Genomic DNA, 57671 nt, shown 5'->3' with positions numbered 1-57671 from the left:
AGTACGTCGCCGTTCCCGCCGGCCAGCTGCTGCCCATTCCGGACGGCGTCGATCTGGTCGACGCCGCCGGGCTGCCCGAGGTTGCCTGCACCGTGTGGTCGAACCTGGTGCTGACCGCCCACCTGGGCAAGGGCCAGCTGCTGCTGATGCACGGCGGGGCCAGCGGCATCGGAACGCACGCGATCCAAATCGCCCGGGCGTTGGGTGCCCGGGTGGCCGTCACGGCCGGGTCGGCGGAGAAGCTGGAATTCTGCCGCGAGCTGGGCGCCGAGATCACCATCAACTATCGCGACGAGGACTTCGTCCAGCGGCTGCGGGAGGCCGGCGGCGCCGATGTGATCTTCGACATCATGGGCGCCTCCTATCTGGACCGCAATATCGACGCCCTGGCCACCGACGGGCAGCTGGTCATCATCGGCATGCAGGGCGGCATCAAGGGCGAGCTCAACATCGGCAAGCTGCTGGCCAAGCGCGCCCGCGTCATCGGCACCACACTGCGGGCCCGCCCGGGCACCGGGCCCAACAGCAAGGCGGAGATCGTGCAGGCGGTGATCGGGTCGGTATGGCCCATGATCGCCGAGGGCCGCGTCCGGCCGATCATCGGCGCGCGCATACCGATTCAGCAGGCCGGCGAGGCGCATCAACGACTGACGTCGAGCACGGTGACCGGGAAGATCGTGCTGACGGTTTAGCGGGCCGGCCCAGCCTCAACCCAGGGAAGCCAGCGCGCGTACCAGCTGGTCGACTTCAGCCGTCGTCGAGTAGTGCGCCAGGCCGACGGTGACCGCGCCGCCGATGTCGTTGACGCCCAACACATCGAGCGCGCGGGAACTTTCGTTGGTGACGGCCAGAATCCCGTTGTCCGCCAACCGCTGCACGACGCGCTCGGCGGGCACGCCGTTCAACGCGAAACTGACCACCGGGATGCGCACCTCGGGACGGCCGATCACCATCACCAACGGCAGCGAGCGCAACGACACCATCAGGTAGTCGTAGATCCGATTCAGATACGAGGTGGCCGATTGCATCGACACGGCCAACCGTTCGCGCCGGGCGCCGCGAGCGGATTCGTCGAGCGACGCCAGGTACTCGATGCTGGCCACCACCCCGGCCAGCAGGCCGAACTGGTGCGCGCCGATCTCGAGGCGGGCCGGCCCGGTGGCCTTGGGGTCCGGCGAGATGGAACTGAACGAGTTGAGCAGCGCCGGATCGCGGAACACGATCGCCCCGATCGGCGGACCCCCCCACGCCGCGGCGTTCACCGCCACCACGTCGGCGTCGGTCTCCTTCACGTCGAGCAGCCGGTAGGGCGCCGCGGCGGAATGGTCGACCACCACCAGGCCGCCCACGTCGTGCACCAGCTTGGTCATCGCCCGCAGATCGGTAACCGTGCCCAGCGTCGCGGAGGCCGAGGCGACGGCGACCAGCCTGGTCGACTTTCCGATCAGGCCTTCCCACTGCCACGTCGGGAGCTCGCCCGTCTCGATGTCGATCTCGGCCCACTTGACCTTGGCGCCGTACCGGTGCGCCGCGCGCAGCCACGGGGCGATGTTGGCTTCGTCATCCAGTCGGCTGACGACCACTTCATAGCCCAGACCGGCCCGTGACGACGACGCCTCGGCCAGCGCGGACAACAGGATCGCCCGATCGGCGCCCAGCACGACACCCGCGGGTTCGGCGTTGAACAGATCGGCCACCGCCGCCCGTGCCGCGTCCAAAACAGCGGCACTGCGCTGAGCGGATGGGTGTGCGCCCACGGTGGTGGGGCCAGACCTGCGGAAGGCCGTCGACACCGTGGTCGCGACCGAATCGGGGATCAGCATCCCGGCCGGGGCGTCGAAGTGCACCCACCCGTCACCCAGCGACGGATGCAGTCCGCGCACCCGGGCGACGTCATATGCCATGTGGGCCACCTTAGAGCTTCCGCTTTTTTGCGAAACTGTGACGGTAGCGGGTGCCACACAGGTTCCGGCCAGTTGGTGGCTTTCCGAGCCAGGGCACCCGGCCAGCCATACTAGTCGAGTGGGGCTCTGGTTCGGAACGCTCATTGCATTGTTTTTGCTGATAGCGCCCGGGGCGATCATCGCACGCATCAGTCAGTTGTCTTGGCCGGTCGCGGTCGCGATCGGCCCGGCGCTGACCTACGGCGTGGTCGCGCTGGCCATTATTCCGTTCGGCGCCATCGGAATTCCGTGGAACGGGTGGACCGCGCTGGCCGCGCTGGTCGTGGTGTGCCTGCTGATGACCGGCCTACAGCTGCTGCTCGCCCGATACCGCGACCGTCACGCCGAGGGCCGCGGGGTCAGCCGCTGGCCGGCCATCACGGTGGGGGCGGGCGTGCTGCTGGGTGCCCTGCTCATCATGTGGGCCGCTTATCGCGGCCTGGCCGCCCACTGGCAGACCATCCCGAGCACCTGGGACGCCGTCTGGCACGCCAACGAGGTGCGGTTCATCCTGGACACCGGTCAGGCGTCGTCGACGCACATGGGAGAGCTGCGCAATGTCGAGACCCATAAGACGCTGTACTACCCGTCGGTGTTCCACGCCCTGATCGCCGTGTTCTGCCAGCTGACCGGGGTGGCGCCCACCACCGGTTACACGCTGAGTTCGGTCGCGGCGGCGGTCTGGCTGTTCCCCACCAGCGCGGCGATGCTCACCTGGCATCTGCTGCGACCGCGCACCACGCAGTGGTGCTGTGCCGGGGCGGCGGCCACCGCGGCCGCGCTGTCGGCGTCGTTCACCGCGGTTCCCTACGTCGAGTTCGGCGTCGCCGCGATGCCCAACCTGGCCGCCTACGGGGTCGCGGTCCCGGCGTTCGTGCTGATCACCACCACGCTGCGGCACCGCGACCGCATCCCTGCGGCCGTCCTGGCGTGGGTGGGCGTCATGTCCGTGCACATCACAGGCGGGGTGATCGTGTTGCTGTTCTTGCTGGCCTGGTGGGCCCTGGCGGCGTTGTGGCGGCCGGTGCGCGGGAGGCTGGCCGATTTCCTGACCCTGACCTGCGTCGCCGTGATCACCGGCTTGATCCTGCTGCCGCAATTCATCAGCGTGCAGGGGCAGGAAGACATCATTGCCGGACACTCGTTTCTGAGCCACCTCAGCAAGAAGCGAGGGATCTTCGACGCGGTCTTCCAGCACTCGCGCCACCTCAACGACTTCCCGGTCCAGTACGGGCTGATCACGGTCAGCGCCATCGGCGGGGCCATTTTCCTGATCAAGAAGATCTGGTGGCCGCTGGCCGTGTGGTTGCTGCTCGTCGTGGTGAACGTCGACGCCGGTAACCCGCTGGGCGGCCCGATCGGCGCGGTGGCCGGAATGTTCGGCGAGTTCTTCTACAAAGATCCCCGCCGCATCTCGGCGGCCATCACGCTGTTGTTGGAGCCGATGGCCGGTGTCGCGCTGTTCGCGATCGTGATGGCGGTGGTGGCGGGGGCGAAGCGGGTCACCTCCCGTTTCAGACCGCTGGCCACCCCGGTCTGGATCGCGATCACCGCGGTTCTGCTGGTGGCGGCCACCGTGCTCAGCGGGCGCCATTACTTCTACCGGCACCTGGTGTTATTCGGCGACAAATACGACTCGGTCATGGTTGACCAGCGCGACCTGATGGCCATGGCCTATCTGGCCAAGCTGCCCGGTGCGCACGACACCCTGATCGGGAACTCGAACGTCGACGGCACCGCGTGGATGTACGCGGTCGCCGACCTGCACCCGCTGTGGACCCACTATGACTTCCCACAGCAGACCGGCCCGGGTTATTACCGGTACATCTTCTGGACCTCGGCCCGCAAAGGTGACTCCGATCCACGGGTCCTCGAAGCGATTAAAGCTCTCAATATTCGGTACATCTACACCAGCACGCCGACTGTCCGGGGGTTCGCCGTACCCGAAGGACTAGTGTCACTGGATAAGTCGAAGTCGTGGGCGTTGATCTACGACAATGGCGGTGCCCGAATTTATGAATGGCGCGGAAACGGCACGACGCCACACTCTTAGTCCACAAAGGATGGTGACGCATTGAGTACCCCCAACGACGACGACGGCGTCGAAATCATCGGCGGCGTCGACCCGCGGATGATGGCGATCGACGCCGACGCCGACGCCGACGAGCGTTCCCTGACCGACCTGGTTGAGCAGCCGGCGAAGGTGATGCGCATCGGCACCATGATCAAGCAACTGCTAGAGGAGGTGCGCGCCGCACCGCTGGACGAGGCCAGTCGTAACCGGCTGCGCGAGATCCACGCGACCAGCATCCGCGAACTGGAAGAGGGTTTGGCACCGGAACTGCGTGAGGAGCTCGACCGCCTCACCCTGCCATTCAACGAGGACAGCGCGCCGTCCGACGCCGAATTGCGGATCGCCCAAGCGCAGTTGGTCGGCTGGCTGGAAGGACTGTTTCACGGCATCCAGACCGCGCTGTTCGCCCAGCAGATGGCGGCCCGCGCGCAGCTGGAAAAGATGCGCCAAGGCGCGCTTCCCCCCGGCATGGGTAAGCCGGCCGGCGCGCCCGGACACGGTCAATACCTGTAAGCAGACGCGGCACCAATGGCACCGGCTTCGGGTCCTCACATCGAGACGCACAACGCGTGGGTGGAATTTCCCATCTTCGACGCCAAGTCGCGCTCGTTGAAGAAGGCCTTCCTGGGCAAGGCCGGCGGCACGATCGGCCGCAACAGCTCCAACGTGGTGGTGATCGAGGCGTTGCGCGACATCACCATGTCCCTCGAGCTGGGCGACCGGGTCGGCCTGGTGGGCCACAACGGGGCGGGCAAATCGACTCTGCTGCGCCTACTTTCGGGAATCTACGAACCCACCCGGGGCTGGGCCACGGTGACCGGCAGGGTCGCACCGGTCTTCGATCTCGGCGTCGGCATGGACCCCGAGATCTCCGGTTACGAGAACATCATCATCCGCGGCCTGTTCTTGGGTCAGACCCGAAAACAGATGCTGTCCAAGGTCGACGAAATCGCCGAGTTCACCGAGCTGGGCGACTACCTGTCGATGCCGCTGCGCACCTATTCCACCGGCATGCGGGTGCGGCTGGCGATGGGTGTGGTCACCAGCATCGACCCCGAAATACTGCTGCTCGACGAAGGCATCGGTGCGGTGGACGCCGACTTTTTAAAGAAGGCGCAGTCGCGGTTGCAGAGCCTGGTCGAGCGCTCCGGAATCCTGGTGTTCGCCAGCCATTCCAACGAATTCCTGGCCCGGTTGTGCAAGACGGCGATGTGGATCGACCACGGCGTCATCCGCATGTCCGGCGGCATAGAAGACGTGGTGCGCGCGTACGAGGGGGAGGACGCGGCCCGGCACGTCCGCGAGGTGCTGGCCGAGACCGAGGACGCGAATCGGGTCGACACACCCCTGGCCCAAAGAGCATCCGGGGATGAGTGAGACCGTCTTCGCCGTCGTCGTCACCCACCGGCGCCCCGACGAGCTGGCCAAGTCGCTCGATGTGCTGAGCACCCAGACCCGGCTGCCCGATCACCTCATCGTGGTGGACAACGATTTTTCCGGCGAAGGCCCGGGCTCCGGCCGGATCCGCGATCTGGTAGCCGGACAACCGATCCCGACCACCTACCTGGGTTCGCGCCGAAACCTCGGCGGCGCAGGGGGTTTCGCGCTGGGTATGCTGCACGCGCTGGCCCAGGGCGCCGATTGGGTGTGGCTGGCCGACGACGACGGCCGCCCGCAGGACTCGGGCGTGCTGGCCACCTTGCTGGCCTGCGCCGAAAAGCACGGCCTGGCTGAGGTATCGCCGATGGTCTGCAATATGGACGACCCGGAACGGCTGGCGTTTCCGTTGCGGCGTGGCCTGGTATGGCGCAGGCGCGCAAGCGAATTACGCACCGAGGCGGGACAAGACCTGCTGCCCGGGATTGCGTCGCTGTTCAACGGCGCGCTGTTCCGGGCCGCCACCCTGGACGCGGTCGGCGTCCCGGACCTGCGGCTGTTCATCCGCGGCGACGAGGTGGAATTGCACCGCAGGCTGGTGCGTTCCGGGCTGCCGTTCGGTACCTGCCTGGACACGATCTACCTGCACCCCTGCGGATCCGATGAGTTCCGCCCGATCCTGGGTGGCCGGATGCACACCCAGTATCCCGACAACCCCACCAAACGGTTCTACACCTACCGCAACCGCGGCTACCTGCTGTCGCAGCCCGGTCTGCGCAAGCTGCTGCTGCAGGAGTGGGTCCGATTCGGCTGGTTCTTCTTGGTGACCCGCCGCGACCCCCGCGGCCTGTTGGAGTGGATCCGGTTGCGGCGCTTGGGACGTCGTGAGCAGTTCGGTCAGGCCGGGAGGCTTACATGACATTCATCGACACGGCGGCACAGTCGCGCACACTCACCCGCGCCCGAGGCGATCTCGCCGACGGCTTCCGTCGCCACGAGCTCTGGCTGCACCTGGGCTGGCAGGACATCAAGCAGCGCTACCGCCGCTCGGTGCTGGGGCCCTTCTGGATCACCATCGCGACGGGAACCACGGCCGTCGCGATGGGCGGCTTGTACTCCAAGCTGTTTCACCTCGAGCTGTCGGTGCACCTGCCGTATGTGACGCTGGGGCTGATCATCTGGAACCTGATCAATGCGGCCATCCTGGAGGGCGCCGACGTCTTCGTCGCCAACGAGGGCCTGATCAAACAGTTGCCGACGCCGCTGTCCGTGCACGTCTACCGGTTGGTGTGGCGGCAGATGATCCTGTTCGCGCACAACATCGTCATCTACCTCGTCATCGCGATGATCTATCCCAAGCCGTGGTCGTGGGCGGATCTGTCGGTCATCCCGGCGCTGGGGCTGATCGTGCTCAACTGCATCTGGGTATCGCTGTGTTTCGGCATCCTGGCGACCCGCTATCGCGACATCGGCCCGTTGCTCTTTTCGATCGTGCAGTTGCTGTTCTTCATGACGCCGATCATCTGGAACGACGACACCCTGCGCCAGCAGGGCGCCGGGCGCTGGTCGAGCATCGTCGAACTCAACCCCTTGCTGCACTATCTCGATATCGTTCGGGCGCCGCTGCTGGGGTCGCATCAGCAACTGCGGCACTGGGCCGTGGTGCTGGTGCTGACGGCCGTCGGCTGGATCCTGGCCGCCTTCGCGATGCGCCAGTACCGCGCCCGGGTGCCCTACTGGGTGTAGCGGTTCCGACGGAAGAGCATGCGGTGCCGTTTCCGCAAGGCCCCGCACATCCGTCCAGCCTCAAGCCGCGCTGCCGGTGCCACGGACTCTGAAGCCCGTACCAGTCCGTGCTTAGCTGATAGCGGGAAGCACACCCATCTGAGTCAGCACGGTGGCCATATCGAAGTAGACCTTCTCGCACAAGAGTCGATCGCCGTCGAATTCGAAAATCCCGACTATCGGAATCTCGATGGGGCGTCCGGTCGGCGGGATGCCCGCCCATTCGCCGCGATGGGTTCCGGTGATCAGCCCTTCGCCGAATACTGCGTCGTCGGCATGGCGCATCTTGCCGAGCTCGGCGTGCAGGTCGGGAAGGCCGATCATCAAGCCTTGCAGCAGCTCTCGAACGGCCTCCGCACCCTCGCTCGGGGCGCCGTTCACCTCGTAACGCGGATGGGCGAAGGTGGCGATTGTCGCCTCGATATCGTGCCGGTTTTCCGCCTCGGCGTGCTGATTGACGATCGCCTCGCGGCGCTGGCGGAGGCTGGTGATGTCGTCGACGCCGGTCATATACGGGGCCTCCTCGATATCTCGATGAACCCCCCGATAGGGCGCCACTCTAGAACACCCGCCCGATGCTTGGGCGGATTTGCTGATAGCAGGCTCACCACGCTTGCTTAGAGTGTTCGTCGCTCAGTCAGAACGACTGCCGCGTTAACCGTTCAGGCATGCTGCCGCCGCGCAGCCGGCCGAAGCGGTTCCGGCGGAAGACCGGTGCCGGCGTGGTTGCCGGGGGCTCGTTTTGGGTGGACAGTCGTGCTCAAGCCTCGATTGCGATGGAGGGCGCCGATGGAAATCGTGACGTTGGGCCCGGGCTTTGCCGCGGAATTGCGCGGAGTGACCATCCACGACGTGGCGGCGACCGACGCTGCGTACGCGGCGGTGCGCGCGGCGTTCGAGGAGCACTCGGTTCTGGTCCTTCGCGACCAGGACGTCACCGATGAAGCACAACTCGCCTTCTCGGGTCGCTTCGGCCCGCTCGAGGTCACCAAGCCGGGCTCGGTGGGCCACGGCACCAACCTCGTGGAACTCAAGACCCTCGACGAGCAGGGCAACGTAGTGCCGGAAGATCACCGGCTCGCCCTGGAAAACAAAGCCAACCAGCTTTGGCACACCGACAGTTCGTTCAAGCGGGTGCCGGCGCTCGCTTCGGTGCTGTCATCGCGCATCGTTCCGGCGCGGGGCGGCGAGACCGAGTACGTCTCCACCCGGCTCGCGTTCGAGCGCCTCGATCCGACATTGCAGGGGAAGTTGGAACATTGCTTCGCCTGGCACGAATACGCCTTCTCACGCGCGAAGATCGCGCCCGACCTTGTCGGACCGGCCGAGCGGGCGGCGCTGCCGCCACAGTGCTGGCGTCTTGTCTGGAAGAACCCGGTCAATGGGCGCAAGGCGCTGTACATGGCCTCGCACACCTACGCGATCGAGGGCATGGAGCGGAAAGCGGCGCAAGAGTTACTTGCCGAACTGACGGAGGCGGCGACCGCCCCCGGTGCGAGCTATCTGCACTCATGGCGCGAGGGCGACGTGGTGATGTGGGACAACCGCGCGATCATGCATCGGGGCCGGCCGTGGCCGGCGCGAGAGCCGCGCCACATGGTGCGAAGCACGATTTCTGCGACGGCCGTGGACGGGCTCGACGCGATGCATGCGCCAACGCGCCGGGCGGCGGAATAGACCGCCCGGGCGATGGGAAGTCGTACGGCCGGCGGTTCGCCGAACGGCCGGTGGCGTGCGGCGCCACTCAGTCGCAGCGACGTGCCACTCCAACGGACCACACGGCTTGCCCAATATGGTGGCGGCCGCCTGGTCGTGGTGTCACACTGGAACGCCACCTGAGCAACCGGGGGAAAGGTCCACCGACGTGAGCAAAAAAGTCCCATCAGCAGTGGACGCCGCGCGGAACAACCTCGAAGCGGAGCTGGACCGGCTAAGGCAACGACGCGACCGCCTCGAGGCCGAAGTCAAGAACGACCGCGGGATGGTGGGCGATCACGGGGACGCGGCCGAGGCGATCCAGCGCGCCGAGGAACTGGTTGTCCTCACCGACCGGATCAACGAGTTGGACCGGCGCTTGCGGACCGGGCCGTCGGATGCCGAGGCATCGGAGGAGACGCTGCCCGGCGGCACCGAGGTGACGCTGCGGTTCGCCGACGGTGAAGTGGTCACGATGCACGTCATCTCCATCGTCGAGGAGACACCCGTCGGCCGGGAGGCCGAGACGCTGACCGCGCGCAGCCCCCTGGCCCAGGCCCTTGCCGGGCGCAAGCCCGGCGACACGGTGACCTACTCGACGCCGCAGGGCGAGAACCAGGTGGAGTTGATCGCGGTCAAGCTGCCCAAATAGCGCTTCCCGGGAGCGCGCGGCTGTCCCGTTAGACTCCCCTCGATGGTTGCCCCGCTTCCCGATTCCGCGTCTGAGGACGCGCGTCCGCACCCGGATCTGGCCACACAGGTCATCCGGTTCATGGTCACCGGCGGCCTGGCCGCAATCGTGGACTTCGGGCTCTACCTGCTGCTGTGGAAGGTGGTGGGCGTACAGGTCGACCTGTCCAAGGCCACCAGCTTCATCGTCGGCACCATCACGGCCTACCTGATCAATCGCCGCTGGACGTTCCAGGCGACTCCCAGCACCGCCCGGTTCGTCGCGGTCATGGTCCTCTACGCCATCACGTTCGCCGTGCAAGTCGGGCTCAACCACCTGTGTCTGGCATTGCTGCACTACCGGGGATGGGCACCGCTCGTCGCGTTCGTGATCGCGCAGGGCACCGCCACGGTGATCAACTTCGTCGTGCAGCGGGCCGTAATCTTCCGCATCCGCTGAGCCACCCTCGGCAAGCGGTACCCTCTTTGACGATGTCGAGCACCGATCCCCTGACCAGGCCCGCCCAGCTGATGGGCTTTGGGCGCACCGCGCCGTCGGTGGCCCAGGTGCTCTCCACCCGCGATCCCGAGGTGATCGCCAAGGCGGTAGCCCGGGTGGCCGACTCGGGCGATCCCAAAGGCCGAGGCGTGATCGCCCGCGGGCTGGGCCGGTCCTACGGCGACAACGCCCAAAACGGCGGCGGCCTGGTGATCGACATGACCGGACTTAATCGCATCCACTCGATCAGCGCCGACACCCGACTGGTCGACGTCGACGCCGGCGTCAGCCTGGACCAGTTGATGAAGGCCGCGCTGCCGTTCGGGCTCTGGGTTCCGGTGCTGCCGGGAACGCGCCAGGTCACCGTCGGCGGCGCGATCGCCTGCGACATCCACGGCAAGAACCACCACAGCGCGGGCAGCTTCGGCAACCACGTCCACTCGATGGACCTCCTGATGGCCGACGGCACGGTCCGCACCATCACCCCCGACGGGGAGGACGCCGAGCTGTTCTGGGCCACCGTCGGCGGCAACGGCCTGACCGGGATCGTGCTGCGCGCCACCATCGCCATGACGCCCACCGAGACGGCGTACTTCATCGCCGACGGCGTGGCCACGAAAGATCTCGACGAAACGGTCGCCGTCCACCTCGACGGCAGCGAGGCCAACTACACCTACTCCAGCGCCTGGTTCGACCTGATCAGTCCGCCGCCGAAGCTGGGCCGGGCCGCGGTCAGCCGGGGCAGCCTGGCCAAGCTCGACCAACTGCCGAAGAAGCTGGCCAAGAACCCGCTGAAATTCGATGCGCCGCAGCTGTTGACGGTGCCGGATGTGTTTCCGGTGAGCGCGATGAACAAGCTGTCGTTCATGGCGATCGGCGAGGTGTACTACCGGCTGGGCGGAACCTACAGCGGCAAGATCCAGAACCTGTCGCAGTTCTACCACATGCTCGACCTCGTTAGCGGCTGGAATAATGCCTATGGCCCAAGGGGTTTCGCCCAACACCAGTTCCTGGTTCCACCGGACGCGATGGAAGAATTCAAGGCGATCATCCGGTGGATCCAGACCAGCGGCCACTACTCGGCGCTGAACGTGTTCAAGCTTTTCGGCCCGGGCAACCGCGCGCCGTTGAGTTTCCCGATGGCCGGCTGGAACGTCGCCATGGACTTCCCCAATAAGCCGGGGATCAACGAGTTCCTCAACGAACTCGACAGGCGCGTGCTGGAATTCGGCGGACGGGTATACACCGCCAAGGATTCCCGGGTGAGCGCCGAAACCTTCCACGCCATGTATCCGCGCATCGACGAATGGATCGCGGTACGCCGCAAGGCCGACCCCCTGCGGGTCTTCGCCTCTGACATGGCCCGACGTTTGGAGCTGCTCTAAATGGTGCTCGATGCCGTAGGTAATCCGCAGACCATCCTGCTGCTCGGCGGCACCTCCGAGATCGGGCTGGCGATCTGTGAACGCTACCTGCAGAACGCACACGCGCGGATTGTGCTGGCCGCCATGCCCAATGACCCGGGCCGGGATGCAGCGGTGGCGCAGATGCAGGCCGCGGGCGCGCGGTCGGTCGAGCTGATCGACTTCGAGGCCACCGATTCCGACACCCATCCGAAGATGATCGAGGCGGCTTTCGCCCACGGCGACGTCGACGTGGCCATTGTGGCGTTCGGCATCCTCGGCGATGCCGAAGAGCTGTGGCAAGACCAGCGGAAGGCGGTGCTGGCTGCCGAAATCAACTACACCGCAGCGGTTTCTGTTGGCGTCCTGCTGGGCGAGAAGATGCGGGCTCAGGGTTTCGGCCAGATCATCGCGATGAGTTCGGCGGCCGGGGAGCGGGTGCGTCGGTCCAACTTCGTCTACGGCTCCACCAAGGCCGGATTGGACGGGTTCTACCTGGGGCTCGGAGAGGCGTTGCGCGAGTTCGGCGTTCGCGTCCTGGTGATCCGCCCCGGCCAGGTACGCACCCGGATGAGCGCGCACGTCAAGGAAGCCCCGCTCACCGTCGACAAGGAGTACGTCGCCAACCTCGCGGTGACCGCGGCCGCCAAAGGTAAGGAATTGGTTTGGGCACCAGCAGCATTCCGTTACGTGATGATGGTGTTGCGACACGTCCCGCGTCCCATCTTCCGCAAGCTTCCCATCTGACCATGCGTAACGCGCTGGCCACCCTCGGCCAGATGGCTTTGGCGGTGCTGGTCGCGGTCGCCGTCGCGGTGGTATCGCTGATCGCCATCTCTCGGGTGCAGTGGCCGGCCTTCCCGTCCTCCAATCAACTGCACGCGCTGACCACCGTCGGGCAGGTCGGCTGCCTGGCCGGGCTGGTTGGCGTCGGCTGGGCGTGGCGGCGCTGCTCGCGCCCCCGCGGCCGGCTGGTGACCCAACTGGCCGGGCTGGTCTTCGTGTCCGCGTTCACCGTCGTGACGCTGGGCATGCCGCTGGGGGCGACCAAGCTGTATCTGTTCGGCATTTCCGTCGATCAGCAGTTCCGGACCGAATACCTGACGCGGCTCGCGGACAGCCCGGCCCTGCGCGACATGACCTACATCGGGCTGCCGCCGTATTACCCGCCGGGCTGGTTCTGGATCGGCGGCCGCGCCGCGGCGCTCAGCGGGACACCGGCGTGGGAGATCTTCAAGCCGTGGGCCATCACCTCGATCACGATCGCGGTCGCGGTCGCGCTGGTGCTCTGGTGGCGGATGGTCCGGTTCGAATACGCGCTGATCGTCACCACCGCGACGGCCGCGGTGACACTGGCTTACGGCTCCCCTGAGCCCTACTCGGCGATGATCACCGTGTTGTTGCCGCCGATGCTGGTGCTGACCTGGTCGGGTCTGCGCGCCGGTGACCGCCCGGACGCCCCGGCCGGCGCGGGCTGGGGGGCGGTGATCGCCGCCGGGATATTTCTGGGCTGGACGGCCACCTGGTACACCCTGCTGTTCGGGTTCAGCGCGTTCGCGGTCGGATTGATGGCCGTGTGGCTGGCCGGGGTGCGCTGGCTCCGGAACAGGACCGGCGGCGGCAGGGCCGCCCTCGATCCGCTGCGGCGGTTGGCCGTCATCGCCGCCATCGCCGTGGTGATCGCGTGCACGACCTGGCTTCCGTTCGTCGTGCGCGCGGTCCACAACCCGGTCAGCAACTCCGGCAGCGCCATGCACTACCTGCCGGCCGACGGCGCCGAGTTGACCTTCCCGATGCTGCAGTTCACGCTGCTGGGCGTCGTCTGCCTGATCGGCACCCTGTGGCTGGTGGTGCGGGCCGGCTCCTCGGTGCGGGCCGGGGCGCTGGCCATCGGCGTGCTGGCGATCTACCTGTGGTCGCTGCTGTCGATGCTCACCACCCTGGCGCGCACCACCCTGTTGTCGTTCCGGCTGCAGCCGACCCTGAGCGTGTTGCTGGTCGCGGCCGGGGCGTTCGGCTTCGTCGAGGTGGTGCGGGCGTTATCCGCGCGGGGGCGGGCGGTGCTCCCGGTAGCCGGGGCCGTCGGCCTGGCCGCCGCGGTGGCGTTCAGTCAGGACATCCCCGACGTGCTGCGCCCCGACCTCACCATCGCCTACACCGACACCGACGGTCACGCGCGGCGCGGCGATCGGCGACCGCCCAGCGCCGAGAAGTTCTACGCCACGATCGATCACGCGATCACGCAGGTAACCGGCAAGCGCCGGGATCAGACCGTCGTGATGACGGCCGACTACAGCTTCCTGTCCTTCTACCCGTACTGGGGATTTCAGGGGCTCACGTCGCACTACGCCAACCCGCTCGCACAATTCGACCTGCGCGCCGCGCAGATCAGCAAGTGGTCCAACCTCAAGACCGCCGACGAGCTGATCCACGCCCTGGACACCTGCCCCTGGCCGCCGCCGACGGTCTTCCTCATGCGCCGAGGCGCAAACGGCAACTACACCCTGCGGCTGGCCGAGGACGTCTACCCCAACCAGCCCAACGTGCGGCGGTATACCGTCGATCTGCGCGGCGCCTTGTTCGACGATCCGCGTTTCGTCGTCCAAAGCGTCGGCCCATTTGTGCTGGCCATCCGCAAGCCCGGGACGTAACCCTGATGAGCACTGACACCACGCCTCAAACGGGGCCCCAAACAGCCGAAGAACTAGCATCTAGCTCCGTGAACGACACGGGAGCGAATCACCGGATCGCCCGACTGGTCGCTTCCGTCGCCGGGCTGCTCGGAGTGCTGCTGGCGATCGCCACCCCACTGCTTCCGGTCGACCAGACCACCGCCCAACTGAACTGGCCGCAGAACGGCACATTCGGCAGCGTCGACGCGCCGCTGATCGGCTACGTCGCCACCGATCTGACCATCACCATCCCGTGCCAGGCCGCCGCCGGATTGACCGGGGGAGGCAACGGCGGCAAGACGGTGCTGTTGTCGACCGTGCCCAAACAGGCTCCGAAGGCCGTCGACCGGGGACTGCTGATTGTGCGCGCCAACAACGACCTGGTGCTGGTGGTGCGCAACGTCCCGGTGGTCACCGCCCCGTTGAGCCAGGTGCTCAGTCCGGCCTGCCAGCGGTTGACCTTCACCGCGCACGCGGACCGCGTCACCGCCGAGTTCGTCGGGCTCACCCAGGGACCCAACGCCGAGCATCCCGGGGCGCCGCTGCGCGGCGAGAAGAGCGGCTACGACTTCCGGCCCCAGATCGTCGGCGTCTTCACCGATTTGAGCGGACCGGCTCCGTCCGGCCTGAACTTCTCGGCGACCATCGACACCCGCTACAGCAGCAGCCCCACCCCGCTGAAGATGGCCGCGATGATCCTCGGGCTGGTACTGACCGCCACCGCCCTGATCGCGCTGCACATCCTCGACACCGCCGACGGGACTCGGCACCGCCGCTTCCTGCCCGCCCGCTGGTGGTCGATCGGCGGCCTGGACGCCCTGGTCATCGGCGTCCTGGTGTGGTGGCACTTCGTCGGCGCCAACACCTCCGATGACGGCTACATCCTGACCATGGCCCGCGTGTCCGAGCACGCCGGCTACATGGCCAACTACTACCGCTGGTTCGGCACGCCCGAGGCGCCGTTCGGCTGGTACTACGACCTGCTGGCGCTGTGGGCCCACGTGAGCACCACCAGCGTCTGGATGCGGTTGCCCACCTTGGTGATCGCGCTGACGTGCTGGTGGGTGATCAGCCGGGAGGTCATGCCGCGGCTGGGTCATGCGGTCAAACAGAACCGCGCCGCGGCCTGGACCGCTGCCGGCATGTTCCTGGCCGTCTGGCTACCGCTGGACAACGGCCTGCGTCCCGAGCCGATCATCGCCCTGGGCATCCTGCTGACCTGGTGCTCGGTGGAACGTGCGGTCGCTACCAGCCGGCTGCTTCCGGTGGCCATCGCCTGCATCATCGGTGCGCTGACCCTGTTCTCCGGGCCGACGGGCATCGCCTCGATCGGCGCGCTGCTGGTCGCGATCGGGCCGCTGCGGACCATCCTGCACCGCCGCTCCAAACGCTTCGGGGCGCTGCCGCTGATCGCGCCCCTGCTGGCCGCCGTCACCGTCACCGCGATCCTGATCTTCCGCGACCAGACGATGGCCGGTGAGATCCAGGCCACCATGCTCAAACGCGCCGTAGGGCCCAGCCTCAGTTGGTTCGACGAACACATCCGCTACGAGCGGCTGTTCATGGCCAGCCCCGACGGATCGGTCGCCCGTCGCTTCGCCGTGCTGGCGCTGGTTCTCGCCCTCGGGGTCACGGTCGCAATGTCGTTGCGCAAGGGCCGGATTCCGGGGACTGCCGCCGGGCCGAGCCGGCGCATCGTCGGGATCACCATCATCTCCTTCGTCGCGATGATGTTCACGCCCACCAAATGGACCCACCACTTCGGGGTGTTCGCCGGACTGGCCGGTCCGCTGGGTGCGCTGGCCGCGGTGGCGGTGACCTCCGTGGCGATGCGATCCCGGCGCAATCGCACCGTGTACGCCGCCGTGGTGCTGTTCCTGGTGGCATTGTCGTTCGCCAGTGTCAACGGCTGGTGGTACGTATCGAATTTCGGTGTGCCGTGGTCGAATCAGTTCCCGGCCTGGCATTACGCCTTCGCCACCGCGCTGCTCGGTGCGACGGTGGTGGTGCTGCTGCTGGCGGCCTGGTTCCACTTCGTCGCCCCGGACAACGGGCCGCCCAGGACCCGGCTGGGAGTCCGGGCGGCTGGAATCGTGCAGTCCCCCTTGGCAATTGCGACCTGGATGCTGGTGGTGTTCGAGGTGGCATCGCTGACCCTGGCGATGACCGACCAGTATCCGGCGTGGTCGGTCGGCCGCTCCAACCTGCAAGCCCTGACCGGAAAGTCGTGCGGACTGGCCGAGGACGTGCTGGTGGAGCAAGATCCCAACGCCGGAATGCTGACGCCGGTGAGCGCGTCGGCGGCCGACGCGCTCGGCGCCGGATTATCAGAAGCCTTCACGCCCAACGGGATTCCCGCCGATGTGCGGGCCGACCCGGTGATGGAACGTCCGGGTGATCGCAGCTTCGTCAACGACGAGGAGAAGACCGGCAGCAACCAGGCCGGCACCGAGGGCGGCACCACGCCCGCACCGGGGATCAACGGTTCGTCGGCCCAGCTGCCCTTCAGTCTCGACCCCGCACGCACACCGGTGCTCGGCAGCTGGCGCTCCGGCATCCAGGTGCCCGCGCACCTGCGGTCCAGCTGGTACCGGCTGCCCGCCCGCGACAAGGCGGGGCCGCTGCTGGTGGTGAGTGCGGCCGGGCGCTTCGACCCCCGCGAGGTCCAGGTGCAGTGGGCCACCGACGAGCAGGCGGCCGGCGGGCACCCCGGCGGTTCGTTCCAATTCGCGGACGTGGGGGCATCGCCGGCCTGGCGCAACCTGCGGTTGCCGATGTCGGCAATTCCCAACTCCGCCACCCAGATTCGGTTGGTCGCCGATGACGAGGACCTGGCCCCGCAGCACTGGATCGCGCTGACCCCGCCGCGGATGCCGCAGCTGCGCACGCTGCAGGACGTGGTGGGCTCCGCCGACCCGGTGTTCTTGGACTGGCTCGTCGGGCTGGCCTTCCCCTGCCAGCGACCGTTCGGTCATCAGAACGGGCTCGACGAGACTCCGCGGTGGCGCATCCTGCCCGACCGCTTCGGCGCCGAGGCCAACTCGCCGGTGATGGACAACAACGGCGGTGGGCCGCTGGGCGTGACCGAGTTGCTGGTGAAGGCGACCACCGTGGCCACCTACCTCAAGGACGACTGGTCGCGCGATTGGGGTTCGCTGCAACGGTTGACGCCCTACTACCCCGACGCCGAACCCGCCCGCCTGCTGCTGGGAACGGCGACGCGCAGCGGGCTGTGGAATCCGGCGCCGCTGCGTAAAACCTGAGGCGCACAACGAGGCGCAAGCCTTGAGACCGCACATTGGTAAGTCTATGCTTACGGTTCGTGGTCGCTTACCAAACGGGTGACGTCTGGCTGGCCCTGGCGGACGGGACTCGGCGGGCCATCGTGGAACGCCTCGCGCACGGTCCGTCGGCGGTCGGGGAACTGGCCCGCGGCCTGCCCGTCAGCCGACCGGCGGTTTCCCAACACCTCAAGGTGCTCAAGTCCGCCGGGCTGGTGCGCGACCGCGCCGCGGGAACTCGTCGGGTCTATCAGCTCGACCCCACCGGACTGCAGGCACTGCGCGCCGACCTCGACCGGTTCTGGACACAGGCACTGGCCGGGTATGCGCGGACCATCGAAGAAATGAACGAAGGAGCACCATGACGCAGCAGATCCGCAATGTCACCCACCACGTCGTGGTCAATGCCCCCATCGCCCGCGCGTTCGCCGTCTTCACCGAGCAGTTCGGCGCCTTCAAGCCGCGCGAGCATAATCTGCCGGCCGTCCCGATCGCCGAGACAGTGTTCGAACCCCAAGTGGGCGGCCACATTTACGATCGAGGAGTCGACGGCAGTATCTGCCGCTGGGCGCGCATCCTGGTCTACGAGCCGCCCCACCGCGTGACGTTCAGCTGGGACATCGGTCCGACGTGGCAACTGGAAACCGACCAGACCAAGACCAGCGAGGTCGAAGTCCGCTTCACCGCCGAGGGCGGCGAGCGAACCCGGGTGGATCTTGAACACCGCCACCTGGACCGGCATGGCCCGGGCTGGCAATCCGTCGCCGATGGTGTCGACGGAGACGCGGGCTGGCCGCTGTACCTGGCGCGCTACATGAAGCTGTTGAGCGACGGTGAGCCGCGATGACGTCCGACCTGATGACCATGGCCCGCGCCGAGCGGGCCGACCTCGCGGAATTCCTGGCCACCCTGACACCGCAGGACTGGGAGGCGCCCACCCTGTGCACCCGATGGAATGTGAAAGACGTTGTCGCGCATGTGATCAGCTATGAGGATCTCGGTGCGCTGGGGCTGCTGAAACGGTTCACCAAGGGCCGGATCGTGCGGGCCAACCAGGTGGGTGTCGACGAATTCGCGGCCCTGACCCCGCAACAGCTACTGGAATTCCTGCGCAGCCATCTCCAACCACGCGGGCTGACAGCAGGTTTCGGCGGCATGATCGCACTCATCGACGGCACGATCCATCACCAGGACATCCGCCGCGCGCTGGGCCGGCCGCGTGAGGTACCACCCGATCGACTCGAACGAATCCTTCCCCTGGTGCCCGGTAACCCCCGGCTCGGTGCGGGACGCCGGATCAGGGGTTTGCGGCTGCGCGCCACCGACGTCGAGTGGACGCACGGCGACGGGCCCGAGGTGACCGGCCCCGGCGAGGCGCTGCTGCTGGCGATGACCGGACGTCCGGCCGCCCTGGCCGACCTCGATGGCCCGGGGCTCGCCACCCTGGCGGCCCGCATCGGCGAATAGCGTTCAGGCGGGCCGGATTTCGAAGACGAACTCGGAGTTGCCGATACGGATGTGATCGCCGTCTTCGAGGGTGGCGCTGCGCTGCACCCACCGGCCCTGCACCTGCACACCGTTGGTCGATTTCATGTCGGTGATCAGAAAGTCCTTCCCGGTATCGATGATCACGGCATGGTGGCGGCTCACCGCGGTGTCGTCGAGGTGTCCTATCCGGGTGGTCACACCGCTGAGCTGATAGAGGCGGCAGGCGTTGTCACGCAGCCCCGCGACGACCAGATCGTCGACCCACGCCGCCGCCGACTCCGAGCGGACGGTGCTGTGCTTGTGGGTGGTCATCACGGCCAGCTCGCCCGCCCGTTCGGGTTGTTCGGGGCCCAGCGGCTCCTGGCGCAAAATGCGTTGCTGCAGCGCGTTGACCGTGAACCCGACTCATCTCCGACCCGTTGCGCGGCCCCGCGTCCTTAGCGGACTAAGCCGCGTCGCTTACGATCGAGCCTCGTGCCCCACGACGGTAAAGAGCGATCGCAGCGGATCCCCCGGTCGGTGGCCGCCATCGCGGGCATCGTGGGTCTGCTGCTGTGCCTGTCTGTCCCGTTGCTTCCGGTGAAGCAGACCACCGCGACGGTGTTGTGGCCCCAAGGCAGCACGGACGGGCACGTCAGCCAGATCACCGCGCCCCTGGTGTCGGGGGCGCCCCGCGCGCTGGACATCTCCATTCCCTGCCCGGCCATCGCCACCCTGCCCGCCGGCGGCGGCCTGGTGGTCTCCACCCTGCCGCCCGGCGGCATGGACGCCGGGAAGAACGGGCTGTTCGTGCGGGCCAACCAGGACGTGGTCGTCGTCGCGTTCCGGGACACCGTGGCCGCGGTCGCACAACGCGCGGCCGTCGCCGCCGGGGCCTGCAGCGTGCTGCACGTCTGGGCCGACGCGGGCGCGACCGGCGCCGATTTCGTCGGCATACCCGGCGCCTCGGGTGTCCTGTCGCCGGAAAAGAAGCCGCAGGTCGGCGGCGTATTCACCGATTTGAAGGTGCCCGCGGGTCCGGGGCTGTCGGCGCGCATCGACATCGACACCCGATTCATCACCGCGCCCACGGTCATCAAGGAGATCGTGATGATCCTGGGCGCCCTGGCCGTGCTGACGGCCATCGTCGCGCTCGCGGTGCTGGACCGCCGGAGCCGGGGCGGCAGCACGCTGCTCAACTGGCGCTCCCCCATCGCCTGGCTGTCCAGGTACCGCCCCGGCACGCACCTGGCCAACTGGCGCCGGGTCGGCATCGCCACGTGGATCGCCGATGCCGGGGTGATCGCCACCCTGCTGCTGTGGCACGTCATCGGCGCCACCTCGTCGGATGACGGCTACAACCTGACCATCGCCCGCGTCGCCCCCGGCGCCGGCTACATCGCCAACTACTACCGCTATTTCGGCACCACGGACGCACCCTTCGACTGGTATCTCGGGCTGCTGGCCAAGATGGCCTCGGTGAGCACGGCCGGCGTGTGGATGCGGCTGCCCGCCACGATCGCCGCAATCGGGTGCTGGCTGATTATCAGCCATTGGGTGCTGCGCCGGCTGGGGCCGGGCCGTGGCGGCCTGGCGGCCAACCGGGTAGCGGTCTTCACCGCGGGCGCGGTGTTCGTGGCGGCGTGGCTGCCGTTCAACAACGGACTGCGACCCGAGCCGCTGATCGCCCTCGGCGTGCTGGTCACGTGGATGCTGGTCGAGCGGGCGATCGCGCTGCGGCGGCTGGCCCCGGCGGCGGTGGCCATCATCGTGGCGCTGCTCAGCGCGACCCTGGCACCGCAGGGCCTGATCGCCGTCGCCGCGCTGCTGACCGGTGCTCGGGCCGTCGCACAGACGATCCGGCGCCGCCGGGCGACCGACGGGCTGCTGGCACCGCTGGCGGTGCTGGCCGCTACGGTGTCGCTGATCCTCGTGGTGGTGTTCCGCAGCCAGACCCTGGCCACGGTCGGCGAGTCGGCCCGGATCAAGTACAAGGTCGGCCCGACCATCGCCTGGTACCAGGACTGGCTGCGCTACTACTTCCTCACCGTGGAATCCAACCCCGACGGATCGATGGCCCGGCGATTCGCGGTGCTGGTGCTGCTGCTGTGCATGTTCGGGATGCTGGTGACCCTGCTGCGCCGCGGCCGGATTCCGGGCGTGGCCAGCGGCCCGGCCTGGCGGTTGATCGGCACCACCGCGTTCGGCCTGCTGCTGTTGACCTTCACGCCAACCAAGTGGGCGGTCCAGTTCGGCGCGTTCGCCGGGCTGGCCGGGGCGCTGGGCGCAGTCACCGCGTTCGCCCTGTCCCGGATCGGCCTGCACAACCGACGCAACCTGACGCTGTACGTCACGGCCCTGCTGTTCGTGCTGGCGGTGGCAACCTCCGGCGTCAACGGCTGGTTCTACGTCGGCAACTACGGGGTGCCGTGGTACGACATCCAGCCGGTCATCGCCAGCCACCCGGTGACGTCGATGTTCTTGACGCTGTCGATCATCACCGGCCTGCTGGCCGCCTGGCAGCACTTCCGGATGGACTACGCCGGGCACACCGAGGTCAAGGACAACCGGCGCAACCGGGTGCTGGCGTCGACGCCGCTGCTGGTGGTCGCGACCATCATGGTCGTCGGCGAAGTCGCCTCGCTGACCAAGGGCGCGGTGTTCCGCTACCCGCTCTACACGACCGCCAAGGCCAACCTCGCCGCCATCAGTTCGGGACTGTCCCCCACCAGTTGCGCCATGGCCGACGACGTGCTGACCGAGCCCGACCCCAACGCCGGGATGCTGCAGCCAGCGCCCGGGCAGACGTTCGGCCCCGACGGCCCGCTGGGCGGCACCAACCCGGTCGGCTTCAAACCCGACGGCGTCGGCGACGACCTGAGGTCCTACCCGGTGGTCACCAAGCCGGGCGTGGTGAATTCCGACGCGTCACCGAACAAGCCCAACGCCGCCATGAGTGACTCCGCGGGCACGGCCGGCGGCAAAGGCCCCGTCGGCGTCAACGGCTCGAACGTCGCGCTGCCGTTCGGACTCGACCCGGCCCGGACCCCGGTGATGGGCAGCTACGGCGAAAACTCGCTGGCCGCCACCGCCACCTCGGCCTGGTACCAGCTGCCGCCGCGCACCGGCGACCGGCCGATCGTCGTGGTGTCGGCGTCCGGTGCCATCTGGTCGTACAAAGAGGACGGCACCTTCACCTACGGCCAGTCGCTGAAGTTGCAGTGGGGCGTCACCCGCCCTGACGGCACCACCCAGCCGCTCGCGGAGGTGCAGCCGATCGACATCGGGCCGGAGCCGGCGTGGCGCAATCTGCGGTTCCCGCTGACCTGGGCGCCGCCCGAGGCGAACGTGGCGCGCATCGTCGCCTACGACCCGAACTTGAGTTCGGACCAGTGGTTCGCGTTCACGCCACCGCGGGTTCCGGTGCTGCGGACCCTGCAGCAATTGATGGGATCGCGGACACCGGTGCTGATGGACATCGCGACCGCCGCGAACTTCCCGTGCCAGCGGCCGTTCTCCGAACACCTCGGCGTCGCCGAACTTCCGGAGTACCGGATCCTGCCCGACCACAAACAGACGGCGTCGTCGTCGAACGGGTGGCAGGCCGGCGAGGCCGGCGGGCCGTTCCTGTTCCTGCAGACGATGCTGCGCACCTCGACGGTCGCGACGTATCTGCGGGGCGACTGGTATCGGGACTGGGGATCCGTGGAGCAGTACTTCCGGTTGGTGCCGGCTGATCAGGCGCCGGACGCCGTAATCGAACAGGGTGTGATGACAGTGCACGGCTGGAGCCGGCAGGGACCGATTCGGGCACTCCCATGACCGACACGACCGTCGACCAGAACGTGCGCGCGACGCGGTGGGTCGCGACGATCGCCGGGCTGATCGGCTTCATCCTGTCGGTCGCGACGCCGCTGCTGCCCGTCGTGCAGACCACCGCGACGCTGAATTGGCCGCAGAACGACCAGCTGAACAGCGTTACCGCGCCGCTGATTTCACTGACCCCGGTCGACGTGCACGTGACCGTGCCGTGCTCGGTGGTGCGCGCCCTGCCACCGGAGGGCGGGGTCGTGCTCAGCACCGCGCCCAAGAAGGGCAAGGACGCCGCGCTCAACGCGCTGTTCGTGGTCGTCAACGGCAAGCGCGTCGACGTCACCGACCGCAACGTGGTGATCGCCAGCGCGGCGCGGGATCAGGTGGCAGGAGCCGCAGGTGCCCCCGGCTGTTCCAGCATTGAGATCACCTCGACAAAGGCGGGCGCCTACGCCACCTTTGTCGGGCTGAACGATCCGGCGGGCAAACCGCTCGGCGGCGGTTTCCCCGATCCGAACCTGCGGCCGCAGATCGTGGGGGTGTTCACCGACCTCAGCGGGCCGGCCCCGGCGGATTTGAAGTTGTCGGCGACCATCGACACCCGGTTCTCCACCACACCGACGACGCTGAAATTGGTCGCGATGGTGCTGGCGATCGTGTCCACCATCGTCTCTCTGGTCGCGCTGTGGCGGCTCGACCAGCTGGACGGTCACCGGATGCGCCGGCTGATCCCGGCGAACTGGCGCACGTTCACCCTGGCCGACGTCACGGTGATCTCCGGATTCGTGCTGTGGCATGTGATCGGGGCGAACTCCTCGGACGACGGCTACATCCTGGGCATGGCCCGGGTCGCCGACCGCGCCGGCTACATGTCGAACTACTTCCGCTGGTTCGGTAGCCCCGAAGACCCCTTCGGCTGGTACTACAACCTGCTGGCGCTGATGACCCATGTCACCGACGCCAGCCTGTGGATGCGGTTGCCGGACTTGATCGCCGGGATCGTGTGCTGGCTGCTGCTCTCGCGCGAGGTGCTGCCCCGGTTGGGGCCCGCGGTCGCCCGCAGCAGGGCGGCGAATTGGGCGGCGGGCATGGTCCTGTTGACCGCCTGGATGCCGTTCGACAACGGCCTGCGCCCCGAACCCATCATCGCCGTCGGCTCGCTGATCACCTACGTGCTGATCGAGCGGTCCATGCGTTACAGCCGGCTGACGCCCGCGGCGCTGGCGGTCATCACCGCGGCCTTCACGCTCGGCGTCCAGCCCACCGGGTTGATCGCCGTCGCGGCGTTGATCGCCGGTGGACGCCCGATCCTGCGCATTCTGGTCCGCCGGCATCGCCTGGTCGGTACCTGGCCGCTGGTGGCGCCGATGCTGGCCGCCGGCACGGTGATCCTGACCGTGGTGTTCGCCGATCAGACACTGTCAACGGTGTTGGAAGCCACCAGGATTCGCACCTCGATCGGCCCCAGTCAGGCCTGGTACACCGAGAACCTGCGCTACTACTACCTGATTCTTCCCACCGTCGACGGCTCGCTGTCGCGACGCTTCGGCTTCCTGCTCACCGCGCTGTGCCTCTTCACGGCCGTCTTCATCATGTTGCGGCGCAAGCGGGTTCCCGGTGTGGCGCGCGGGCCGGCCTGGCGGCTGATGGGCGTCATCTTCGGCACGATGTTCTTCCTGATGTTCACCCCCACCAAGTGGGTGCACCACTTCGGCTTGTTCGCCGCGGTGGGCGCGGCGATGGCCGCGCTGACGACGGTGCTGGTGTCGCACGAGATCTTGCGCTGGTCGCGCAACCGCATGGCGTTCCTGGCGGCGCTGTTCTTCGTGCTGGCGCTGTGTTTCGCCACCACGAACGGCTGGTGGTACGTCTCCAGCTACGGCGTACCGTTCAACAGCTCAATGCCGAAAATCGGCGGAATCACCATCAGCACAATCTTTTTCGCGTTCTTCGCGATTACCGCGCTGTGGGCGGTGTATCTGCACTTCGCGTCCAGGACCCGCGGCGAAGGACGACTGGCGCGGGTGCTGACGGCGGCGCCCATACCCGTTGCGGCCGGCTTCATGGCGCTCGTGTTCATCGCGTCGATGGTGGCCGGCATCGTTCGTCAGTACCCCACCTACTCGAACGCCTGGGACAACCTGCGAGAGTTCAGCGGCGGTTGCGGGCTGGCCGACGACGTGCTCGTCGAGCCGGACAGCAACGTCGGCTTCATGGCGCCCCTGCCGGACAACTTCGGCCCCCTGGGCCCGTTGGGCGGCGTCAACCCGACGGGATTCACGCCCAACGGTGTACCGGATCGCACGCTCGCCGAGTCGGTCAAGGAGACGGCGGTGCCGCAGCCCGGCACCGACTACGACTGGGACGCCCCACTCAAGCTGACGACGCCGGGCGTCAACCGGTCGACCGTGCCGCTGCCCTACGGCCTGGACCCCGCGCGTGTCCCGCTGGCCGGCAGCTACACCACCGGCGCGCAACAGCAGAGCCGGCTGACCTCGGCCTGGTATCAACTGCCGAAGCCCGACGCCGGGCATCCGCTGGTGGTGGTGACCGCCGCGGGCACGATCGCCGGCAACAGCATCCTGCACCACCACACCAACGGGCAGACCGTGGAACTGGAATTCGGCAGGCCCGGCCCCGACGGCTCCGTGCAGCCGGCCGGCCGCCTGGTGCCCTACGACCTGTACGGCGAGCAACCCAAGGTGTGGCGGAACCTGCGCTTCGCCCGCTCGCAGATGCCCGCCGACGCGGTCGCGGTGCGGGTGGTCGCCGAGGACCTGTCGCTGACACCGGACGACTGGATCGCGCTGACCCCGCCGCGGGTGCCTGAGCTGCGCTCCCTGCAGGAATACATCGGTTCCAAACGCCCGGTGCTGATGGACTGGGCGGTCGGGCTGGCGTTCCCGTGCCAGCAGCCGATGCTGCACGTCAACGGCGTCACCGAGATCCCGCAGTTCCGCATCACCCCGGATTACAACGCCAAGAAGCAGGACACCGACACCTGGCAGGACGGCGTCAACGGCGGCCTGCTGGGCATCACCGACCTGTTGCTGCGGGCCCACGTGATGTCGACCTACCTGTCCCACGACTGGGGCCGCGACTGGGGATCACTGCGCAAGTTCGACACCATCGCCGACGCGCAGCCGGCGCAGCTCGACCTGGGCACCGCCACCCGCACCGGCTGGTGGTCGCCCGGGCCGATCCGCATCAAGCCTTGAGCAAAAACGCGGTGCCGGGAAATGGCTTTGCGCCGTCATTATTCACCGGTCGAATAACGCAATGAATTAACGGTGCAGTAATTACCGGTCAAAGGTTTAATTCCGCCAATTTCGGGTCAATACTCTTTTTTCGCTGTGATCCCGTTCACATGACGGAAAAGGGTGGCCCCATGCACACGCTGACACGCCTGGGAACCTGCACGGCCGCGGTCACGGTGCTGATCGCCCCGGTCGTGACTTCGGCCATCGGCACGGCCACCGCCGAGGGCGGCGGCACCACCGTCGTATTCGACAACTACCTGCGGCGTTGCGATTTCAGCAAGGTCAGCATCGCGCCCAAGGTGCCCAGCCCGATGCTCGGCACCGGTTCGGCCGTCGTGCGCACGAGCGGAGCCCGGGCCGTCGCCGACGTGCATCTGGTCGACGGGCCCGAACCGGGCACGCATTTCGACGTCGGCCTCATCGAAGAACCCCGCCCGTCGTCGTCGACCTGTGGGCCCGGGGACCCGGGAACCGCCTTTACCGACATGGTCACCGACGGCGCCGGAAACGGGACTGCGACCGTGGCCGACACCATTCGGCCGGGCACGACCGGTGTTTGGGTGATTATCGAACGGGCGAATGCAAACTCGCAGAATCCGGCGGAGTTCTATACCTCTGAGTTCGTGGTGCCGGTCAACTCCTAGCCCCCGCCCGCACGCCGCCGCCACTGCCCGCCGCGGACAAAGCGGGGACTTCCGGCCCTGTTTTGGCGCTCGAGTCGGATGATGCGATGGGTTTCCAAGGACGTGAAGGGCAGCGGTGTCATTACCACAGGAAAACACAAGCCAGCAGCGAGCCGCGGCGGATGATGCCACCGGCGATATCGAGTCGCTGCGTGCCGATGCCCGCGATGAGATCGACAGCTCGTCGGCCGTAGTCGAAGCGGCGGCGACGCTGACTCGCGGCTCGGCCATGCTCGTGGTGAAGCGGGGTCCCAACGTCGGGGCGACATTCGTGTTGAACCAGCCGGTCATGAACGCCGGGCGGCATCCCGCCAGCGAAATCTTCCTCGACGACATCACGGTCAGCCGCAGGCACGCCGAATTCCGCACCGAGAACGGCGAATTCCGCGTCGTCGATCGCGGCAGCCTCAACGGCACCTACGTCAACCGCGCCACCGTCGATTCCGCGGTGCTGGCCAACGGCGACGTAGTCCAGATCGGCAATTTCCGGCTGGTTTTCCTGACCGCCGAAGCGCCCTGACCGAGGGGGATTCGTGACCACTGCATCCGGCCGCGGTGCGGACCACGTTCAGGTACGCACCTCCGAATTCAAGTCCGGCGAAACAATTTTCAGCCAGGGCGAGCCCGGTGATCGCGTCTATCTGATCGTCGAAGGGGCGGTGAAGATCAGCTATCGCGGGCCCGCCGGGCGCTGCAGCCTCCGGGCGATCATCGGCCCCGCGGACATCTTCGGCGAGCTGGCGGTGTTCGATCCCGGTCCCCGCGCGTGCACCGCCACCGCGATCACCGATGTGCGGGCGATGTCGCTGGACCGCGCCGCACTGCGCGCACTGATGGCACAACAGCCGGCCATCGCCGAACAGCTGCTGCGCACGATGACCCGGCAGGTGCAGCACAGCGAACGACAACTCGTCGAACTGGTTTCCAGCGATGTCACCGCGCGCGTTGCCCGTCAGCTGCTGGTGTTGGGCGAGCGGTTCGGCACCCGCGAGGGCGACGTGCTGCGGCTCGCACTCGAGCTCAGCCAGGACGAGATGGCCCAACTCGTGGGCGCGGACCGGGTTTCGGTGAACAGGGCGTTGCGCAATTTCGCCACTCGGGGCTGGATCCTGTTGGAAGGCAAGACCGTTGTGATCATCAACCCCAAGGCGCTGGCCCGGCGCGCCGAGGCGGGCGCCCGATCCGGGCCGGGCCCGAATCGCCGGCGCCGCCCGCTGCGGGCCACTGCCTGACGATCGGCTCGGCGCGTAGCGTCTCACCCATGAGCGACTACGCCGCAGAGGCGGTGGACCGGCTGCCGTTTTCCACCGACGAGAAATCGCAGCGCTACGCGACGGAGAACTACCGCGGGGCCGTCGGGCTCAACTGGTACCTGATCGATCCCACGCTGCAGTTCACCATGGCCTATTACCTTAAGCCCGAGGAACTGCCGCTGGCCGAACGCCACTTGACGCGCATCGGTGAATTGATGGGCGGTCCGGTGGCGCGGTGGGCCGAGGAGACGGATCGCAACCCGCCCCGGCTGCAGCGCTACGACCGGTGGGGTCATGACATCAGCGAGGTGGTCATGCCGACCTCCTTCACACAGTCCAAGCGCGCGGTCCTGGATGCCCAACAGGCGCTGCGCACCGAGGCACGCGGGGCGAAGATGAGCTCGTCGCTCACCATGTTCGCGTCGAATTACCTGCTCAACCAAGCCGATATCGGGATGGGTTGCGCGTTGGGCACCGGCGGCGGCATGGTCCAGTCGCTGGTGGCCGCGTACGCACCGCCCGATGTGGCCGAGCATGTGCTGGCCAAATTCGCCTCCGGTGAGTGGGCCGGCGAGACGGCGCAGCTGTTGACCGAACGCACGGGCGGCTCCGATCTGGGCGCGCTGGAGACGACGGCCACGCGGCATGGTGACGCGTGGTTGTTGAACGGCTTCAAGTGGTTTGCGTCCAACTGCGCCGGGGAGGCGTTCGTCGTCCTGGCCAAACCCGAAGGCGCACCGGACTCTTCGCGGGGCGTCGCCAACTTCCTGGTGCTGCGCACCCGCCGCGACGGCTCGCGCAACGGGGTGCGGGTCCGGCGGCTCAAGGACAAGCTCGGCACCCGCTCCGTGGCCTCGGGCGAGGTCGAATTCGTCGATGCCGAAGCGTTTCTGCTGTCCGGCGAGCCCACCGACGCCGCCGCGGGACCGTCGGACGGCAAGGGGCTGGGCCGCATGATGGAGCTGACCAACGCCGCGCGCCTGGGCATCGCCTTGTTCGCGCTCGGCAATGCGCGTCGCGCCCTGGTCGAATCGGTGTGTTATGCCCGCCAACGCCGGGCCTTCGGCGAAGCTCTCATCGACAAACCGCTGATGCGGCGGAAACTCGCCGAGATGATCGTCGACGTTGAGGCCGCCGCGGCGTTGGTGTTCGACGGCACCGGCGCCACCAACCATCGCCAGCCGCGTCCCATGCGGCAACGCATCGCCGTGCCCGTCACCAAACTCAGGGTGTGCCGGCTGGGGATCACCGCGGCCTCGGATGCGATCGAAATCCACGGCGGCAACGGCTATGTCGAGACCTGGCCGGTGGCGCGGCTGCTGCGCGACGCGCAGGTGAACACGATCTGGGAGGGGCCGGACAACATTCTGTGTCTGGATGTGCGACGCGGGATCGAGCAGACCCGCGCGCACGAGTCGCTGCTGGCGCGGTTGCGCGACGCGGTGTCGGTCGCCGACGACGACGAAGCCACCCGGCTGGTCGCCGGCCGGATCGAGGATCTGGACGCCGCGATCACCGCGTGGACCAAGCTCGACAGGGAGACGGCCGAGGCGCGGCTGTTCCCGCTGGCCCAATTCATGGGCGACGTCTACGCCGGCGCGCTACTCATCGAGCAGGCCGCCTGGGAGCGGGCCATCCGGGGCGGTGAACGCAAGGCACTGGTGGCCCGGCTGCACGCGCAGCGCTATCTCGCCGATCGAGGGGCGCTGCGCGGTATCGACGCCGACTCCGACAAGGCGCTGGAGCGCTTCGACGAACTGCTCGACGGCGCGCTGCGGCTCTAGCCGTCGGTACGGTGGTTGCGAAATCACAAGCGCCACTTCGACATGCGTTAGCGCATGCGCTAGCACTTTTGCGGAGTCACCTATTGCCTGGAAAGACGCGGCCCCCGCGCCGGCAAGAGGACTAGATCGGGATGAGCCCGTGCTTGCGTGCCGTGCGGAACCACAACTGCTTGTCCCGCAACAGCTTCATGGACTTGCGCAGCAGCAGCCGGGTCTCGTGCGGGTCGATGACCGCGTCGATGAATCCGCGTTCGGCGGCGGTCCACGGGATCGCCATGTTTAGGTTGTAGCCCTCGATGAAGTCCTTCTTGATCTGCTGCGCCTCGGGCGTGGTCGGGTCCGGGAACCGCTTCATCAGCAGCTGCGCGGCCCCCTCAGCGCCGATCACCGCGATGCGCGCGGTCGGCCAGGCGAAGTTGAAGTCGGCGGTCAACTGCCGCGACCCCATCACCGCGTAGGCGCCGCCGTACGACTTGCGGACCGTGATGGTCACCTTCGGCACGTCGGCCTCGACCACCGAGTACAGGAACCGGCCGCCGCGCTTGATGATGCCGTTCTTCTCCTGCTCGGCGCCCGGCAGGAAGCCCGGGGTGTCCACCACGAAGACCAGCGGGATGTTGAACGCGTCGCAGAACCGGATGAACCGCGCCGCCTTATCGGAGGCCTCGTTGTCGATCGACCCGGACAAGTACATGGGCTGGTTGGCGATGACGCCCACCGGGCGTCCGTCGACCCGGGCGAATCCGGTGATGATGGCCGGCCCGTGTTGCGCGGCGACGTCGAGGAAGTCGCCGTCGTCGAAGATCCGCAGCAGGATCTCGTGCATGTCGTAGGCCATGTTGTCCGAGTCCGGCACGATCGAGTCGAGCTCCAGATCGGTCGGGGTGGTCTCCGGCTCGAGGCCGGGGTTGACGATCGGCGGCTCGCTGACGGCGCTCGACGGCAGAAACGACAGGAAGTCGCGCACGTACTGGAACGCCTCGGCCTCGGAGTCGACCACCTGATGGATGTTGCCGTTGCGGGCCTGCGCATCGGAGCCGCCGAGCTCGTCGAGGGTGACGTCTTCGCCGGTGACCTCTCGGATCACGTCGGGCCCGGTGACGAAGAAGTACCCCTGGTCACGCACCGAGACCAGCAGGTCGTCCTGGATCGGCGAATACACCGCTCCCCCAGCGCATTTCCCGAAGATGAGGGAGATCTGCGGCACCAGCCCGGACAGCGCCTCGTGGCGGCGGCCCAGCTCGGCGTACCACGCCAGCGAGGTGACCGCGTCCTGGATGCGGGCACCACCGGAGTCCTGGATGCCGATGATCGGGCAGCCAACCATGGCGCACCATTCCATCAGCCTGGCCACCTTGCGGCCGAACATCTCACCGACGGTGCCCTGGAACACCGTCTGGTCGTGGGAGAACACCCCGACCGGCCGGCCGTCGATCATGGCGTGCCCGGTGACGCACCCGTCGCCGTAGAGCGCGTTCGGGTCGTTCGGGGTCTTGGCCAGCGCCCCGGTCTCCAGGAAGGTGCCCGGATCGACCAGCGCCTGCACCCGGGCGCGTGCGCTCGGGATGCCCTTCTTATCGCGCTTGGCGACGGCCTTCTCGCCGCCGGGCTCTTTGGCCAGTTCCAGGCGAGCGTAGAGCTCGGCCAGCTTCTCGGCGGTGGTGTGCTGGATGGGAGCTACCCCCGAAGCTGGCACGGTCTCCGTCACTACTTGCCCACCTCACTCGTCTGACTGGTTTCCGCCTCCACCTTATTCAGCACGTCCGCGAGGTGAGCACCCACCTTGCCGATGATCGGTTCGTCGATGGCCTGGATGTGTTCGCCACCGATCGGCACCACCTCGAGGTCAGCCACGTACTCGCCCCAGCCGCCGTCGGGCTTGCGGATCGCATACCGCGGCTCGAACTCGACGACGTCGTCGTGGTAGCGGTCGGCCATGTACAGGGTGACGTGGCCGTCGTACGGCTCGATCTGGACGGTCTCGAGCGCCCGGTTGTCCAGGTAGGACGTCCGCTGGTGCTCGACGATGCCACCCGGAATCTGCACACCGCTCTGCTGGACGATGTCCAGCACGAACTTGACCTGCCCCTCGTCGTCGAGCTCTTCGAGCTGCTCGTAGGGGATCGCGGGGATCTCGACGTTGAAGGTGCGCTCGGCGAACTTCGCGTACCGGTCCCAGCGCTTGCGGGTCTCCTCCCGGGTCTGCGGAATCTCCTCGCCGGCGCGCACCGTGTCGATCATCCCGACGAAGCGCACGTCGGCGCCGGCCCGCTTCAGCCCGATCGCGCACGCGTACGCCAGCGCGCCGCCGAGCGACCACCCGGCCAGGATGAACGGCTTGCCCTCGTTCATCTCCAGCAGCTTCGGCACGTACTGGGCGGCCCGCTCCTGCACGGTGCCCTCCACGCGCTCGAACCCGTACATCGGCGTGTCCGCGGGCAGCCGGTTCAGCAGCGGCTCGTAGACCACGGTCGAACCGCCGGCCGGGTGGAACACGAACACCGGTATCTGCGACTCGTTCTGCGGGGCCCGCAGGGTGCGGACGAAGCCGTCGATCTGACCGGCCTCGAGGTACTGGCGGACCTTTTCGGCCAGCTCCTCGATGGTCTCCGACGACAGGACGTCCTGGGCGCTGATGTCGCCCTCGGCGCGCTCGGAGAGCCGCTGCGCCATCTTGGCCGCGGTGTCCTCGTCGAGCTTGGGCAGCGGGTTGAAGATGCCGCCCGGCGACTTGCCCGTGACGATCGCCCAGGTGGCGAAGGTGACCCGCTCGGCCGCATCACGCGGCGGCACATCGGAGTTCAGCGCCTTGGCCACCGCTTCCTGGCTGAGCGCGCCCGCGAGATCCGGCTTCGCGCCGTTGGTCACCGCGCCCTTCGGGCCGGACGGATCCGTCGGCGGCGGCGGGATCGGCGCGTCCGAGGAGGGCGGGGCCGGCTGAGTCTCGGGCTCGGCCTGCGGGTCCGGTGCGGGTGCCGCGGCCGAGGTCGGCGTCGCCCCGCTGAGCAACTGGGCCTGCTCCCGGGCGATCTCCTCGGGCGTCTGCGTCTTCTGGTGCTCGTGCAGCTGCTCGACCTCGTCGCGGTGCTCGATCGCATACTCGATCAGCTTCTCGACGGCGTACAGGTTGGCGTCGCGCACGGCCGTCAGCTGGATCGGCGGCAGGTCGAAGTCGTATTCGACGCGGTTCTTGATCCGCACCGCCATCAGCGAGTCCAGGCCGAGCTCGATCAGCGGCACCTCCCACGGCAGGTCCTCGGGCTCGTAACCCATTGCCGCCGAGACGATCAAGCCCAGCCTCTCGCCGATGGTCTCGCCGGAATCCGGTGTCCACCGGCCCACGCTGGACGGCAGGTAGCGGTTGGTCAGGCTGTCCGACAGCGTCTCGGCGTCGGCCTCCTCGGCCGGCGCCTGGGAAGCCTCGACCGCGGCGATCGTGGCCGGGGCGGTGATCGTCGCGCCGGCGCCCACCGCGGCCGGCAATGCGGCGACACTCTGACCGGCCCGTGCCACCAGCGCGTCGTAGACCAGGGTGAAGGACTCGTCGATACGGGCGTGCACCTGAATCGACGCGCCACCCGGGTGCCGGGTCATCGTCGTCACCAGCCGGGCGCCCGCGCCGGGCACCGCGCGCTGCTCGGACGCCACCAGCTGTGCATCCGAAAGAACTTGTGTCGCAGCGGATTTCACCAGCGCGGCCAGGTCCGTCTCGCCGTTGCGCGGGGCGAACTCCCAGACGTGGCGACCATCCGGCAGCGCAACATGCGTCCCGGGCATGATCACCGAGCCGTCGCCGGAGAAGTGCACGTCCAGCCAGTGCTCTTTGCGCTTGAACCGGGTCGGCGGGATGTTCGCGTAGTCCTCGGGGCCTTGCGCACGGGTGAACAGGGTGCGGATGTCCAGGTCGTGACCGTGGACGTAGAGCTGGGCCATGGCCGAGATCATCGACTCGACGTCGTCCTGCTTGCGGGCCAGCGTCGGAATCAGTTGAGCGTCATGAAGACCCGCGGCGGCGGTGGTGAGGCCGATCTGCATCAGCGCCACCGGGTTGGGCGCGAGTTCCAGGAAGGTGGTGTGGCCGCTGTCGACGGCGTTGCGGACGCCATGGGTGAAGTACACCGAATGCCGCATGCCCTTGACCCAGTAGGCGACATCGTGGATCGGCTCGCCACCGGGCTTGATGTAAGTCCCCTCGTGCACGGTCGAGAAGATGCCGACGTTCGGGCTCAGCGGGTGGATCCCCTGCAGCTCGGCGGAGAACTCACCGAGCAGCGGATCCATCTGCGAGGTGTGGCCGGCGCCCTTGGTCTGCAGCTTACGGGCGAACCGGCCCTCGGCTTCCGCCCGGGCGACGATCGCGTCGATCTGCTCGGGCGGGCCGCCGATGACGGTCTGGCTGGGTGCGGCGTAGACGCACACCTCTAGGCCGGGGAAGTCGGCGAACACCGTCTTGAGCTCGTCGGCGGAGTACTCGACGAGCGCCATGAACCGGATGTACTCGCCGAACAGCATCGCCTCGCCCTCGCCCATCAGGTGTGAGCGCGAGGCGATCACGCGGGCCGCATCCGCCAGCGACAGGCCGCCGGCGAAGTAGGCCGACGCGGGCTCCCCGAGCGACTGGCCAACCACCGCAGCGGGTTTGGCGCCATGGTGCTTGAGCAACTCGCCCAGGGCGATCTGGATCGCGAAGATGACGACGTTGCTGGTCTCGATGCCGTAGTCCTGCGAGTCGTCGAGGATCAGCTCGAGAATCGAGTAGCCCCGCTCGTCCTGGATCAGCGCGTCGACCTTCTCGATCCACTCGGCGAAGACCTCGTTGCGCAGGTACAGGTTCTTGCCCATCTTGCGGTGCTGCGCACCGAAACCGGCCATCGCCCAGACCGGTCCGCTGGTCACCGGCCCGTCGGTGCTGAACACGTTGGGTCGCTGCTTGCCCTCGGCGATCGCCCGCAGGCCCTTGACGGCCTCGTCGTGGTCGTGGGCCAGCACCACCGCACGCGAGCGGCCGTGGTTGCGCCGCGACAGCGCCCGGCCGATCGATTCCAGCGACGACGCCCGGCCTTCCGGGGTTTCCATCCAGTCCGCGAGCTCGGCGGCGGCGGCCCTCTTGCGCGACGTCAGGAACGCCGACACCGCGAGCGGGATCAGCGGCTTGGTCGGCTCCGACTCCTCTTGCGCGGCAAGCTCTTCCAGCGCGATCTCCTTGAGGCGCAGCGCCTCGTCGGTCACGCCCGGCAGCTCGTATTCTTCCTCCTCCACCTCGGAGGCGTCGGGGATGATGTTGCCGAAATCGTCGAACCGCAGCGAGTGGCTTTCCATCGTGGGCGCCTCGGCCGCGTCGGCGGTCGGGGCGGCGGCGGGCTGCGGCTCGGCTTCGCGCTCGACGACGTCACGGGGCAGCACCTCGCGCACCACCAGGTGGGCGTTGGCGCCACCGAAGCCGAAGCTGGACACCCCGGCCAGCGCGTAGCCGCCGTAGCGCGGCCAATCGCTCGCGCTGTCAATGACTTTCAGGCGCATGCCGTCGAAGTCGATGTAGGGGCTGGGGCCGGCGAAGTTGATCGACGGCGGCAGCTTGTCGTGCTGCAACGCCAGCACCACCTTGGCCAGGCTCGCCGCTCCGGCGGCCGACTCCAGGTGTCCCACATTGGTTTTCACCGCACCCAGCAGCGCCGGACGATCGGCGGGCCGGCCCCGGCCGACGACCCGGCCCAGCGCCTCGGCCTCGATCGGGTCACCCAGGACCGTGCCGGTGCCGTGCGCCTCGATGTAGTCCACGGTGCGCGGATCGATGCCGGCGTCCTTGTACGCCCGGCGCAGCACCTCGGCCTGGGCGTCCTGGTTGGGGGCGATCAGCCCGTTGGACCGGCCGTCGTGGTTGACCGCGCTGCCGGCGATGACGGCCAGGATCTGGTCGCCGTCGCGACGGGCGTCGTCGACCCGCTTGAGCACGAACATGCCGCCACCCTCGGAGCGGGTATAGCCGTCGGCGTCCGACGAGAACGACTTGATCCGGCCGTCGGGGGCCAGCACCGCGCCGATCTCGTCGAAACCGAGCGTCACCAACGGCGTGAGTAACGCGTTGACGCCACCGGCGACGGCCACGTCACATTCGCCGTTACGCAGCGCCTGCACCGCCTGATGCGTCGCCACCAGCGAGCTCGAGCAGGCGGTGTCCAGCGCCACCGACGGGCCGCGGAAGTCGTAGAAGTAGGACACCCGGTTGGCGATGATCGAGGTGGCGGTGCCGGTGATCGCATAGGGGTGCGCGACCGACGGGTCGGAGACCGCCAGGAATTGGTAGTCGTTGTTGGAGAAGCCGACGTACACGCCGACGGCCTCGCCGCGCAGGCTCGACGCCGGAATCCGGGCGTGCTCGAGCGCCTCCCACGTGAGCTCCAGCGCCATCCGCTGCTGCGGGTCGATGTTGTCGGCTTCGGTCTTGGCGACGGCGAAGAACTCCGAGTCGAAGCCCTTGACGTCCTTCAGATAGCCGCCGCGCGTGCGTGCCGTCGCGACCCGCGCGGCGATCCGCGGCTCTTCCAGGAACTCCGACCACCGGCCCTCGGGCAGGTCGCTGATGGCGTCGCGGCCCTCCATCAGGGCCAGCCAGGTCTCCTCCGGGGAGTTCATGTCGCCCGGCAGCCGCGTCGACAGGCCCACAATCGCGATGTCGACGCGCTCGGCCGGGCCGGTGCGGCTCCAGTCGGCGCCGTCGAGGCCGTCATCGGGGCGTTCGGGTTCGCCCTCGATGATGCGGGTGGCCAGCGACTCGATGGTCGGGTGCTGGAACGCGACCGCGACCGACAGGGTCACACCGGTCATGTCCTCGATGTCGGCGGCCATCGCCACGGCATCGCGCGACGCCAAGCCCAGCTCGACCATCGGCACCGACTCGTCGATGTCGTCGGGTGATTTCCCGACGGCCCGGCCCACCCAGTTGCGCAGCCACTGGCGCATCTCGGGGACGGTCATGTCCATTTTCTTGGCGGGCACCTCCCCGTCAGGGCCCGGGGTGTCGTTTTCGGGATGCTCAGTGTCAGCCATGGTCCTAAGGGATTCAGTCGGTGGCGCTGGCGAAGGCCGTCGGGGAACCGACGCCGCTTCGCAGACTGCCGTCGAGGTAGGCGGCCCGGCAGGCGCGGTGCCCGATCTTGCCGCTGGAGGTGCGCGGGATGGTCCCCGACTGCACCAGCAGTAAGTCGCGGACCGTCACGCCGTGGCGCACCGCGATCGCGGCCCGGATGTCGTCGGCGATCGGCTGGTAGTCCAGCTTGTGCGAGCCGGCCGCGCGTTCGGCGACGATCACCAGCTGCTCGGAGCCGTCATCGGGGTCGTACTTGATGCCGGCGTGCGGGTTGTCGAACACTTCCTTGGGCAGCTGGTTGGCCGGCACCGAGAAGGCCGCGACGTAACCGGTGCGCAGCGCCTTGCTGGCTTCCTGCGCCGAGTACTCGAGGTCCTGCGGGTAGTGGTTGCGGCCGTCGATGATGACCAGGTCCTTGATGCGGCCCGCGATATAGAGGTGGCCCTTGTGGTAGGTGCCGTAGTCGCCGGTCTTGACCCACATGCCGTCGTCGGGGGCGCCCTCGGCGTGCGACTGGCTTATCCGCGACTTGAGGATGTTGCGGAAGATGTCGTTGGTCTCTTCTTCCTTGCCCCAGTAGCCGGTGCCCAGGTTGTTTCCGTGCAGCCAGATCTCGCCGATCTGACCGTCGGGCAGCTCGCTGGCGGTCTCCGGGTCGACGATGACGGCCCACTCGTCGACGCCGATGATGCCGGCGGACACCTGGGGCACAGCCTTGGGCGAATCGGCGGGCACCTCGACGAAGCGCTGCTTGTTCAGCTCGTCACGGTCGACGTGGATGACCGTGGGCGCCTCGTCCATCGGCGTGGTGGAGACGAACAGCGTCGCCTCGGCCAGACCGTAGGAGGGCTTGATCGCGGTCTCCCGCAGACCGTAGGGCGAGAACGCCTCGTAGAACTTGCGCATCGACGCCGGGGACACCGGCTCGCTGCCGTTCAGGATCGCCTTGACGTTGCTCAGATCCAGCGGCGGCTCGCCCTCCTTGGGCACACCGCGGACCGCGGCATGCTCGAACGCGAAGTTCGGCGCCACGGTGATGACCTCGCAGTCCGGGGCGTCGTCGGGCTTGCGCGCCATCTCGCGGATCCACCGGCCGGGCCGGCGCACGAAGGCGGCCGGCGTCATGAAGGTGAAGTTGTGGCCGATCACCGGTGACAGCAGCGCGGTGATCAGCCCCATGTCGTGGAAGAACGGCAGCCAGGACAGGCCGCGGTCGGCCTCTTTGCCCTCGAGCCCATTGAGCACCTGCAACACGTTGGTGGGCAGGTTGAGGTGGGTGATCTGCACGCCGGTCGGGGTGCGGGTGGACCCGGAGGTGTACTGCAGGTAGGCGATGGTGTTCTCGTCGGCCTCGGGCGGCACCCAGGTGGACGCGACCTCGTTGGGCACCGCGTCGACGGCGATGATGCGGGGACGTTCCTTGGCCGCGCGGGCGCGGATGAACTTGCGGACGCCCTCGGCGGCCTCGGTGGTGGTCAGGATCGTCGACGGGGTGCAGTCGTCGAGCACGGCGTGCAGGCGGCCGACGTGGCCCGGCTCGCCCGGGTCGAACAGCGGCACCGCGATCCGGCCGGCGTACAGCGCGCCGAAGAGCGCCACGAGGTAGTCCAGGTTCTGCGGGCAGAGCACCGCGATGCGGTCCTCGGGCTGGGTGACTTGCTGCAGGCGGGCGCCCACGGCGCGGTTGCGGGCGCTGAACTCCGACCAGGAGATGTCGCAGGCGACGCCGTCGCGTTCGGTGGAGAAGTCCAGGAACCGGTAGGCGAGCTTGTCGCCGCGAACCCTCGCCCACTTCTCAACGTGCTTGACCAAGTTCGTGTTGTCCGGGAACTTGATCTTTCCATTCACGATGAACGGGTTGTGGTACACCATGCCGCTCTCCTGTCACACCTGTTTTCGGTCGGCCCGGCCGACACCTTGTTCCTAGGTCGGCTCCGCCGACAACTTCGTTCTCAAGCCGGCTATGCCGACGGTTACATGTCTACGCGTACACCGGACCTCGCACGGCACCCGCTGGGGTACGCCGGCCATGTGCCAGTCCCCGACCGACCCGACGGGTGCGCGACAAAGGTCCGATAGCTCTTAAATTCCTCTTAATGTTACGGGGCTGCCTACGGCAGACCAAATCACAAGGTACCGCTGATCGACGTCGGCGACCGCCACCTGACGCTTGTGTCCCACCGCCGGAGATCATCCGTGCTTTGGTTGTGGCGCATTCGCGATAAGACCGTGAGCCCAGTTCAACGTCCAGTCGGTCGCCGGCGCCCCGTCGATGCTCCAGCACTGCGTCGTGGCGTAGAGGGCGTGGACGGGCTGGCCCGCGCCGCCGGCCAAGGTGTTCAGTGTGGTCGGCAGGTTGGCGATGCTGAACGCCTCCTCCGGCGCGGCGCAGATGAGGTCGCCCGGCGCGCAGATCTCATTGGTCCTGGCGTTGAGGTCGCCGAACCCCCCCGGGCGCGCACCGGTCATGGTCAGACCCATCCCGGACAGAATGGGCACCTCGTGCAACGTGACCTCGGCGCCCTGCCCCGGCGGGTTGGGCCCGATGTCGTTGCCGACGCCCATCTGACGACGACCGTCAGCGATCAACGTCACACCCAACACCAGGTCCTCGTCGACGGGCCCGCGGCCGTTGCCGATGTCGCTGGCGATGTCACCCGCGATCACCGCGCCCTGCGAAAAGCCCATCAGCACGTAACTGGTCAGCGGGCACTTGGTGTTCATGTCGGTCATCGCCTGAACCGTCGCGCGGGTGCCCTCGGCCCGGCTGGCGTTGTAGGACATTTGCGTGTCGCCGCTCAACGGATTGTGGAACTGCGCGGTGTACGGGGTGGTGTACTCCTGCACCCGCGACGACGGGAACTGCTGGATAATGCTCGCGGTCACCTTGTGCAGCAACGCATTGGGAAATTGGACGGGGTTGGCGGGGTCGTCCTGCACCGCGGATTCCCACGTGCCGGGAACGTTGACCAGCAGCACGTCAGGGCACGAGGCGTCTTGCGAGGCGGGTCGCGGCTTGTGCGGGTGCGTCGTGGTCGACGACGGCGGCAGCACCCCGGGCGGCACCGCGCTGGGCTGCGACTGGTGGCCGCGCAGCAGGGTGACCGCGGCCAAGATGCCCAGGAAGACGACGGCAGCGACGGACACTGCGGCGATCCAAGCGAGGGTGCGTTGGCGCTTACGCCGCGCGCTGTTAGCCATGTTCTCCTGCCAGCAGAGTCGGTGGATCGCAGCTACGCGGCCCTCCCGACCCCTGCTGCACCCCCTACACGCTACCGGCTCGGCCGGCTGGGCCCCTCGGGCAGCGAGCCGCGGGCAGATGGCGCCGACCCACTGCGCGCGGCTCCGCCGCGCCGGCGATCGCCGCTAGCGGATGGCGCCGACGATGTCGCCCGACATCGCCCCGAGCTGCCCCGACCACGAGCCCCAGCCGTTGTCGCCGCCGCCGGGGAAGTCGAAGTGACCGTTGTGTCCGCCGTTGCTGCGGTACTGCTGATAAAACTCGCGGGAACTGCCCATCGCCGCGCCGGCCTGACCGATCATCGCGGCATCGTCGCCACCCATGTTGGTCGGGCTCCACACCCACACCCGGGTGTTGTTCTGCGCCAGCAGCGAGGCGTGCACGTACGGGTCGTGCCACTTCCACCGGCCCAGCTGCGGGGCCCCCCACATGCCGTTGCCGTCGACGCCGCCGAACTGCTGCAGGCCGGCCAGGATCGCGCCGTTGTAGTTGGTGCTCGACGGGTAGAGGAACCCGGACAGCGATCCGGCGAAGCCGAAGCGGTCGGGGTGGAAGGCGGCCAACGCCATCGCGCCGTAGCCGCCCTGCGAGGCACCGACGGCTGCGTGCCCCCCGGGCGCCAGGCCCTTGTTGGCGGCCAGCCAATCGGGCAGCTCGCTGGACAGGAACGTGTCCCACTGCTTGCTGCCGTCCTGTTCCCAGTTGGTGTACATGCTCCAGGCGCCGCCGGCCGGGGCCACCACCGAGACGCCCTTGCCGCCCAGCGTGTTCATCGCGTTGCCGGCGGTGACCCAGTTGCTCACGTCCGGGGCCGCGTTGAAGGCGTCGAGCAGGTAGACCGCGTGCGGACCACCGGCCATGAAGGCCACCGGAATGTCGCGGCCCATGGCCGCCGACGGAACCATCAGGCTTTCGTAGCCCGCCGCCCGGGCTTTGCCGACGGTTGCAGCGGTCTGCAGCGCGAACGCCGCCCCGACCGCTAGCACGGCTACGCAGAACACCCGTAGAAGCGCTGACACACCCCGCACGACCGTCATGTCCACCCTCCATCGTCTAGTCGCTGACAGCAGATTAGCCAGCGCCGTAGTTCCCCCGACCGCCGGGTAGTGAAACACGTCACACGGGCCGCAAACAACTGGCGGCGGAAGCCCCGAGGGGTTTCCGCCGCCAGTCGTCGTGCTTGGTGTGGTTAGGTGCCCTGCCCGTTGCCCGCGTTGGTGGTGGCGGCCGTGGCCGGACCCGCACCCGGGGTGGCGCCCAGCACCGACTGCAAATCAGGCTTCATCGCCTGCAGCTGCGCGCCCCAGTAGGGCCAGTCGTGGGTGCCGTTGGCGTCGAAGTTCCACACCGCGTTGTGGCCACCGGCCCCGTTGTAGGCGTCCTGGAACTTCAGGTTGCTGGTCCGCACGAAGCCCTCCAGGAACTTCGCGGGCAGGTTGTCGCCACCGAGGTCGGACGGCTTTCCGTTACCGCAGTACACCCAGATGCGGGTGTTATTGGCGACCAGCTTGCCGACCTGCAGCGACGGGTCGTTGCGCGCCCACGCCGGGTCGTCCTTCGGACCCCACATGTCGGCGGTCTTGTAGCCACCGGCGTCACCCATGGCCAGGCCGATCAGCGACGGGCCCATGCCCTGCGACGGGTCCAGCAGCGCCGACAGCGAGCCGGCGTAGACGAACTGCTGCGGGTGGTAGGCGGACAGGATCAGCGCGGACGATCCGGCCATCGACAGGCCGACCACGGCGCTGCCGGTCGGCTTGACCTGCTTTTGGCTCTCCAGGTACGCGGGCAGCTCGCTGGTCAGGAAGGTCTCCCACTTGTAGGTGACGCAGCCGGCCTTGCCGCAGGCGGGCTTGTACCAGTCGGAGTAGAAGCTGGACTGGCCGCCGACCGGCATGACCGTCGAGATGCCGGACTGGTTGTACCACTCGAACGCCGGGGTGTTGATGTCCCAGCCGTTGAAGTCGTCCTGCGCACGCATACCGTCGAGCAGGTACAACGCAGGCGAGTTCGGGCCACCGCTCTGGAACTGGATCTTGATGTCGCGGCCCATTGCCGCGGACGGAACCTGCAGGTACTCCACCGGCAGACCCGGGCGCGAGAAGGCCCCGGCGGTCGCCGAGCCTCCGACGGCGCCAATCAGGCCCGAGAGCAGCGCCGCACCCGCGGCCGCCACGACGAGCCGGCGCGGCATACCCGCCACGGCGCCGCGCAATCTGTCGACAAGCGTCATCCTTGCTTCCTCATCCTTCTTGCGGCCTTTCGGCGCAGTTCACCGATCGGACGCTTTCTTGATTGGGTCGAACTGCCTGCGCGCAAGCGCGGCAGTGCCCGTGTAGTCAACCACACCTTGCATCGTTCAGCCGCATCGAGGCGACGGCACCTACCGTCGAGCGGCCCTCCTTCCCAGCGGTTTTCAAATTGAACATGTGTCTAAAAGGTGTTGTTTTCGCATGTGCTTAACCGTCATTGGCGCCTGGTGAGAGGCCAATTGTGATGTTGCTGCCACTTTTTCGCGGCGCGCGGACGGTGATTCGTGCGGCATCTGCCGAAAATTCTTCTGCGCGACGCTTACTCGCGCGGCGGGGGCGGGGCCTCCGGGGGTATCGGCAGGCCACACCGTGCCAACTCGTAGCGCGGCACCCGGTCAATCCGGTACCCGGTGAACTGGAAGGAGTTCACCAGGTTGGACACGAATCGGTGCGGGGTCATCGGCGCGCGCACCGAGCTGAGCACCGCCTTCGTCTCGGGGCATTGCAGCGCCGCGACGGCCTCGGCGACCCACTGCGCGTCCAGATAGCCCGGAATCCCCGGAGGCACCTTCACCCAGGGGCCGTCGGCGATCACCCAGTCCGGGAAGAGGTTCTTGTCGTGCCCGATGCGGCCGTGCTTGAGCCGTTCGGTGTGTTGCGCAAGCGGATTCGCCAAACCGATCTGATCGATCACCCTGACGTCGAGCCCGACGTTCATGCCGACCATGCCGAGATTGGTGAAAAACACTGCATGCTGGGGTTTTTGCGCGGACTTGTCGCCCTGCGCCGGCTGGGCCTGCGGCACCAAATCCCACTGGATGTAATTGCCCGACGGCAGCAGCAACGCGCCTTCGGGAGTGTTGTTGAGGGCGGTCAGGATGGCCGCCATTCGCGGATAACCCAGGTAGTCGGCTGCGGTGAGCGGATGCGCGTGACCGGTGGCCTGGGCATAGAAGCGGCGTTCGTCGACGATCCCGGTGTAGGTGACGTGGGTGGCGTCGTCGCCCATCCCGGGTGAATTCGCCGCCCACAGCGCCCATCCGGCCACGCCCAGCCACAATGCGCCGGCGGCGCCGGCCACCCAGTTACCGGTCTCCCGCGAATAGTCCTGGCCGTCGGGGATGGCCACCGGGATGACGGCCACCGGGGCCAGGAGACAGAACAGCGGCGCCAGCAGCACCCGGGCGTGCATGAAGTCGCCGCCCTGCCGAATCCAGTAGAGAGCCTGCAGCAGACCGCTGAACAGCACCCACGCCACCACCGCGGGCGGGCTGTGCACCGCGCGGGCCAGCCGCCCGTAGTTGGGCGCCAGCGCGGGACGCAGGAATGACGGCCGTCGACGGGCGGCGAACAGCAGCACGCCCAGTGGCACGAGCAGCACCAGGGGGATCCACACCGCGTAGGGCGCGTTGAAGTTCGACAGGTAGATCATCCCCTGCGACCACTTGTCCCCGGCCGCGTCCTTGGCCAGGGCGGTCCCCGGGACGAGCAGGCCGTAATAGCCCATCCGGAAGATCTCGTAGGCCACCGGCAGGAATCCCCCGGCCACCACCACCAGCACCCGGCGGCGCCACGTCCGTGCCGCGATCAGCATCATGATCAGCGCCAGCCCACCCATCAGCGCCAGGTCGGGCCGGACCAGGACGCTGAACCCGGCCACGAACGCCAGCGCACCGGCGAACACCTTCTTGTCCGCGCGATTGCGCACCGGCTGCGCCCAGCAGACCATCATCCACCAGAGCAGTCCGAGATAGGCCAGCGTCAAACCGCTCTCCAGCCCGGACGTGGCGAAGTCCCGCGCCGGCGGCAGCGCGATATAAACCAGCGCCCCGGCGGGCAACATGATGGCTTTGCGGCCCCGCAAGCTCGGCGCGTACAACCGCGCGGCGCCCAGCATCAGCAGCGTCACGCCCACCACCGAGAGCGTCAGGGCGAGCGCGAGCGCGACGTACTCCATGCGCAGCGCGCCGCCGACCCAGCTGCCGGCATACATCAGGTAGGTCCAGGCCGTGGAGGTGTTGGCCTCCACCCGCTCGCCCTGGTTGAACACCGGTCCGTTGCCGGCGAGCAGATTGCGCACGGTGCGCAACACGATCAGCCCGTCGTCGGCGATCCACCGCCGCTGCCAACTCCCCCAGCCGAACAGGACGGCCACCACCGCCACGCCGATCCACAGGCTGACCCGCACCATCGTGGTGTACGGAAAGATGGGCCACCCGGCCCGCCTGGTCACCGGCCGGCTCCGCATCATGCGCGCTTTGAGGGCCTGCAGTTCGGGGCTAACCGAAGGCAACGGCGGCTCCAAGCGTCGCTATCCACGCCACAAAAAGCAGCTGCAGCACCCGGTCCCGCAGCGCGATGTCTTCGGGTTCGCCGGCCAGCCCGCCGTCCACGTCGACCGCGTAGCGCAGGATCGCGATGGTGAACGGGACCATCGACACCGCGAACCATGACCCCGAGTGGCGGTCACGCTCGAACGACCACAGCCCGTAGCAGAGCACCACCGCGGTGGCCGACATGGTCCAGACGAACCGCAGATAGGTGCTGGTGTAGCTCTCCAGGGACTTGCGAATGGCGGCGCCGGTGCGCTCGGCGACCTGCAGCTCGGCGTAGCGCTTGCCCGCCACCATGAACAGCGACGCGAATGCCGCGGTCAGCAAGAACCATTGCGACAGCGGGATGCCGGTGGCGGCGCCGCCGGCGATGGCGCGCAGCAGGTACGCCGACGACACGATGCAGATGTCCATCACCGCTTGATGTTTCAGACCGAAACAGTAGGCAAGCTGCATGCCGAGGTAGACGGCCATCACCACCGCCAGGTCCGGCGTCAGCCACCAGGCGAGCCCCAGCGAGCCCGCCCCGAGAACCACCGCCAGGGTGTAGGCCAGCCACTCCGGCACCACGCCCGCGGCGATCGGGCGGAACCTCTTGGTGGGGTGCTCGCGGTCGGCATCGACGTCGCGCACGTCGTTGACCAGATAGATCGACGAGGCCGCCAGGCAGAACACCACGAACGCCACCGACACCTTGGTCAGCACGTCGGCGTAGTTGTAGTGCACCGGGCCGCCCAACGCGGCCACCGGCGCTGCCAGCACCAGGACGTTCTTCACCCACTGCCGCGGGCGGATCGCCTTGATAACCCCGACCACCACGTTGTCCGAGGGGCCGGTCACCACGTCCTCACTCATTCGCCCAGACCTTCCGCGCCCGGCCTTCAAGCCGCACGGCGATTCGCGCGACGGTGGCACCGAGGGCGATGCCGCAGGCCACGTCGCTGGGATAGTGCACCCCCAGCAGCATCCGCGACAACGCCATCGGAGGAATCAGGAGGGCGGGCAGCGGCAGACCGGTGACCCGCCCCATCAGGATGGCCGCGGCCGTCGTCGAGGTGGCATGCGCCGACGGGAAACTCAGCCGGCTCGGCGTGCCGACGTTCACCACCACCGCCGGATCGTGCGGCCGCTGGCGCCGCACCACCCGCTTGACCAGCACGGCGGCGGCATGGGCGGCGAACGCGCCGGCCCCGGCCACCAGCCAATCGAAACGCCGCTTCGGCATCAGCAGCGCGCCGACCGACGCCACGACCAGCCAGCCGATGCTGTGCTCGCCGAAATGGGACAGACCGCGCGCCGTTGTCAGCACACCGGGGCGCTCGCCCAGGGCCGACTGCACAGCCACCAGCGCGGCCACCTCCCCAGTAGGGGGCGCCGGTTCAGGCATTCTCGCGCTCGGCGTGCGCGGGCAGCAGCGCCGTCTCCCACTTCTGCTTGCTGGACAGCACGGGCAGCGCGTCGCGATACACCCGGCGCATCTCGTCGAACCGGGCGAGCAACTGGCGCTGCCGGCGCACCGATTTGAACAACAGCGAGAACATCTTTCGCCGGTCCCGCTGCCGGTAGACCACGCCGCAGCCGTCGGCCGTCGTGACCGTCACGCCGTCGACCGTGCACAGCCGGAACCAGCGCGCATCCTGGGTCGGCACGTTGAACTCGGGCCGGCTGTGGGACTCCGTGTCGGCCTTCGTCATGTTGTGCAGGATGCCGCGGGCCAGCCGGTAGCTGATCGACACCGGGTTCACCGGCGGCTTCATCGCCTTGCTCTGGTACAGCGGCTTGGGCAGCTCGCTGGCCGCCGGCAGCACGACGGCGTCCGGGTATTCCTTGCGTAGCCGGTGCACTTCAGGCAGCGCCGATTCCAGGATCGAGAAGATGTGCTCCGGGCCGGCGAGGAAGTCGTCGATGGCCTTGTTCTGGATGGCGACCGTCGAATATTCCAGGCAGGCAAGGTGTTTCAGCGTTGCCTTGAGGTGGCTGCGGACCAGGCCGGTGATGTCGCCATCCCAGTGCAGCGCGGAGACCACCAGCCGGTTGCGCAGGTGGAAGTAGGCCTGCCAGTCGATGGCGTCGTCCTTGTCGCTCCAGGCCATGTGCCAGATCGCGGCGCCGGGCAGCGTGACCGTCGGGTAGCCGTGTTCGCCGGCGCGCAGACCGTATTCGGCGTCGTCCCATTTGATGAACAGCGGCAGCGGCTGGCCGAGTTCTTCGGCGACCTGCCGGGGGATCATGCACGTCCACCACCCGTTGAAGTCGACGTCGATGCGCCGGTGCAGCAGCGCGCTGCGATCGTTCTTGTCGTTCAACGGAAATTCGGCGAAGTTGTGGTCGTATTCGGCGTGCGGCGCGGCGGTCCACATGAAGTTCGACTGGTTGACGACCTCGCCCATGATGTGCAGGTGTGACGGCTCCTGCAGGTTGAGCATCTGGCCGCCGATCAGCGTCGGCTTCTTGGCGAAGCGGTTCATCGCCAGCACCCGTAGGATCGTGTCCGGCTCGATGCGGATGTCGTCGTCCATGAACAAAATCTGTTGGCAGTCAGTGTTTTTCAGCGCTTCGTACATGACCCGGCTGTAACCGCCGGACCCGCCGAGGTTGGGCTGGTCGTGAATGGAGAGCCGACTGCCCAGGCCCGCCGAGGCTGCCGCGAAATCCGGGTGATCGCGCACCTTGCGGACGCCCTGATCCGGCACGATGACCGCGCCGATCACCGCGTCCACCAACGGATCTGCGGTGAGGTCGGCCAGGGCGTTGACGCAGTCGGCGGGGCGATTGAACGTGGGGATGCCGACGGCGATGTTGGCCACGCCCGGAGCGGGCTCGGTCGCATACCAGCCGCCACTGCGCAGGGTGACCGCGGTGTCGGTGGTGATGTCGAACCAGATCCAGCCGCCGTCCTCGAAGGGCTTCAGCGGCACCTCGATCTCGACGACGGCCGGCTGATCCTCGGTGCCGACGAATTGGCGGCCCTCCACCGAGATCCGCACCCCGGTGGCTTTGGTCCGGTACATGTCGACGCGCCCGGTTCCGGTCAACTCCACCCGCAACACCACCGATGTGCAGATCGTCCAGCGACGCCAGTAGCTGGCCGGGAACGCGTTGAAGTAGGTGGCGAACGACACCTCGGACTCTTTGCCGATCTCCAGCGAGGTGCGGCTGGTCGCGTGCGCGCGCCGGGCGTTGGTCGTCGACTCCTCGAGGTACAGCTTGCGGACGTCGAGCGGTTCGCCCGGCCGGGGCAGGATGATTCGGGACAGCAGGCTCACGGCACTCATTTAGGCGCCACTCCTTCTCATCGTGTCGCTCTGCATCGTCGTGGCACGCATCAGCGCGCGCCTTCCTCTCTGTTCTGGGCTTCCGTCAGGGATGCGCCGTCACGAAGGTGCGGCGCGAGGACGTTGTCGTACATGTTCAACGCGCTGGCGATGGCCATGTGCATATCCAGGTACTGGTAGGTGCCCAGCCGCCCGCCGAACAGGACTTTCGACGACGCGGTCTCCGACTTCGCCCTGGCCCGGTACGCGGCCAACAGGGCGCGGTCGGCCTCGGTGTTGATCGGATAGTAGGGCTCGTCGTCATCTTCGGCGAAGCGCGAGTACTCCCGCATGATCACGGTCTTGTCGGTCGGATAGTCGCGCTCGGTGTGGAAGTGACGGAACTCGTGGATGCGGGTGTAGGGCACGTCGGGGTCGTTGTAGTTCATCACCGGTGTGCCCTGGAAATCCCCGATGGGCAGCACTTCCAGTTCGAAGTCGAGGGTGCGCCAGCCCAGCCGGCCCTCGGCGTAGTCGAAGTAGCGGTCCAGCGGCCCGGTGTAGACGACCGGCGCCTCGGGGCTGTCCGCGCGCAGCTGGTCGCGCACGTCGAACCAGTCCGTGTCCAGCCGGACCTCGATGCGGTCGTCGGCAGCCATGTTGCGCAGCCAGGCGGTGTAGCCGTCGACGGGCAGGCCCTCATAGGTGTCGCTGAAGTAGCGGTTGTCGAAGGTGTAGCGGACCGGGAGCCGGGTGATGTTGGCGGCCGGCAGCTCCTTGGGGTCGGTCTGCCACTGCTTGGCCGTGTACCCCTTGACGAAGGCCTCGTAGAGCGGTCGGCCGATCAGCGAGATCGCCTTCTCCTCGAGGTTCTGCGCGTCGGCCGTGTCGATCTCGGCGGCCTGCTCGGCGATGAGCTTGCGGGCTTCGTCCGGCGTGAAGTACTTGCCGAAGAACTGCGACACCAGGCCCAGCCCCATCGGGAACTGGTAGGCCTGCCCGTTGTGCATCGCGAAGACGCGGTGCCGGTAGTCGGTGAAGTCGGTGAACTGCCGCACGTAGTCCCAGACCCTCTTATTGGAGGTGTGGAACAGGTGGGCGCCGTACTTGTGCACCTCGATGCCGGTGTGGGGCTCGGCTTCCGAATAGGCGTTGCCACCGATATGCGGGCGGCGGTCCACGACGAGGACGCGCTTCCCGAGCTGGGTAGCCACGCGCTCGGCAATGGTCAGTCCGAAGAATCCAGAGCCGACGACGAAAAGATCGAAACGAGCGGTCATCGGTTGCTTAGGGTATCCGACCGCGTGGCCCTAACCCATTTGGCGAGGCCATGCCGCGGCGTCGGCCCTGTCACTACGGCCGTTGCGGCGCCTGGGATCCGCGATCACAGTCGGGGTCGCAATTGTCTCACGATTCAATATCACCACTCTAGTAACAGGGTCACCACTCGTACCATCGACCTTGTGTGATTCCCACCAGGAAGAAGCGGTGGGACGAGCCGACACAACACATAGTCAGATAGAGGAGACTTCCGTGCCGAACCGACGCCGACGCAAGCTCTCAACAGCCATGAGCGCGGTTGCCGCCCTGGCAGTGGCGAGTCCTTGCGCATACTTCCTTGTCTACGAATCGACCGCCGGCACCAAGGCGCCCGAGCATCACGAGTTCAAGCAGGCCGCGGTCATGAGCGACCTGCCCGGTGAGCTGATGGGCGCGCTGTCGCAGGGGTTGTCGCAATTCGGGATCAACATGCCCCCGGTGCCCGCCTTGACCGGGGGTGCCACCAGCACGCCGGGTCTCGGCGCTCCCGGCCTGGGCGCCCCGGGCCTCGGAACGCCCGGGCTGGGGACGACGGGCCTGACCAATCCGGGTGTGACCAGCCCCGGCCTGACCAGCCCCGGCTTGACCAGCCCCGGCTTGGCGAGCCCGGGCTTGGCGAGCCCGGGCCTGACCAGCCCGGGTATGGCGCCCATGACGCCGGGACTCACCGCTCCCGGTGCGTTGCCCACCACCCCCGGTGGCGGCATCGCGACCCCGGGTGCCGGCCTCAACCCGGCGCTGTCCAACCCCGGGCTGACCAGCCCGGCCGGGGTCACCCCGGGCTTGGGCGGCCCGGCGTTGTCGCCGAGCGAGGTGCCGATCGACTCCGGGGCCGGGTTGGACCCCGGCGCTGGCGGCACCTACCCGATCCTGGGCGACCCGTCGACCTTCGGTAATGCCTCGCCGATCGGCGGCGGCGGTACCGGCCTGGGTGGCGGTTCGGGCTCCGGCGGCAGTGGCGGTCTGGTCAACGACGTGATGCAGGCCGCCAACCAGCTGGGTGCCGGCCAGGCGATCGACCTGCTCAAAGGCTTAGTCATGCCGGCCATCACGCAGGGCATGCACGGCGGCGCGGGTGCCGCGGGCGCCCTGCCGGGTGCCGCCGGTGCGCTCCCGGGTGCCGCCGCGGGTGCCCTGCCGGGTGCCGCGGGCGCCCTGCCGGGTGCGGCCGCGGGCGCTCTTCCCGCCGCCGCGGGTGCGGCCGGTGCGTTGCCGGCGGCCGCCGGCGCGGTACCGGCACTGCCTCCCGTCTAGTCCCCTACAAACCCTCCACAAGACGGCACCGCAGGATGATCTGCGGTGCCGTCGATTTTGTGGAGATTCGCCCCGCTCGGTTCGTGTCGTCTCACAGATAACATTAGAAACACACGTAACATCAGCTGGTGTCCCGCAGTCGTGCGCCAACGATGTTGCTCACCGCTACGGCGGCGACCGTCGTCCTCGTTTCGTGGGTGGCGGGCGCCACACGCGAGTTGCGCACCGCAACCCCGCCGCCGTCCCGCGGCACTCAACTCGTCGAGCAGCCGCTGGTTGGCCTGGGGGCCGGCGTCACAGTTCGCGAGATCAGTCAGGACACCCCGTTCTCTCTGGTCGCCCTGACCGGCGACCTGGCCGGCACGTCCACCCGCGTACGCGCGAAACGGCCCGACGGTTCGTGGGGCCCCTGGTATCAGACCGAATATGAGACCGCGGCGCCCGACGGGGCGACGGCGGCCGGCTCGCTCGAGGGACCCCGCGGCACGGATCCGGTGTTCGTCGGCACCACGACGATCGTCCAGATCGCGGTCACCCGCCCGCTCGACGCGCCGGTGACCCAACCGCCGCCGGCGCAGCCGAATGAGAAGACCGACCTCGGCTATAAGCCGGCATCCAGGGAACAACCCTTCGGGCAGAACATCTCGGCCGTCCTCATCTCCCCGCCGCAAGCGCCGGCCGAAACGCATTGGACACCACCGGCCGGGGTCCTGATGCCCGGCCAGGCTCCCCCCATCATCAGCCGTGCGCAGTGGGGTGCCGACGAGTCGCTGCGATGCGGTACCCCCCAGTACGACAACGGGATTCGCGCGGCCGTCGTTCACCACACCGCGGGCAGCAACGACTATTCACCGCTCGAATCGGCCGGGATCGTCAAGGCCATTTACACCTACCACAGCAAGACGCTGGGCTGGTGCGACATCGCCTACAACGCATTGGTCGACAAGTACGGCCAGGTGTTCGAGGGCAGCGCCGGCGGTCTCACCAAGGCGGTCGAGGCCTTCCACACCGGCGGATTCAACCGCAACACCTGGGGTGTGGCGATGATCGGCAACTTCGACGACGTGCCCCCCACGCCGATCCAGCTCAGGACCGTCGGCCGGCTGCTCGGCTGGCGGCTGGGCCTGGACGGCGTCGATCCCAAGGGCACCGTGCAACTGGAGTCGGCCGGCAGCCACTACACCACCTTTCCCGCCGGTTCCGTCGCGACGTTGCCGACCATCTTCACCCACCGTGACGTCGGGAACACCGATTGCCCGGGCAATGCCGCCTACGCGCTGATGGACGAAATGCGGGATATCGCATCGCATGTCAACGACCCGCCGGAGGAACTGCTCAAGGCGTTGCAGGGCGGCGCGATCTATGACCACTGGCAGGCGATCGGCGGGACGAACAGCGTGCTGGGCGCGCCGACCTCACCGGAAGACAGTGCGGAAGGCGACGCCCGCTTCGTCACGTTCGTCCGGGGTGCGATGTACTGGTCACCCGAGACCGGGGCGCAGCCGGTCACCGGCGCCATCTACGACGCCTGGGGCTCGCAAAGCTATGAACGTGGGCCGCTCGGGTTGCCGACCAGCGCGGAAATACAAGAGCCGCTGCAGATTACGCAGAACTTCCAGCATGGCACGCTGAACTACGAGCGGTTGACCGGAAACGTCACCGAGGTCGTTGACGGGATCACGACTCCGTTGACGACCGAATCCCCCAGCGGCCCAACTGTTCCGGCCGAGCACTTCTCGCTGCCGTCGCATCCCACACCCACGTAGGCGATTGCGCCACCAGAGCCGATTGCGCCGCTAAAGCCACCAGCGTTCCAGCACCCGGCCCACCCCGTCGTCGTTGTTGGCGGCGGTGACCTCGTCGGCGGCCGCCTGCACCTCGGGATGGGCGTTGCCCATCGCCACGCCATGCCCGGCCCACCGCAGCATCGGCAGGTCGTTGGGCATGTCGCCGAACGCGACTACCTCCTCGGGAGCGATCTCCAACGGCCTTGCGATCTCGTCGATTCCGGTGGCCTTGCTGATCCCCAGCGGGACGATCTCGATCAGGCCGTTGTTGGTGGAGTAGGTGATGTCGCCCTCGATGCCGACGTGCCTGGCCAGTTTGGCTGCCATGTCGGCGCTGCGCGCTCCGGTTTTGCGGATGAGCAGCTTGATCGCCGGGGCGCTGAGCAGATCCTGGATCGAGACCTCGGTGTTGTCGGGGTTCAGCCAGGCATGCTCGTAACCCGGCGAGCTGACGAACTGCGGTGTCGCCGTGTCGTGGGCGCTTTCGCCGATCCGCTCGACGGCCAGCCCGGCGCCGGGGATGACGCGGGTCGCCAGCTCCGCCAACTCGGCCAGGGTGTCGACGCCCAGCGTGCGGGTCGACACCACCCGGTCGGTCGCGGAGTCATAGATCACGGCGCCGTTGGCGCACACCGAGATTGGCGCGAATCCCAGCGCGTCGACGACGGGACGTATCCAGCGCGGCGGGCGGCCGGTCGCCACCACGAACTGCGCACCGGCGGCTATGGCGGCGTGGATCGCGTCGCGAGTGCGCGGCGAGATCTTCTCGTCGTCGTCGAACAGGGTGCCGTCGACGTCGCAGGCGATGAGCGCCGGCAGGGTCATCGGAACCGCCCGCCCTCGCGGCTGACCGGACCGCTCAATGCAGCCCGCTCTGGTTCTGCCCCGGTCGCGTGACGCCGTCGGTTCCGTACCTCTGCATCCGCTCCTGCAACTCCGACAACCGGAGGGCCCGGGAATCCTCCTGGGTGGGCGCGCTGCCGCCCAGCCGCCGCGGCACCCAGAATTCGTCTTTCGGATGCGGGTATTCCTCCTGCACCCGGTACAGCAGGTCGTTCATCGCCGAACGCAACAGCACGTTGAGTTCCTCGGGCGTGCCCCGCGGCGGCAACGGCTGCCCGGCCGCGACCGTGATCGGAACCTTGTTGCGAAACACCTTCTTGGGATGGTCCTTGGGCCAGATCCGGTGAGCGCCCCACACGACGATCGGAACGATCGGCACCCGAGCGTCCAGCGCCATGCGCGCCGCCCCGGTCTTGAACTCCCGCAGTTCGAAACTGCGGCTGATGGTGGCCTCGGGATGCATCCCGATCAGCTCGCCCTCGCGCATGCGCTGCACGGCCACATCGAGGGCGTCGTGTCCCGACCTGCGATCCACCGGGATCAGCCGGGCGTGATTGATGACATAGTTGACCGCCTTCACGTCGGCCATCTCCGCCTTGATCATGAAGTACGCGCGCCGGCGGCGCTCGCGAACGGCCATCAGCGTCGGGAGCCAGTCCAGGTAACTGGTGTGGTTCTGGGCCAGCAGGGCGCCGCCCCGCGCGGGAATGTTCTCCAGGCCGTGGTAGGTGAACTTGGTCCCCTGCATCGCGACCATCGGCGGAACGATCCATTCCGCCAGCCGGTAGAACCCCTCGGGCATGTCCTCTCCTTCGCCTACTGCGGCGGGCGCTCGGCCTTTTTGGCCGACCGAGCCGCCGCCTCGGTGGCCTCTATGCAAGCGGCCTCCGCCGGGGTGGGCGCGCCGCCGCCCAGCCGGTGCGGCATCCAATACGCTCCGGACTCGCCCGGGTCGTGCTGTTGCGCCCGGTGCAGGAGCGTGGTCATCGCGTCGCGCAGGGCGGCGTCGGTCCGTGCGATGTCTTCGCGCGCCGACAACGGCGCGCCTACCTGCACAGTAATGGGTATCTTGGCGCGGCCCACATTTCGCGGGTGATCCTTGGTCCAGATTCGCTGCGCTCCCCAGACGATCACGGGCACGATCGGGACTTCCGCCTCGGTGGCCATCCGCGCGGCGCCGCTCTTGAACTCCTTGAGCTCGAAGCTGCGGCTGATCGTGGCTTCGGGATACACCCCCACCAGCTCACCTTCGCGCAGCCGCTGCACCGCCACCCCGTAGGCACCCGCCCCGGCGCCGCGGTCCACCGGGATGGTGCGGGTGTGCTTGATCAGGAAATTGACGGGCTTGACCTGCTGCATCTCGGCTTTGATCATGAACCGCAGCCGGCGTCCCCGGCGGTGTACGGCCAGCGCGGCCGGGAGAAAATCGACGTAGCTGGTGTGGTTGATCGCCACCACGGCGCCGCCCCGCTCGGGGATCTGCTCCTCACCGCTGTAGGTGATCCTGGTGCCGGTGGCCTTCACCGCCAATTGGGCCAGTAGCTCCAAAGCGCGGAAGGTCGGCTCCACCATCGATCACTACTCCGGCGCCCCTGCGGACCGGGCCCGGCGAGCCGCCCGGGCGGCCGCCTCCTCGGCCTCCAGCCGGGCCGCTTCCGCCAGGGACGGGGCGCCGCCGCCCAGCCGGTGTGGCACCCAGAACTCCCCGGCGGGGTGGGGTCCGTACATTTCCTGCGCGCGTTCCAGCAAATGCTGCATGCGCGAGTGCAGCAGCCCCTTCAGTTCCTCGATGGCCAGCGTGGGCGCGATCGGTTCGCCGAGCAGCACAATGATCGGAACCTTGGGACGCCACAGCTTTTTCGGATGATCCTTGGTCCAGATCCGCTGGGCACCCCAGACAATCACCGGCACGATCGGCACCCCGGCCTCGACCGCCATCCGCGCGGCACCCGACTTGAATTCCTTGATCTCGAAGCTGCGGCTGATCGTGGCTTCGGGGTAGACGCCGACCAGCTCGCCGTCCTTCAGGTTCCGGACGGCGGCTTCGAAGGAGGCGGCGCCGTCTTGCCGGTTCACCGAGATGTGCCGCAGGCTGCGCATGATCGGCCCGGTGATCTTGTTGTCGAAAACCTCCTGCTTGGCCATGAACCGCACCTTGCGGCCCAGGCCCTGCTTGTAGGCCGGCAGTCCCGCGAAGGTGAAGTCCAGGTAGCCGGTGTGGTTGATCGCAATGACCGCACCACCGCTTTTCGGCAGGTTCTCCACACCGGTGACGGTGATTTTCAGCCCCTGGAGACGCCACACCAGGCGGGCAAGCTGAATGACAGTCCCGTAAACCGGCTCCACAGCACTTCAGCCTAATGCTCCCCGCCGCAGGCCGCCCCAACAGCCGGAGATCCCGCCGCGCGCCCGCATTTCTCCCGGACGCGGGCGACGGGCCGACGAGGTCGGCCCGCGCTAAGCTCGGGGGCTGAAAAAGCCGTCACCCCCGGCCCCGGCCGCCGAAGCCTTTCGAAGGCCTTCTACCCGGCCCCAGGAAGGTATCAGTGCAGGTCACCAGCGTCGGCCACGCCGGATTTCTGATCCAGACCCAAGCGGGCAGCATTCTTTGCGACCCCTGGGTCAATCCCGCCTACTTCGCGTCCTGGTTCCCGTTCCCGGACAACAGCACGCTGGACTGGGACGAGCTGGGTGCCTGCGACTACCTGTACGTGTCACACCTGCACAAGGACCATTTCGACGCGCAGAACCTGGCCGAGCACGTCAACAAGGACGCCATGGTGCTACTGCCGGACTTCCCGGTGCCCGACCTGCGAAATGAGTTGCAGAAGCTCGGTTTTCACCGATTCTTCGAGACCAGCAACTCGGTCAAACATCGGGTCGGTGGCCCAAGGGGCGACCTCGACGTCATGATCATCGCCCTGCGGGCGCCGGCCGACGGCCCGATCGGCGATTCCGCGCTGGTGGTTTCCGACGGTGCGACAACGGTTTTCAACATGAACGACGCCCGGCCGGTGGATCTGGACGTGCTGGCCTCCGAGTTCGGGCACATCGATGTGCACCTGCTGCAGTACTCCGGAGCCATCTGGTACCCGATGGTCTACGACATGCCGGCCCGCGCCAAGGAGTCGTTCGGCATCCAGAAGCGGCAACGGCAGATGGACCGCGCCCGCCAGTACCTCGCCCAGGTCGGGGCGACGTGGGTGGTCCCGTCGGCGGGCCCGCCCTGCTTCCTGGATCCGGAGTTACGCCACCTCAACGACGACCACGCGGATCCGGCCAACATCTTCCCCGATCAGATGGTTTTCCTGGATCAGATGCGCAGCCACGGCAACGATGGCGGCCTGCTGATGATGCCCGGCTCCATCGCCGATTTCACCGGTTCCACCCTGCATTCGCTGACTCACCCGTTGCCCACCGAGCAGGTCGAGGCCATCTTCACCACGGGCAAGGCCGACTACATCGCCGAGTACGCCGAGCGGATGGCGCCGGTGATCGCCGCGCAGCGGGCGGGCTGGGCCCCCGCGACCGGGGAGCCACTGCTGGAACCGGTGCGCGCCCTGTTCGAGCCGATCATGTCCCAAAGCGACGAGATCTGCGATGGCATCGGCTACCCCGTCGAATTGGTGCTCGGGCCGGAGACCGTGATCTTGGACTTCCCGAAACGGACGGTGCGGGAACGGATTCCGGATGAACGGGTTCGGTATGGATTCGCGATTGCACCGGAGCTGGTTCGCACCGTGTTGCGCGATCGCGAGCCGGACTGGGTCAACACCATCTTCTTGTCGACGCGATTCAGGGCCTGGCGGGTCGGCGGCTACAACGAGTACCTCTACACGTTCTTCAAGTGCCTGACCGACGAGCGGATCGCCTACGCCGACGGCTGGTTCGCCGAGACCCACGACGACTCGGCGTCGGTCACGCTGGACGGCTGGGAGATTCAGCGTCGCTGCCCGCACCTCAAGGCGGACCTGTCGAAATTCGGTGTGGTCGAAGGGAACACACTGACCTGCAACCTGCATGGGTGGCAGTGGCGCCTGGACGACGGGCGGTGCCTGACCGCGAAGGGCCACCAACTGCGGAGTTCACGGGCGTGAACGCATCCTACGATGACGGACTGATCCAACTGGATCGTGCGGCGATCACGTTGCGCCGCTACCACTTTCCGTCGGGCACGTCAAAGGTGATCGCGCTCGACGCGATCCGCGGATACAAAGCCGAGGGGTTGGGCTTGTTCACCCAACGATTCCGGATCTGGGGCAGCTCAGACTTCCGTCGCTGGCTGCCGCTGGACATCAGCCGCCCGCTCAAATCGACGTTGATCACGTTAGACGTGCCCGGCGTCCGGCCCAGCCCGGCCTTCACGCCGTCGCGACCGGACGAGTTCACCGCCCTGCTGGACGACCTGCTCAGCCGGCGCGGTTAGGACGCACGCGACTGCGCGAACGGGTGGCTGCTGCGTCTGCCGTTGACCACCCGGACATAGGTGGCCCGCCTGGCGCCGGCGGATCCCTACCCGGCCGCGCGGTCGGCGAGCGCTTGTTGCGCCGCGTTGTAGCCGGGAATGAAGGTGATCCCCGGGCCGCCATGACAGCCCGCGCTGCCGAGATACAGCCCGTCGATCGGGAGCGGCTGGCCGAGG

Annotated in this window: 44 protein-coding genes and 1 pseudogene (2 of these 45 only partly in view); 26 read left to right on the top strand and 19 right to left on the bottom strand. The window is 67.8% G+C overall.

What is annotated here, in order from left to right:
- Positions 1-692: the 3' portion of an NAD(P)H-quinone oxidoreductase gene (locus G6N50_RS22145; RefSeq protein ID WP_083097328.1), read on the top strand. It extends 277 nt beyond the left edge of the window; only the last 692 of its 969 coding nucleotides appear in the window; the start codon falls outside the window, past its left edge; the stop codon is at positions 690-692.
- 15 nt (positions 693-707) lie between these two features.
- Here G6N50_RS22145 and G6N50_RS22140 read toward each other — a convergent pair whose 3' ends face one another.
- Positions 708-1904, bottom strand: a complete 1197-nt coding sequence (locus G6N50_RS22140; protein ID WP_083097285.1) for a cysteine desulfurase-like protein — start codon at positions 1902-1904, stop codon at positions 708-710.
- A gap of 118 nt (positions 1905-2022) precedes the next feature.
- Between G6N50_RS22140 and G6N50_RS22135 the strand changes: the two genes are divergently transcribed.
- From G6N50_RS22135 to wzm, 5 genes are all read left to right on the top strand, one after another.
- Entirely contained in the window at positions 2023-3996 is a 1974-nt protein-coding gene (locus tag G6N50_RS22135; protein ID WP_083097284.1) for a DUF6541 family protein, read from the top strand.
- 78 nt (positions 3997-4074) lie between these two features.
- A complete protein-coding gene (locus G6N50_RS22130) occupies positions 4075-4530 on the top strand; it encodes a bacterial proteasome activator family protein (protein WP_232069013.1) in 456 nt (151 codons plus the stop codon).
- Between the two features lie 15 nt (positions 4531-4545).
- Positions 4546-5394: a galactan export ABC transporter ATP-binding subunit Wzt/RfbE gene (gene wzt / locus G6N50_RS22125; RefSeq protein WP_083097282.1), complete on the top strand. Its 849-nt coding sequence runs from the start codon at positions 4546-4548 to the stop codon at positions 5392-5394.
- Positions 5387-6313 carry a galactofuranosyltransferase GlfT1 gene (gene glfT1 / locus G6N50_RS22120; protein ID WP_083097281.1) on the top strand — a complete coding sequence of 309 codons (927 nt, stop codon included), beginning with the start codon at positions 5387-5389 and terminating at the stop codon, positions 6311-6313. Before wzt ends, glfT1 begins: the two co-directional genes overlap by 8 nt.
- Positions 6310-7140 carry a galactan export ABC transporter permease subunit Wzm/RfbD gene (gene wzm / locus G6N50_RS22115; protein WP_083097280.1) on the top strand — a complete coding sequence of 277 codons (831 nt, stop codon included), beginning with the start codon at positions 6310-6312 and terminating at the stop codon, positions 7138-7140. The genes glfT1 and wzm overlap by 4 nt, the downstream gene beginning before the upstream one ends.
- A gap of 111 nt (positions 7141-7251) precedes the next feature.
- Here the strand turns inward: wzm and G6N50_RS22110 are convergent, their stop codons facing one another.
- A complete protein-coding gene (locus G6N50_RS22110; RefSeq protein ID WP_083097278.1) occupies positions 7252-7689 on the bottom strand; it encodes an ester cyclase in 438 nt (145 codons plus the stop codon).
- A gap of 279 nt (positions 7690-7968) precedes the next feature.
- On the opposite strand from G6N50_RS22110, the gene G6N50_RS22105 reads away from it, so the two are divergent.
- From G6N50_RS22105 to G6N50_RS22060, 10 genes are all read left to right on the top strand, one after another.
- On the top strand, positions 7969-8856 hold the full coding sequence (locus tag G6N50_RS22105; protein WP_083097276.1) for a TauD/TfdA dioxygenase family protein: 888 nt from the start codon (positions 7969-7971) through the stop codon (positions 8854-8856).
- A gap of 187 nt (positions 8857-9043) precedes the next feature.
- Entirely contained in the window at positions 9044-9526 is a 483-nt protein-coding gene (locus tag G6N50_RS22100; RefSeq protein ID WP_083097274.1) for a GreA/GreB family elongation factor, read from the top strand.
- Between the two features lie 111 nt (positions 9527-9637).
- Positions 9638-10003 carry a GtrA family protein gene (locus G6N50_RS22095; RefSeq protein WP_142275664.1) on the top strand — a complete coding sequence of 122 codons (366 nt, stop codon included), beginning with the start codon at positions 9638-9640 and terminating at the stop codon, positions 10001-10003.
- A gap of 32 nt (positions 10004-10035) precedes the next feature.
- A complete protein-coding gene (locus tag G6N50_RS22090; protein WP_083097270.1) occupies positions 10036-11427 on the top strand; it encodes an FAD-binding protein in 1392 nt (463 codons plus the stop codon).
- The gene (locus G6N50_RS22085; protein WP_083097269.1) at positions 11428-12192 is read left to right on the top strand and encodes a decaprenylphospho-beta-D-erythro-pentofuranosid-2-ulose 2-reductase; all 765 of its coding nucleotides are present in this window, start codon (positions 11428-11430) and stop codon (positions 12190-12192) included.
- Positions 12193-12194: 2 nt separating this feature from the next.
- Positions 12195-14096, top strand: coding sequence for a galactan 5-O-arabinofuranosyltransferase (locus G6N50_RS22080; RefSeq protein ID WP_083097267.1), 1902 nt, complete (start codon positions 12195-12197; stop codon positions 14094-14096).
- A gap of 5 nt (positions 14097-14101) precedes the next feature.
- On the top strand, positions 14102-17380 hold the full coding sequence (locus G6N50_RS22075; RefSeq protein WP_142275661.1) for an arabinosyltransferase domain-containing protein: 3279 nt from the start codon (positions 14102-14104) through the stop codon (positions 17378-17380).
- A gap of 59 nt (positions 17381-17439) precedes the next feature.
- Positions 17440-17763, top strand: a complete 324-nt coding sequence (locus G6N50_RS22070; RefSeq protein WP_083097264.1) for an ArsR/SmtB family transcription factor — start codon at positions 17440-17442, stop codon at positions 17761-17763.
- Positions 17760-18245: an SRPBCC family protein gene (locus G6N50_RS22065; protein WP_083097262.1), complete on the top strand. Its 486-nt coding sequence runs from the start codon at positions 17760-17762 to the stop codon at positions 18243-18245. The genes G6N50_RS22070 and G6N50_RS22065 overlap by 4 nt, the downstream gene beginning before the upstream one ends.
- Positions 18242-18865: a maleylpyruvate isomerase family mycothiol-dependent enzyme gene (locus tag G6N50_RS22060; RefSeq protein ID WP_083097260.1), complete on the top strand. Its 624-nt coding sequence runs from the start codon at positions 18242-18244 to the stop codon at positions 18863-18865. The genes G6N50_RS22065 and G6N50_RS22060 overlap by 4 nt, the downstream gene beginning before the upstream one ends.
- 3 nt (positions 18866-18868) lie before the next feature.
- Here the strand turns inward: G6N50_RS22060 and G6N50_RS22055 are convergent.
- A pseudogene (locus tag G6N50_RS22055) lies at positions 18869-19288 on the bottom strand (FHA domain-containing protein); the annotation flags it as partial.
- A 72-nt stretch (positions 19289-19360) separates the two neighbouring features.
- On the opposite strand from G6N50_RS22055, the gene G6N50_RS22050 reads away from it, so the two are divergent.
- The 6 genes from G6N50_RS22050 to G6N50_RS22025 all read left to right on the top strand — a co-directional run bounded on the left by G6N50_RS22050 (position 19361) and on the right by G6N50_RS22025 (position 29658).
- The gene (locus tag G6N50_RS22050) at positions 19361-22687 is read left to right on the top strand and encodes an arabinosyltransferase domain-containing protein (RefSeq protein ID WP_083097258.1); all 3327 of its coding nucleotides are present in this window, start codon (positions 19361-19363) and stop codon (positions 22685-22687) included.
- The gene (locus G6N50_RS22045; protein ID WP_083097257.1) at positions 22684-25896 is read left to right on the top strand and encodes an arabinosyltransferase domain-containing protein; all 3213 of its coding nucleotides are present in this window, start codon (positions 22684-22686) and stop codon (positions 25894-25896) included. The genes G6N50_RS22050 and G6N50_RS22045 overlap by 4 nt, the downstream gene beginning before the upstream one ends.
- Positions 25897-26066: 170 nt before the next feature.
- Positions 26067-26582 carry a hypothetical protein gene (locus G6N50_RS22040; RefSeq protein WP_083097327.1) on the top strand — a complete coding sequence of 172 codons (516 nt, stop codon included), beginning with the start codon at positions 26067-26069 and terminating at the stop codon, positions 26580-26582.
- 115 nt (positions 26583-26697) lie between these two features.
- The gene (locus G6N50_RS22035; protein ID WP_083097255.1) at positions 26698-27141 is read left to right on the top strand and encodes an FHA domain-containing protein; all 444 of its coding nucleotides are present in this window, start codon (positions 26698-26700) and stop codon (positions 27139-27141) included.
- A gap of 13 nt (positions 27142-27154) precedes the next feature.
- On the top strand, positions 27155-27853 hold the full coding sequence (locus G6N50_RS22030; RefSeq protein WP_083097254.1) for a Crp/Fnr family transcriptional regulator: 699 nt from the start codon (positions 27155-27157) through the stop codon (positions 27851-27853).
- Between the two features lie 29 nt (positions 27854-27882).
- Positions 27883-29658: an acyl-CoA dehydrogenase family protein gene (locus G6N50_RS22025; protein ID WP_083097252.1), complete on the top strand. Its 1776-nt coding sequence runs from the start codon at positions 27883-27885 to the stop codon at positions 29656-29658.
- Between the two features lie 121 nt (positions 29659-29779).
- On the opposite strand, the gene G6N50_RS22020 is transcribed toward G6N50_RS22025, so the two are convergent.
- The 11 genes from G6N50_RS22020 to glf form a co-directional block, all read right to left on the bottom strand.
- A complete protein-coding gene (locus G6N50_RS22020) occupies positions 29780-31354 on the bottom strand; it encodes an acyl-CoA carboxylase subunit beta (RefSeq protein ID WP_142275663.1) in 1575 nt (524 codons plus the stop codon).
- Positions 31355-31365: 11 nt separating this feature from the next.
- Positions 31366-36639, bottom strand: a complete 5274-nt coding sequence (pks13, locus tag G6N50_RS22015; RefSeq protein ID WP_372509887.1) for a polyketide synthase Pks13 — start codon at positions 36637-36639, stop codon at positions 31366-31368.
- Positions 36640-36718: 79 nt separating this feature from the next.
- Positions 36719-38617, bottom strand: a complete 1899-nt coding sequence (gene fadD32, locus G6N50_RS22010) for a long-chain-fatty-acid--AMP ligase FadD32 (RefSeq protein WP_083097246.1) — start codon at positions 38615-38617, stop codon at positions 36719-36721.
- 318 nt (positions 38618-38935) lie between these two features.
- Positions 38936-39946, bottom strand: coding sequence for a carboxylesterase Culp6 (culp6, locus tag G6N50_RS22005; RefSeq protein WP_083097245.1), 1011 nt, complete (start codon positions 39944-39946; stop codon positions 38936-38938).
- A gap of 165 nt (positions 39947-40111) precedes the next feature.
- Positions 40112-41014 (bottom strand): esterase family protein, encoded by a 903-nt coding sequence (locus tag G6N50_RS22000; protein WP_083097325.1) that lies wholly within the window; start codon positions 41012-41014, stop codon positions 40112-40114.
- Positions 41015-41175: 161 nt separating this feature from the next.
- Positions 41176-42219, bottom strand: coding sequence for a diacylglycerol acyltransferase/mycolyltransferase Ag85A (gene ag85A / locus G6N50_RS21995; protein WP_083097243.1), 1044 nt, complete (start codon positions 42217-42219; stop codon positions 41176-41178).
- Between the two features lie 338 nt (positions 42220-42557).
- A complete protein-coding gene (aftB, locus tag G6N50_RS21990; RefSeq protein WP_269473838.1) occupies positions 42558-44531 on the bottom strand; it encodes a terminal beta-(1->2)-arabinofuranosyltransferase in 1974 nt (657 codons plus the stop codon).
- Entirely contained in the window at positions 44518-45426 is a 909-nt protein-coding gene (locus tag G6N50_RS21985) for a decaprenyl-phosphate phosphoribosyltransferase (protein WP_083097240.1), read from the bottom strand. The genes aftB and G6N50_RS21985 overlap by 14 nt, the downstream gene beginning before the upstream one ends.
- The gene (locus tag G6N50_RS21980; RefSeq protein WP_083097239.1) at positions 45419-45958 is read right to left on the bottom strand and encodes a phosphatase PAP2 family protein; all 540 of its coding nucleotides are present in this window, start codon (positions 45956-45958) and stop codon (positions 45419-45421) included. Before G6N50_RS21980 ends, G6N50_RS21985 begins: the two co-directional genes overlap by 8 nt.
- Positions 45951-47846, bottom strand: coding sequence for a glycosyltransferase (locus tag G6N50_RS21975; protein WP_083097237.1), 1896 nt, complete (start codon positions 47844-47846; stop codon positions 45951-45953). The genes G6N50_RS21980 and G6N50_RS21975 overlap by 8 nt, the downstream gene beginning before the upstream one ends.
- A 50-nt stretch (positions 47847-47896) precedes the next feature.
- Entirely contained in the window at positions 47897-49105 is a 1209-nt protein-coding gene (gene glf, locus G6N50_RS21970; protein WP_083097236.1) for a UDP-galactopyranose mutase, read from the bottom strand.
- Positions 49106-49358: 253 nt separating this feature from the next.
- Here glf and G6N50_RS29525 point away from each other — a divergent pair, with 253 nt between their 5' ends.
- On the top strand, positions 49359-50399 hold the full coding sequence (locus G6N50_RS29525; RefSeq protein WP_232068815.1) for a PirG: 1041 nt from the start codon (positions 49359-49361) through the stop codon (positions 50397-50399).
- Positions 50400-50527: 128 nt separating this feature from the next.
- A complete protein-coding gene (locus G6N50_RS21955) occupies positions 50528-52165 on the top strand; it encodes an N-acetylmuramoyl-L-alanine amidase (RefSeq protein ID WP_372509886.1) in 1638 nt (545 codons plus the stop codon).
- A gap of 30 nt (positions 52166-52195) precedes the next feature.
- Here the strand turns inward: G6N50_RS21955 and G6N50_RS21950 are convergent, their stop codons facing one another.
- Genes G6N50_RS21950 through G6N50_RS21935 form a run of 4 tightly spaced genes read right to left on the bottom strand, consistent with a single transcriptional unit; the run spans position 52196 to position 55375 of the window.
- Positions 52196-53011 carry a Cof-type HAD-IIB family hydrolase gene (locus tag G6N50_RS21950; protein WP_083097229.1) on the bottom strand — a complete coding sequence of 272 codons (816 nt, stop codon included), beginning with the start codon at positions 53009-53011 and terminating at the stop codon, positions 52196-52198.
- Between the two features lie 34 nt (positions 53012-53045).
- Complete coding sequence (locus tag G6N50_RS21945) at positions 53046-53831, bottom strand: lysophospholipid acyltransferase family protein (RefSeq protein WP_083097228.1); 786 nt, start codon at positions 53829-53831, stop codon at positions 53046-53048.
- Between the two features lie 14 nt (positions 53832-53845).
- On the bottom strand, positions 53846-54601 hold the full coding sequence (locus G6N50_RS21940) for a lysophospholipid acyltransferase family protein (RefSeq protein WP_083097226.1): 756 nt from the start codon (positions 54599-54601) through the stop codon (positions 53846-53848).
- A gap of 6 nt (positions 54602-54607) precedes the next feature.
- Positions 54608-55375: a lysophospholipid acyltransferase family protein gene (locus tag G6N50_RS21935; RefSeq protein WP_083097225.1), complete on the bottom strand. Its 768-nt coding sequence runs from the start codon at positions 55373-55375 to the stop codon at positions 54608-54610.
- Positions 55376-55575: 200 nt separating this feature from the next.
- Here G6N50_RS21935 and G6N50_RS21930 point away from each other — a divergent pair, with 200 nt between their 5' ends.
- Positions 55576-57126: an MBL fold metallo-hydrolase gene (locus tag G6N50_RS21930; protein WP_083097223.1), complete on the top strand. Its 1551-nt coding sequence runs from the start codon at positions 55576-55578 to the stop codon at positions 57124-57126.
- Entirely contained in the window at positions 57123-57455 is a 333-nt protein-coding gene (locus G6N50_RS21925) for a hypothetical protein (protein WP_083097221.1), read from the top strand. Before G6N50_RS21930 ends, G6N50_RS21925 begins: the two co-directional genes overlap by 4 nt.
- Before the next feature lie 86 nt (positions 57456-57541).
- On the opposite strand, the gene G6N50_RS21920 is transcribed toward G6N50_RS21925, so the two are convergent.
- Positions 57542-57671, bottom strand: partial view of a phytoene desaturase family protein gene (locus tag G6N50_RS21920; protein WP_083097220.1) — the final stretch only. The gene runs 1436 nt beyond the window's last position; 130 of the gene's 1566 nt are visible here — the last part of the coding sequence; its start codon lies beyond the right edge, outside the window — the gene reads right to left on this strand; its stop codon occupies positions 57542-57544.

This window comes from Mycobacterium mantenii, assembly GCF_010731775.1.
GTDB lineage: Bacteria > Actinomycetota > Actinomycetes > Mycobacteriales > Mycobacteriaceae > Mycobacterium > Mycobacterium mantenii.
Note: the sequence above shows the minus strand (reverse complement) of the source record. Positions and strands in the feature narration are given on the sequence as shown.

Excerpts from the sequence above, each read along its gene's own strand:
- G6N50_RS21950 (WP_083097229.1), bottom strand. The coding sequence starts at position 53,011 with ATGACCCTGCCGGCGCTCATCGCCTGCGACGTCGACGGCACCCTGTTC.
- G6N50_RS22130 (WP_232069013.1), top strand. The coding sequence starts at position 4,075 with ATGATGGCGATCGACGCCGACGCCGACGCCGACGAGCGTTCCCTGACC.
- fadD32 (WP_083097246.1), bottom strand. The coding sequence starts at position 38,617 with ATGGTGTACCACAACCCGTTCATCGTGAATGGAAAGATCAAGTTCCCG.
- ag85A (WP_083097243.1), bottom strand. The coding sequence starts at position 42,219 with ATGACGCTTGTCGACAGATTGCGCGGCGCCGTGGCGGGTATGCCGCGC.
- G6N50_RS21945 (WP_083097228.1), bottom strand. The coding sequence starts at position 53,831 with ATGCCCGAGGGGTTCTACCGGCTGGCGGAATGGATCGTTCCGCCGATG.
- wzm (WP_083097280.1), top strand. The coding sequence starts at position 6,310 with ATGACATTCATCGACACGGCGGCACAGTCGCGCACACTCACCCGCGCC.
- glf (WP_083097236.1), bottom strand. The coding sequence starts at position 49,105 with ATGACCGCTCGTTTCGATCTTTTCGTCGTCGGCTCTGGATTCTTCGGA.
- G6N50_RS22060 (WP_083097260.1), top strand. The coding sequence starts at position 18,242 with ATGACGTCCGACCTGATGACCATGGCCCGCGCCGAGCGGGCCGACCTC.
- G6N50_RS22140 (WP_083097285.1), bottom strand. The coding sequence starts at position 1,904 with ATGGCATATGACGTCGCCCGGGTGCGCGGACTGCATCCGTCGCTGGGT.
- G6N50_RS21985 (WP_083097240.1), bottom strand. The coding sequence starts at position 45,426 with ATGAGTGAGGACGTGGTGACCGGCCCCTCGGACAACGTGGTGGTCGGG.
- G6N50_RS22040 (WP_083097327.1), top strand. The coding sequence starts at position 26,067 with ATGCACACGCTGACACGCCTGGGAACCTGCACGGCCGCGGTCACGGTG.
- G6N50_RS22085 (WP_083097269.1), top strand. The coding sequence starts at position 11,428 with ATGGTGCTCGATGCCGTAGGTAATCCGCAGACCATCCTGCTGCTCGGC.
- G6N50_RS22075 (WP_142275661.1), top strand. The coding sequence starts at position 14,102 with ATGAGCACTGACACCACGCCTCAAACGGGGCCCCAAACAGCCGAAGAA.
- G6N50_RS22105 (WP_083097276.1), top strand. The coding sequence starts at position 7,969 with ATGGAAATCGTGACGTTGGGCCCGGGCTTTGCCGCGGAATTGCGCGGA.
- G6N50_RS21940 (WP_083097226.1), bottom strand. The coding sequence starts at position 54,601 with ATGGTGGAGCCGACCTTCCGCGCTTTGGAGCTACTGGCCCAATTGGCG.
- G6N50_RS21980 (WP_083097239.1), bottom strand. The coding sequence starts at position 45,958 with ATGCCTGAACCGGCGCCCCCTACTGGGGAGGTGGCCGCGCTGGTGGCT.
- wzt (WP_083097282.1), top strand. The coding sequence starts at position 4,546 with ATGGCACCGGCTTCGGGTCCTCACATCGAGACGCACAACGCGTGGGTG.
- G6N50_RS22045 (WP_083097257.1), top strand. The coding sequence starts at position 22,684 with ATGACCGACACGACCGTCGACCAGAACGTGCGCGCGACGCGGTGGGTC.
- glfT1 (WP_083097281.1), top strand. The coding sequence starts at position 5,387 with ATGAGTGAGACCGTCTTCGCCGTCGTCGTCACCCACCGGCGCCCCGAC.
- G6N50_RS22080 (WP_083097267.1), top strand. The coding sequence starts at position 12,195 with ATGCGTAACGCGCTGGCCACCCTCGGCCAGATGGCTTTGGCGGTGCTG.
- G6N50_RS22090 (WP_083097270.1), top strand. The coding sequence starts at position 10,036 with ATGTCGAGCACCGATCCCCTGACCAGGCCCGCCCAGCTGATGGGCTTT.
- G6N50_RS22110 (WP_083097278.1), bottom strand. The coding sequence starts at position 7,689 with ATGACCGGCGTCGACGACATCACCAGCCTCCGCCAGCGCCGCGAGGCG.
- pks13 (WP_372509887.1), bottom strand. The coding sequence starts at position 36,639 with ATGGACATGACCGTCCCCGAGATGCGCCAGTGGCTGCGCAACTGGGTG.
- G6N50_RS21975 (WP_083097237.1), bottom strand. The coding sequence starts at position 47,846 with ATGAGTGCCGTGAGCCTGCTGTCCCGAATCATCCTGCCCCGGCCGGGC.
- G6N50_RS22025 (WP_083097252.1), top strand. The coding sequence starts at position 27,883 with ATGAGCGACTACGCCGCAGAGGCGGTGGACCGGCTGCCGTTTTCCACC.
- G6N50_RS22065 (WP_083097262.1), top strand. The coding sequence starts at position 17,760 with ATGACGCAGCAGATCCGCAATGTCACCCACCACGTCGTGGTCAATGCC.
- culp6 (WP_083097245.1), bottom strand. The coding sequence starts at position 39,946 with ATGGCTAACAGCGCGCGGCGTAAGCGCCAACGCACCCTCGCTTGGATC.